Origin of the sequence: Chryseobacterium sp. JM1 (assembly GCF_000737715.1) — a bacterium.
In the GTDB taxonomy this organism is placed as follows: Bacteria; Bacteroidota; Bacteroidia; order Flavobacteriales; family Weeksellaceae; genus Chryseobacterium.
The window spans coordinates 173,014-230,055 of record NZ_JPRN01000008.1 but is presented as its reverse complement, the minus strand read 5'-3'; the positions used below and the strand labels follow the sequence as shown (position 1 = coordinate 230,055).

Sequence of the window (57,042 nt, the reverse complement as noted above, 5' to 3'; positions counted from 1 at the left end):
CTTAATGTCTTTTTGCCAAACAACTTCCTGAGCATAGCTCAAGATTGTGCACATTGTAAATGCACTCATGTAGAGTTTTTTCATATTTGTGTTGTACTTAATTTTTTGCGAATATAATATAATTTTCAATGCACGTTGAATTATTTCACTTTTTTCTTATCATATCTGATAGGTTTATTGTTATGTATCAAAGGTATCTCTACAAAGCGGCAAAACATGTCGTATTATATGGCCTGTATATTTATTTTATAGCTTTGTTTAAACGAATTGGACAAGCAAATAGTTTTGATTTTCTCTATCCTTTATTTCTAGTATTCGATCTGTAGTAGTAATTGGTATGTGCTTTTTATAATTTTTTCGACTTCAATCTCTGGGATATTAACTGATCTGGAATGTTCTCCTGCTTGATATAATGATATTTCTTCATAAAACCTCAATAAAGCACTAGTAGCAATCTCTCGGTTTTGGTTTGCAACTCAAGTACGGAACAGGTACACGCATATCAATACCTCTATCTCTGAACTTTGTCCAAATTGTACTTTCCTTATCTGCTATCTTTCCTCTAATAAAAAAACTTACTGATGCCATAATTAAAATGATTAAAATTTAAACTTGTACCCATAATTGTACCCCAAAAACTCAAATATACTTTAATTTCAATAAATTCAAATTAATTAAAATTGATTGAAATGCTTTACTATAAATCATTTATAAATCAAACAGGATTTTAACAGATTCAAAAAAGTAGTCCCGTATTCTCCACATAAAACAAAGGATCACACTGAAATAGTGTGATCCTTTTTACTTTGAATTCTTTAATTGCAATGCCCTCTGATAAAAAGACTGCTCAGCAATTTTGGCTTCCGCTTCGTCAATAGCCTTCAGTAGATGATTTTCATTGTCAGCAATCTCACCCAATACTTTTGAGACCAAATCCCAGACAGGTTTCATTTTTTCAATCAGTTCAATGCCTTTTGGAGACAGTACAATCAGTCTTCTGCGCTCATCCTGTTTATCTTTTTTTGATTGAATAAGCTTCTGCTTTTCGAGTTCTTTAAGCAGGCTTATGGTTGAAGGATGGGTATATCCTATTTCATTCGCGATCTCTACAACGCTCAGCATAGTTTTATGATGCAATGTAAAAATGACAGGAAACCACTTCGGCTCAAAATCTATCCCAAAGGATTTATAGATCAAAGCACCATCTTTTCTAAGCTGCTCACTGAGGCGCTGAAGTCTGGTGGAAATTGCAAGAATCCCTGATTCATCTATTATATTCATACCGTCTGATTTATGATTAAAGAATAAAAAACATTATCCGCACTCATCAATGGAAAACGGGTCGGAAGATTTTCTTTTTCCACCTGTACAAAATGGTTTCGTTCGTAAAAACGGATGGCGGCTTTCAAGATATTAACCGTTCCCAGGTAGATAGCATCTATTCCACTTTCACGACAGAAAGAAATCAATACTTTCAGAAGCTCCTGGGCAATGTTCAGTTCTTTCCCTCTGAATTCCTTTTTGACAAACATTTTTCTTACGGCTCCTGCCCTTTCATCAAATTTAACCAATGCTATGGAACCCACAAGCTCACCGTCAATAAAAGCACCCCAGAAGTTTCCACCGGCTTCAGTGTAAAAGCTTTCGATCTGCTTGAGATCCGGCTGGTCTTCAATAGTAATAGGCACATTAAATTCTTTTTGCTGGATATTCAGAATCATGTCGATAAGCTGATCGGAATACGTATTATCTAGTTGTTGAATATGTACGTTCATGTCTTGTTTATTTTATAGTACAAAACTACGTAGTTTACTACATATATGCAAATGAAATTATTCTCTATGCTATTTTAAAAATTCACCAAGCTTATATATCCGCCTTTAATACAGGTTTTTTTGTTGTTGGGAAATCGCTGAGGCGCAAAGTTTTTAAATATCAATATGAGTTTAAGGCGCAAGAAAATCAAAGGTTTTCAGCTACATAAGATGGTGAAATTGCTTCGTCGTTATACTCCTCGCAATGACGGTGTTGATCAATTTTATCGCAGATAAAATCTTTGCGCCTTAAAGCATAACCAAAGTGATTTGCTACTTTGCGTATTTTCCGACAACCAATAAAAAAAACGTACATCATTTCTGACGTACGTTTTTATTACTGATTGAATGAAAATGATTATTTCCATCCACCACCAAGAGCCTGGTACAGCTCTACGGCAGCTTTCATTTTATTGTATTCCGCATTGGAGATATTCAACTCTGCGTTTAATGAATTCACACTTGCATTCAGTACTTCAAGATAGTTGGCCATACCGTAGTTGACTAATTCCTGAGAATAATCAACGGACTTTTTGTAGGCATCCAGTTCTTTCTGTTTTAATTCAATAAATGAATCCTGAACTGAAAATACTCTGATCGCATCTGAAACTTCTTTTCCGGCTGTAAGAACAGTTTTTCTGAAGTTCAGATAAGCCGTTTCCTGATTCGCAAGACTTACGTCGTAGTTCGTCTGGATCTGTCTTTTATTTAAGATTGGCTGGGCAAGACCGGCAACTACGTTTGCAAACAGTGAGTTCACACTGAACAAATGATCAAGGTCCACCGACTGTAATCCTCCGCTTCCTGTAAGCTTTAACGTAGGATAAAACTGAGCCTTTGCTGATTTGGTAAGCTCGAAGGCATTCATCAGGCTATACTCCGCTCTCATCACGTCCGGACGGTTAGCCAGCAACTGTGCAGGATAACCTAATTTAAGATCAATCGGAAGCTTTTGTGTTTCCAGCGTAGATCTTGCAATCGAATGAGAAGGTTCTCCAAGAAGAAGACTCATCGTGTTTTCAAGCAGCTGAGTCTGCGTTTCAATATCAATCAGTAGAGATTTAGCATTGAAAACAAGCGCTTCACTCTGCTGTACCGCTACTTCTGTAACGTTTCCAGAGATTTTTAATGCTTTAGTAGTTTCCAGGTTCTTTTCTCTTACCGCTATGGTTTCATTGATGATTCTTTTTTGAGCATCAAAGGTCAAAAGCTGGTAATAAGCCGAAGCAATAGAAGCTACAAGATCACTCTTAACCGCTTTATGAGCAGCAACAGTTCCTAAATACGTCGCCAGCTGAGCTTTTTCCTGAGCTTTTAATTTTCCCCAAAGATCTGCTTCCCATCCGATAGTCCCTGTAATATCAAACTGGTTGACATAACGTCTTTCTCCGATGATCTGTCCAAACTGTGTATTGATAGACTGTGTCTGAAATGTATAGTTCGGTCCTACAGAAAGGGTTGGCTGGTAAGCTGCTTTACTCTGTTTCAGGTAAGCTTCTGCCGAACCAATGCTCTGCAGCGCAATCCTGATATCCAGGTTGTTTTCCAAAGCTTTGGAAATGTGCCCCTGCAATACAGGATCCGTAAAAATTTCCTTCCACGAAACGGTTCCTACACTTACACTGTCCGAAGGAAGCATATCTGTACGGAAAAGCTTTTCGTCTACAACGTTTTTCGGTCTCTCATAGTCTTTTCTGGCCATACATGATGTAATGGCTCCCAGTATGACAGCTGAAAAAGTTATTCCTTTTATGATGTTTAATAAACTCTTCATTATAAAAAATTAGAAATTAGATGTTAGAGGTTAGAAGCCAGACAGGATTTTAGACTAATTTCTAATATCTAGCTTCTAACTTCTCTAATTAATTTTATTCTGCTAAATTGATATCTTCTCTTTTAATCGGCTTCACTTTTTCTTGTAAAGTCTGGAAAATCACATACAAAACAGGAATTACGAAAAGTCCTAAAATGGTACCTATCAATAATCCTATTGCTGCACCTGTTGCAATAGACCGGTTACCTACCGCTCCAATTCCGCTGGCAAGAACCAATGGCAATAATCCGAAGATGAATGCAAATGAGGTCATCAGAATCGGTCTTAACCTGGCTTTTGCAGCATTGATGGCAGACATGACAATGGTTTCCCCATGATGCCTTCTCTGAACAGCAAATTCGATGATCAAAATGGCGTTTTTCGCGAGCAATCCGACCAACATAATCAAAGCAATCTGGAAATAAATATTGTTTTCCAAGCCCATTATTTTTTGTCCGAAATAGGCTCCCATTACCCCAAGAGGAAGAGAAATTACTACGACTAAAGGAAGGATATAACTTTCATACTGAGCAGAAAGAATGAAGTAAACGAAAATTAAACTTAATCCAAAGATCAAAAGGGTCTGAGATCCTGAATTTAATTCTTCTCTTGTTAATCCCGTAAACTCTACATCGTAATTTTGATTTAAAGTTTCTTTGGCCACATCCTGTACCGCTGTAATCGCGTCCCCTGAACTGAATCCTGCAGAGTTGGCTCCTGTAATCTTCACAGAGGTAAACAGGTTATATCGGCTTACCGATTGAGGTCCGTATGCTTTTTTCAGCGTTACAAACTGTGAAATTGGGGACATAACTCCGGAAGCTGTTCTCACATACAGTTCATTTAAGTTACTGATGTTCTGTCTGTTTTCAGGAAGTGCCTGAACCATTACCCTGAACTGTTTTCCGTATTTTGTAAAGTCGGCGGTGTAAACCCCTCCAATATATCCCTGCATCGTACTTAAAATCGTATTGACAGAAACACCGACCTGCTTAGCCAAAGGAACGTTGATGTCCATTTGATACTGAGGGTATTTTGTGTTAAATGATGATTGAGCGAATTCAATCTCAGGTCTCTGCATCAGCTTCCCGATGAACTCATTGGTTTTGTTGTCGAGATCAGCATAGTCTCCTCCTGATTTGTCTAACAGTACCATTTCAAAACCGGCACTGTTACCAAAACCTGGTACACTTGGCGGCTGGAAGAATACAATTTTCGCATCCGGAACTTTTCCTGAAATACCGAATAATTTTTTAGTAATATCTTCAGAAGTCTGGTTATCTTTTTTCCTTTCGTCGAAAGGTTTAAGCTTAATGAAGGCAAGACCGTTATTACTACCATTTCCGGATAAGAAACCTCTACCGGTAGAAATCGTTACGTTTTGTACTCCCGGAACTTTTAAAGCATTAGCCTGAAGTGTTTTCAAAGCGTTGTAGGTTCTTTCCATAGAAGCTCCCGGTGGAAGCTGTACGTCTGTAAAGATAATCCCTCTGTCTTCTGTAGGTACGAAACCTTTTTTCATAGTTCCACTTGCCCAGTAAAGAATCCCTGCCGTCACAGCAAAGATGACCAGTGTTACCCATTTATGTCTCAATAAGAACACAAATCCTCTTCCGTAACGGTCGGTTGCCGTTTTGAAAGCAATATTAAACTTGTAGAAAAATTTCTGTAACAGGTTTAAGTTTTTATATTCTGAATGATGCTCTGAGTGAGGTTTTAAGAATAATGAACATAAAACCGGACTCAGCGTTAATGCATTAATCGCAGAAATAATGATCGCAATGATCAGCGTAATACCAAACTGCTGGTAAAAAACTCCCGTTGGACCTGTAATAAACGTCACCGGAACGAATACCGCTGCCATCACCAAAGTAATGGAGATAATAGCTCCTGTGATTTCATCCATCGCCTCGACGGTTGCTTTTTTAGCATCGGAAATACCGTGTTCCATCTTGGCGTGAACGGCCTCGACGACGACAATCGCGTCATCCACCACAATACCAATCGCAAGAACTAATGCGAACAGGGTTAAAAGGTTTAATGAATATCCAAATAGATTCAGGAAGAAAAATGCACCCACAATAGATACCGGAACCGCAATGGCCGGAATTAATGTAGATCTGAAGTCCTGTAAGAAAATATACACCACGATAAATACCAGAATAAAGGCTTCAATTAAGGTATGAACTACCTTTTCAATAGATGCCTCAAGGAATTCGTTGGTATCGAAGTTAAACGTATATTTTACCCCTTCAGGGAAGCTTCCTTCTGCTGATTTCAGATAGGTTTTGATATTTTTAATAATTTCCTGGGCATTGGAACCCGGCGTCTGGAAAATCCCCATACTGATGGACGGGCTGTTTCCGTTTTCACCGACTCCTGTGTAGGACTGTCCGGCCAATTCAACTTTAGCTACGTCTTTCAGCATTAAATTCTGTCCACTTGGAAGCGCTTTAATGATGATATTGTCATACTGTTCCTTTTCGTTGAATTTTCCGACATATTTAATGATATATTCAAAAGAGCTCCCGCTGTTTTGCCCGATAGAACCGGCAGCTGCTTCTCTACTCTGCTCATTAATTGCAGCCGTAACATCATCGGGAGTTAATCCGTAAGCTGCCATTTTTGAAGGATCAAGCCAAACTCTCATGGAATAGTTTTTACCCCCGAAAACGTTGGCATCACCTACTCCATTAATTCTCTTTAAGTTCGGAATAACGTTGATATTCAAAAAGTTCTGAAGATATACATCATCCAGGTCTTTATTTTCAGAATAGAAAGACATATACATCAATGCACTGGTCTGCTGTTTCTGTGTAACAACTCCGGAACGGGTCACTTCACTTGGAAGTAATGGTGTTGCTCTGGTTACACGGTTCTGTACGTTTACCGCGGCAATATCCGGATCAATTCCTTGTTTAAAGAATACCTGAATTTGTGCTGAACCATCATTTCCGGCACTGGAAGTAATGTAATCCATTCCTTCCACCCCGTTGATCTGTTCTTCCAGAGGTACTACAACACTTTTCATAACAGTCTCCGCATTGGCACCCGTATAGTTCGCTGAAACGCTTACTGTGGGCGGTGCAATATCCGGATACTGTGTGACTGGCAGGGCAATTAACCCCAAAATCCCGAGAATCACAATCAAGATTGAGATTACGGTGGATAAAACCGGTCGGTTTATAAAATTTTTAATCATTTTAGAATTTCGGTTTTATAGATTGTACAAGGCTATCCATTTTTACTGGTTTCGGCTTCACGGCAGTTCCTGTTTTCAGTCCTCCGATCCCTGCAGCAACAATCATTTCACCTTTATTGATACCCGTTTTTATTAAGGCCATATTGTCAATTCTGTCGATCACATTGATCACTACATTTCTTGCCGTATCTCCTTTATCCACTTTATACACGTAAACAATACCCTGCTGCTCGTAAGTTGCACTTTCCGGAACTACCAATACATTATCATATGCTTTTGGAAGTCTGATAGATCCACTGTTCCCATTGCTCAGCAATTTCTGTGGATTGGCAAAGGCAACTCTGAACTGAATGGTTCCTGTTGTCGCATCAATTTGCCCTGTAATAGCTTCAATTCTGCCTTTTTCAGAATAGATACTTCCATTGGCCAACTGAAGCTCAACCATCGGAAGATTTTTGATCTTCTCTGACATACTGGCTCCCGGAGATTTTTCAAGGAAATCAAAATATTCTTTTTCATTCATAGAAAAATAAGCATACAATTCAGAAGTGTCTGAGATAGTCGTTAAAGCAGTCTGATCTGTAGGGCCTACTAAACTTCCCACCTTTAAAGGAAGTCTCCCGATAACTCCTGAAATAGGCGCACGGATGACCGAGTACTCGATATTGGCTTCTACCCCTTTATAATTGGCAACCGCCTGTCTTTTGGCTGCTGTAGCCTGCTGCAACTGAGCCTGAGCTTGTGCAAGACTAGCCTGAGCCGTCTGCAGCTGTACACTGCTAATGATGTTTTTCTGAACAAGAGGTTTCAGTTTGTTCACTTCCACCTGAGCTGCATTTACAGAAGCCTGTGCCGCTGCAATAGTAGATTCGGCTGCACCGATACCGGCTTTGGAAGCAGCAGCATTTTCGGTAAGGATATTGGTTTCAAGACGGAACAAAGGCTGTCCTTTTGTAACATACTGCCCTTCGTCTACTAAAACCTGAGTGATATATCCCTGTATTTTTGCGCGGACATCATTGTTGACCCTTCCCTGGATGGTAGCTGGAAATGTCTGATAGCCTACGATATTTTTCGCCTCCACGTTGATCACAGGATAAGGTTTTGGCCCGTCCTGTTTTGGAGCTTCTTTTTTGCAGGCCGTCAGTGAAAACGCTGCAATAGAAAGTATAACTAGCTTATTATTCATTTTAAAGTTTATTAAGAGATTCCTGAATATTTTCTATGTTTTTATATAAGAGTGCTTTGTAAGCTTCTACGCGTTCGTTGTATTCATTGTCATGATTTTTTTTAAAGTTGTTTAGGTCATCCAGCAGTTTGAGTTCGTCCTCCATTTTTTGAACAATTTTTTCAAATCTGATCTTCTTGTATTCATCATTGATGAAAAAATACCGTTTTCGCTCATCCATTTTGTTGTGATCGATGATGAGCTGTGCATTCAGCAGTAATGAAATACTGGTGGAAACAGAGCTCTTGCTTGCAGAAAGCACTTCAACAAATTCGTCAAAAGTAATACCTACTTTCTCGTAATCGAAAAGCAGGTAGGCATAGATTTTTGACGCTAAAGGCGGTAGGTTGAAAACGGTGCCATAAAACTTTACGGCATCTTGAAAAATTTTTTCATCAATTTCTATACTTTGGTGCATAATATAAAAATTTTGACAAAAGTAGAAATTAGTTCAGAACTAAACGAACAAACATGATAGAGTTTATAAATACAACTTCTTTTAAAAATTCAATGAAAGTTGATTTAACTTTTGCCTTAAATTATAATCTTCTCATAGGCCTTTCTCAGTCCGTCCGCCAAAACTACTTCACCACAATAGGAATAACCCTTACTTTCAAGAATTTTAAGCATGGCAATATTATCGTAATTCGTATCTACTTTTACACTTTGGATTTCATGGGATCTTGTAAAATCTTCAATATGGTCAAATAATTTCTTCACCATTCCCTGGCCGGCAAATTTTTCATCAACCGCCACTCTATGTACAACAACGAATTCACCGTCGCTCAGCCATGCTCCTTCAATCGTGCTGTAAGCCGGCTCATCATTTAAGATCAAAGCTGCATATACAGCAATTTCTCCGTCTACGGTCATCACATATCCAAAACCTTTTGCAATGTCACTTTCTACCGTTCCCATGTTTGGATAGCCATTCTGCCATTGGGTACTTCCGTCCTGTTTTCTTCTTTCAATGGATTGTTGGATAATAGCCCAGATGGCATTTCTGTCTTCAATTTCAGCTATTCTCAGCTTAGTTTCTGCATTCATTGTTGTTTATTTTATATTGGAAATTTAGAGATTTAGAGATTCGGGACTTTTGTTTTGGCTAAAGCCGGATCTGATTATGTTTACCCTGAAGGCCAACGGACTAAAGCCCACCTCTGTTGGATATTCTATTCAAAAGCAACAGTCCAAAATTTCTTAATTCCTTAATCTTTTAATTTTTAAATTCTTGAATCTTTCAATAATGATTATTATTATTTGAATCAAAAAACCGAAAACTAATTAAAATTAATTTTCGGTTCGAAGTAGTAAAATTTAAAATTATGAAATTGTTTTATTGATTTTCACTTTGTTGAAGATAAGCATCTATAATTTCAAATGCATTCTTCTCGTCTTCCAGATCTACCATTACTTTCAGCGACGTCGCGGTAGGCGTTGTCGTGAATGTAAGATAACTGTTTTCGACGCTGTTTGTAATTTGTGCATCATCCAATTTAGACTTTATTAACTGGATTTCTGAAGGCTTATCACTTTCAAAAACCGATACTCTCGTACTTCTTTCCATATTCTATATCGTTTGAGTATCTAAATGTACAATGTTTTTTTGAAAATTACAAATCTTTGATTTTAAATTTTGTTAAGATTGCTCTCGATTTTATCCAATGCTAACTGAATTTCTTCCTGTGTAACATTAAGATGTGGTCTGAAACGAAGTGACTGGTCTCCACATGGAAGAATGATCAATCCGTCCTTGAAAAGCTCGTTCATTAAATGGTTTCTGTCTTCTGCTGAAGGAAGGTCAACAGCACACATCAGGCCTCTTCCTCTTGCATTTGAAATTTTTTCAGGATATTTCAGAGCCATTTCTTTTAATTTTTCCAAAAGATAATCTCCAACCACTCTTGCGTTTTCCACAAGGTTTTCTTTTTCGATTACTTCCATTACCAACTGGAAACGAAGCATGTCTATAAAGTTCCCTCCGAAAGTAGAGTTAATTCTTGAACTTTCTCTGAAAACGTTATTCGGGACCTGATCAAATTTTTCTTTGTTCGCTAAAACTCCGCAAACCTGAGCTTTTTTCCCGAAAGAAATAATGTCCGGTTTTGCTGTAAAATGCTGGAACGCCCACATTTTCCCTGTAATGGCAATACCTGTCTGAACTTCATCAAAGATCAGTAAGATCTCATTCTGATCACACAGTTTTCTTAATCCCATTAAGAACTCATCTCTGAAGTGATTGTCGCCACCTTCAGCCTGGATAGGCTCAATAATGATACACGCCACTTTATCAGGATTCATCAGAATAGCTTCCTCAATCTGAAGAAGAGCTAATCTTTCGTTCTTAATCGTTTCTTCTAAATTCTCTTCCGTAATAGGGAAAGACAGTTTAGGATTTAAGATTCTTGGCCAGTCAAACATCGGGAAATACTGATATTTTCTTGGGTCAGAAGTATTGGTTAAGCTCAATGTATAGCCGCTTCTTCCGTGGAATGCCTGTCTGAAATGTATACAGATCCCGGCTTCTGTCTGAAGTCCTTTTTCAAAATTCTTACGCGTTTTCCAGTCGAAGCACGCCTTCATTGCATTCTCTACCCCTAAACTTCCACCTTCAATAAAGAAAGCATACTGCAGTTCCTCAGGAATCACTACTCTTTCAAACACTTCCAGAAAGTGAGCATATTCTTCTGAGTACACGTCTGCCAAAGTAGGCTTGTTGACAGCCATTCTTCCCAGCCATTCTGATCTTTCTACAAGATAAGGGTGATTGTACCCTACAGAAGCTGATGCAAACATCGAGAACATATCCAAATACTCTTTGTCTGTAAGCTTGTCATATAGCCATGAACCGTGGGATTTTTCAATATCCATCACAAAATCAAAGCCGTCTGCCAAAACGTGTCTTCCTACTGTTTCTTTTACTTTATTTGCTTTTATATCAATTGTTTGTTCCATAATTAACTGTGTTTGATTTAAAAATTGAATGCTTAAAAAGATTAAACATTCCAGGTTATTAATTTTTAAATTTTTAAATCGTTAAATGATTTAAATTAAAATTTTTACAGGTCAAATTTAATCCCTTGTGCTAAAGGAAGTTGAGCTGTATAATTTATTGTGTTGGTTTGTCTTCTCATGTAGTATTTCCAAACGTCAGATCCGGATTCTCTTCCGCCTCCGGTTTCTTTTTCACCACCGAAAGCACCTCCGATTTCAGCACCTGAAGTTCCGATGTTTACGTTCGCAATACCGCAGTCTGAACCTGCATGAGAAAGGAATAATTCTGCTTCTCTAAGATTCTGAGTCATGATAGCAGATGACAATCCCTGAGGAACATCGTTCTGGATAGCGATAGCTTCCTCCAATGTTTTGTATTTGATCAAATATAAGATCGGCGCGAAAGTCTCGTGCTGAACGATCTCATAAGAATTTTTAACTTCTGCGATACACGGCTTCACATAGCATCCTGATTCGTAATCTTTTCCGCTTAGAACGCCACCTTCAACCGCAAATTTTCCGCCTTCTTTTTTACATTTCTTGATAGCTTCTTCGTACTGATTAACAGCATCCACATCGATAAGCGGTCCTACGTGGTTATTTTCATCCAATGGATTACCAATTTTCAGCTGTCCGTAAGCTTTTACCAATCTTGTTTTTACTTCGTTGTATACGCTTTCGTGGATGATCAGTCTTCTTGTAGACGTACATCTCTGTCCGGCCGTACCTACAGCTCCGAAAACAGCTCCGATAATAGACATGTCAATATCTGCATCTTTAGAGATAATAATAGCGTTATTTCCACCTAATTCAAGGATAGATTTCCCGAATCTTTCTGCCACTTTGGAAGAAACCATTCTTCCTACTCTTGTAGAACCTGTGAAAGAAACCAATGAGACTCTTTTATCATCTACCAGTTTCTGCCCGATCTCATGGTCAGCTACCAATACGCTTGAAATACCCTCAGGAAGATTGTTTTCCTTTACTACTTCAGCCATAATGTTCTGGCATGCGATAGCACACAATGGTGTTTTTTCTGATGGCTTCCAGATCGTCACGTTTCCGCAGATCCATGCTAAAGCGGTATTCCACGCCCATACAGCAACCGGGAAGTTGAATGCAGTGATGATTCCCACCACGCCAAGCGGATGATACTGCTCGTACATTCTGTGACCAGGTCTTTCTGAATGCATCGTATAACCGTGAAGCTGTCTTGAAACCCCAACTGCGAAATCACAGATGTCGATCATTTCCTGAACTTCTCCAAGACCTTCCTGAAGGGATTTACCCATTTCATAAGAAACCAGTTTTCCAAGGTCGTCTTTATATGTTCTTAATTTCTGGCCAAGCTGCCTAACGATCTCTCCTCTTTTAGGAGCAGGGATGGATCTAAACTCCTGAAACGCCTTCTGAGCCGTCTCAATTACTTTGTCATAATCACTTTCTCCGGAAGTCTTAATTTTGGCGATTAGTCTGCCGTCTACGGGAGAAAAACTTTCTATCGTTTTCCCCGAAGCAAAATATTTTCCGCCCACTGAAGTCCCCTTATTTTCTTCTTTAATACCAAGGTTTTTGAGTGTTTTTTCGATTCCGAAATCCTTTACTTTTTTAGACATAAAATGTTACTTTTCGTTTCCTCTAAAGATAGAAATATTATGCGAACCTCAAAATTTTAATTTTTAAGCCGCTTTTTATTTGGACTAATTATAAACATGCTTATCTTTGCAGCGTAATCTTTTGAATTTCAGGAATGGAAAATAACAAGACCGTAGAGGATACTACTACAGCAGAGGAAAAGAAGACTTCCAAATGGAAAAGTCTGGTGAAAAAATTTGGGATAGGCGGGATTATATTCTTCACGGTAAAAGGAATTATCACTTCTACCCTGATCTATTTCCTGGGTAAGAATTTCTGGACTGTGATCAGCAATTACTTTACCACTTTATTTGAATAACACTTGATTTATTAAAAATATAAAAAGCAGAGAAATTTTCTCTGCTTTTTTCTTGTATAAGGTTAATAGGGTTATTTATTGATCTGATTTTGGAAGGTTCCCTACGAAGGTTTACTCATCCGCGTCTTTCTTTTTCCTCCCCGAATTGACCAGGCTTTGATGCAACAGGTATTCGATTTGCCCGTTTACGCTCCTGAACTCGTCATTGGCCCACTTCTCCACCTGCTTGTAGGTAGATTCATCGATCCTTATCACAAAAGATTTTTTGCTTTTGTTTTCGGAGGGTTTTGAAGTTTTTTCCGATTTCATTTTTTCTCTTTGCCTGTTTAATAATTCTTTTCAATAATGCATACGATGCAAAGACATTTCACTCAGCTGAGTCTAGTAATTCATACTTTACTCCACATTCTCCATTTAGTAAAGAGTTCCTGTATTTAAGATGGGCTGTGCTGCTTTTTCACCGCAAAGTACCACCATTAAATTGCTTACCATAGCTGCTTTTCTTTCATCATCAAGTTCTACAATATTCTCTTCAGACAGTTTTTTCAATGCAAGATCTACCATTCCTACGGCACCTTCCACGATCTTCGTTCTTGCTGCGACAATGGCTGTGGCCTGCTGTCTCTGAAGCATCGCTCCTGCAATTTCCGAAGCATAAGCCAGGTGAGAAATTCTTGCCTCCTGAATGATAATTCCCGCTTTTGAAAGACGGTCGGTCAGTTCCTGCTCCAAAATAGAATTGATCTTGTCACCACCTTCTCTTAAAGTAATCGGTGCATGATCATCTTCTAAATTATCATACGGAAAACTCATCGCCAAATGACGTACCGCCGCTTCACTTTGCATTTTGACAAAGTCTGAATACCGCTCAACATCGAATGCTGCTTTATAGGTGTCTCCTACTTTCCAAACCATCACGACTCCGATTTCAATAGGGTTCCCCATTTTGTCATTTACTTTCAAAGTCTGTCCCTGCAGATTCTCTGAACGCAGTGACATTTTCTGTGAAGAATACAAAGGATTGATAAAAAATAATCCATTGTCTTTTACCGTTCCTACGTACTTTCCAAAGAAATTCAATACTCTTGAATGGTTCGGCTGAATGATCATCAGCCCTTTCAGAAAGAAGCAGAACAGCAGAAAACAAAGCATCGCAAGAATAACATACGTGATACTCTGCTCAACTCCGGAAATAAAAAAATAGACGGCTCCTGCAAATAAAATAAGACAGAAGACTAATGCCAGATAGCCCGACATGGGCTTTAATACTTTTTCCATGATTGCAATTTTTAATTTGATATTGTTTTGATATCATAAAGATATGGAATAGTTTTGAGCTTTGGATTAATTGGGGCTGATTTTTTTGATGCTGGATTCGGGTTTCGAGATATGGGGTTGATCAGTTGAATGATCTGAAGATTTTTAACTACCCCGTCTTTTTGCTTTGCAAAAACCCACCCCTTCAGGGAAGTGGAAACCCGAAACCTACACAAAAAAAATCCCGGAAAATAAATTCCGGGATTTCAGTTGTTATCTTGTTAACGTTTTATTTCTTCGTTAAGGTTTTAAATTTGAAGTAAGAAGCTACTGATAAAAGAAGCATTGTACCTAATCCGATGTATACCCAAGCCGGAACCGGAACCGGATCTCCTGCTGCGTAGGAGTGAAGTCCGCTCAGGTAGTAATTTACTCCGAAATAAGTCATTACCATAGAACAGAATGCAAACATCGTCGCTACGTGGAATGCCCATCTGCTTCTCAATCCTGGAACCAGTCTCATGTGCAATACAAAAGCATATACCATGATGGAGATGAATGCCCATGTTTCTTTCGGGTCCCAGCTCCAGTATCTTCCCCAAGATTCATTAGCCCAAATTCCTCCTAAGAAGTTTCCTACCGTTAAGGCGAAAAGACCAATAGTAAGAGACATTTCAGAAACGATGACCAATTCTTTTAACGTCGTATCGTGGTGAAGTTTGTAGGTATCTTTATCTGAAACAATATAAAATACAAGGGAAATCACAGCAATAATCATAGATAGGGCGAAGAAACCGTAACTTGATGTAATGATTGCTACGTGAACAATCAGCCAGTAAGATTTCAATACCGGAACAAGCGGTGTAATCTGAGGATCAAGTGCTGAACCTCCGTGCGCAAATCCCATCATAATAACGGCCACCATAAATCCTGATGCAGGAATTAATGCGTTGGATTTATTTTTAGTGATTAATTGCTTTGCAGCCAATACAGCTTTATCAGCTAAAGAAAGTCTTCCGAAACCAAAATAGAACATAAGTCCCGCAGAAATACCTACCCAAGAGATAAAGATAATGGCTTCATAACCGTTACTCCAAGGTGCGTGTCCTGAAATATACCATCTTGCAACAAGACCAAGGAAATGTAAAATATATCCTACAAGTCCCACATAGATAATTATTCTGATAGCTGTATTTAAAGCTTTACTTGGTTTAAACAACTCAACAAAACCAAAAATCAATAATAATCCACCTATTATGGTATAGAAAATCAATAATTTGAAATTGATATTCACTTCGTTCATGAACACCTCAAGATCTACTTTAGATTTTGCAGGAACAACTGCTTTACCCCATTTCTGCTGATAGTCTGAAAGTTTTGCTAATTCAGCATCTGCCTTGCTCCAGTTTCCTGTTTTCTGAGCGGTAAGAGCTTCTGCAAAATAAGGTCCCATTACCTGCTGCGATTCCATATCCGGTTCGAATTTCTGGTCAAGCCACGAATGCCATGTATGGTTCGCATCATTTTTTACGGGAACAATTCTCATAAACTGACCGCTGAAAAACTCATTGAAGATCTGTACTCTTTCGTTTACAGAAATAACTTCTTTATCGTAATTGGTTTGCTCAGAAGGTTTTTTACGGAATGCCGTGTTATAATCATGCTCAAGAAGATAAGTCAGGTTACCATTAGCATCCGCAGGGAAAAGGTTCATCAGTGAAGTGTATCCTTCATCGTCAGCCTTTGTTTTATTTTTCAACTCATCACCTCCTTTCGTCCCTACTTTGATCATAGGAACCATCGTCCAGCTTGGTGTGTCTGTATTGATTGACAGGAACCATTGGTTAGCCGTAAGCGACTTTCCGTCTGTTCCTTTGAACTCGTCTTTTTTATATAGTTTTCTTAAAACATCCAGCGCTTCTGTGTTGATCGGAACAATTCTTCCGTCGAAATTCTGTACCAAAAGGTATCCGAATTTATCTGCATGTTCTTTGCTGATTCTGTTTCTTGCAATAATCTCATCCGGAGAGATAGATTTCATTCTGCTCAAAGGAGCCGCCAGTGAATTCTGCTTTGGAGCAGCACCATCAAGCGGTTGGGCACCCGGAGCAGGAGTGTGAGAATGATCGTCACCTTCCACATGAATATGCTCTCTGCTTCCGTCAGTCGTTCCGTGCGTTTCAATTTTTTGTGCATTTAAGCCTAAACTTAAAAACAATAAAATAACTGCAGCATTTTTCTTCCTGTTGATATCTGTCAGCATTTTGTTCAGTTTCCAGAAGTGAGTTCCTTTCCAGAAGAAGATCACAAACATTCCTAAGAACAGCAGTCCGTATCCGATGTAAGAGATAATGGTTCCCCAGAAATCGTGGTTTACAGAAAGAACAGTTCCCATTCTGTCCGGGTCAAAGCTTGACTGGAAGAAACGGTATCCTTTATGGTTCAGAACGTGGTTCATGTAAATTTTATAAGGGGTTTCTTTTCCTTCGTCAATGATTTTTATGTGGCTTTCATACGCACTTGGAGATGTACTTCCAGGGTAAGTTTCCATCACGAAATCATCCAGTTTCAAGGCGAAAGGTGTGTTATATACTTTAGGTCCGAAACCTACCATAATGTTCAGCCCGTCCATGGTAACCTGCTTGAATGCATTTGGGTTTCCTTTTTCTACAGAAAGATCAACCAATTGTTTTGTTTTTGGCCCCTGAAGTTCTATTCTAAGCACATCAGGTACCATCGCGTCTTTCTTTTTGTCCCCTTCGAAAGCCATCAGTCTTCCTTTTTTAAGACCTTCAGGAACAACCAGTTTCAATTCGTTGATGGTATATAAACTTCTCAATACCAAAGGCTGGAATTCATCTTTCTTGGTACTTCCGGTAGCCTGCGTTGCCATGGTCATAAAGGCTGCATCAACAGGAGTTTTGATGAATATTTTTCCGTCTTCTTTTTTAAATTCTACAGCCCCTTCGATCGCTCTGTTGAACGTTACCAAAGTTCCGTTGATGGATTTTGTTTCGCCCGGTTTGATGTAGATATTCTGTCTTCCTGTAGTCCCTGTAGAAACCAGGTGAAGATATTCTGTGCCGTTGGGCTCAGCAATTAAGCTGTCTTTTTTTCTCTGGATATAGTCTTTTGTAAAAACCTTTACTTCTTTTCCGTGGAAATCGTAAGTAGCTTTAAAGTCTTTGTGCAGAGGAGACATCAGATAAGGAATATCCTGGTAATCCAGAGCATCACCCTTTTCCTCGATTTTAATTTTAAAGAAATTTTTGTCGGTCACAATCTCATTGGAAGTTTCCCCCTCTCTGATGTGCATGGTACCTTCAAAACTGATGTATCTTGTAATGGCACCTCCTATAAAAATAAGGATAAAGGCAAGGTGAAAAACAAGAACCGGCCATTTTTCTCTTTTCCACAGTCGGTATCTTGCGATATTTCCTACGAAGTTAAGAATGAGCAGAAACATGATTAATTCAAACCATTTTGCTTCATAAATTAGAGCCTTAGCTGTAGGAGTTCCGTAGTCGTTTTCTAAGAACGTTGCATAAGCCATCGCAAATGCATACACCAGTAACAGCACAGCCATTGTTCTGGTTGAGATAAGAATATCTTGGAGCTTCTTCATGATTTATTTTACTTGACATGCAAAAATAAGAATGATAAACAACAAAGGGGCTAAAAAAAGCTGTTTTTTGTCACTTTGAGGCCTATTTAGGTTATTTTGAACCATTCTTAATAACGTGAAATTGATTAAGGAAAATTCAATTTTTAATATCATAAAATTCAGGATATAATAAACCTATCTATGTTATTGAAGCCTTCTATTCCCTAACAAGCCTTACTGTCATTTAAATTAATGATATTCAGCCAACTACTTATTTAAAGAAGTCTTCTTCCGGATCTTACTTAAAAACTCATGGGTAATTCCCAGATAAGAAGCCACCTGCTGCTGTGTCAGTCTCTGCTCAAGGTTAAGAAACTCGATAGCTTTTCATAAGGTCTATTTGATATTGTTATTTCTCATGATCTTCTAAAAGTCCCTTTTTCCCAAGATCTTTTAAAATTTCTGATATAATCATCCGGGTTATTTTTTTTGCCACGACTCGTTTTCCGAAAAACATTCCTAAACCATAGGCGGGACTCATGATAAAATCACCGGCTTTGTCTAACCAGTTTTTGCCATATTTTTTCCTGATCCATTTTTCTGCTACTGCGTTTTTTATAGTCGTCTTATTTATATTTTCACCGGAATCACGGGACTGGATGACATCAAAAATTTTACTAACCCTTTGCTTCAGTTTCTTTTCCAGCTTAAACAATTCTTCAGGACGATAACGTGGTGTTTTGGGAATATCATATTGAGTTCTCCTGCTCAGTTTTGTTTCCTCACTTTCTGACAAAAGATAAAGATCAGGAATGATGGGCAGATAGAACTTACCGCTGTTCTTAACCTTTTCAAACTTGAAGGCATCAATCATGGAGTCTGTCCAGGTTTTATGAATAGGATGAATATCATTATTAAGTTTATCATAAGGAAACGAAAAAAAATACCGTAAAAAATTTCTCGCGTTATTACGGCCAAGGAAAAAATCGTGCTGTCTGAAACTCTTATCTAAAAAACCTCCAAATGCCATTGCCGAAGCACATGCAACCGTATCCGGCGGCCCAATGATTTTATTGTCCGTATTGGTTTTCCATTTTCGTGGGAATACAATACTCTTAAAATACTTATTCGATTCTGTCTCCAGCATCTCCCTTCTTTTGATTCTGGACTGATCCAATAAGGTTCCGATAATCCCCTGTGCCACATCAATAGCATCGTTGGGCCTTGAATAAGGTTTCTGCGACTGAGCTCTGTCAGGAAAAGGATCGATCATAATGATTCCATAACGCGGATACCCATCATCCGGAGCTTTACTGTTCTGATGTTGAAGAACGCTAAGAACTTCCCGGTAGGGCTCATTATTTATAGCTCCTCCGTCAATGACAACAGATGAATAATTTTTAGGAAAAAACTTTAATTTAATATTCTTAGCTGAGGGATTATCATCTCCAAATTCACCTGTAATAATCCGTTTTATCGTAGTTTTTAAATAGGCATCTCCCAGATCTTCCGTTTTAAATTCCCGAAAAGCCAGACCAATAGGAAAAGCTCCGGTAGCAATTGTGGAAAGTTTTAATGTATCTGCATAAGGTTTGTCATATGGATTTAACCACAGATATTTTTCCTTATCCGGCTGTAATCCGTTATTTAACCTGTACTGCGTGACGATATAGTGCTCAAAAGTACTGTGATTAGGAATGACACTTTTTCTTCCAAATTTAGAAATTGAGGTTTCGAAATTCACATCGAGAGGAATTCCTCTTAAAAAACAATGGGAAAATAATAATTGCAAATCTTTAGAAATGTAAGACGGAAGCTGGTCAACCTTTTGTTTTAACACAACATCTTTATCCACCAAAAATGCCTGGTCTGCGATAGAATCAACAAATTCGGAATTTAGAAGAGAATTGAATTTTCCTTTTTCCAGATCTTTGGTATCCAAAAGTTTTTCAAGCAGAGATCTTTTATCATTAGGATCATTTTCTCCCATCAAAACCCAGCTATCGTACAGAATATTATTTTTCGATGCATCTAAATTAACAGCTTCTTTTACTGGATTTATAGTTCCGTTTAATGCATAAATTGCCGACATCGTTGTAGTCATTCCACCAGCTGATGCTCCGCCCATGGCATCAATTCTTACCTTATGTTTTGGAATTTTGTCCGCATATTCTTCTAACACTTTACCTTCTTTCGCTTTTTCCCAGAGATCAAGAATTTCGAAAAGGTAATCCATAACTCCGGCTGTGTAGCACCCGGCAGATACAGCCCCTGCCATTGTAATCCCCAGAGAAAAAATTTCAGTGTTATTTTGGTTTTGCATAAAAACAATTATTAGTTTGGCGAAAATTACAGAATTTAATCTAACACTGCAAAGTAAGATACTATCCTCATTGATCAGTATGTTTATTCTTCGCTGTCTGAAGTTAAAATAAAGCCAGGCATAACATCAGGTAACTTTTGAATAAAATTTTCATGTTTTTCTTATTTTTTAAATTAATGGAACAAAATTAGTGGAGGTCTAAGCAATGGCATTTGAACTGGTTCAAAAAAACGCCTGTCGCATTAGATTTTAATGAAAAAAATATCTCAAAAACGCGGTGTAATTTTAAAAAATAAACCTAAATTACGCTATCTTTTGAACAAAAAAAGATTCTATTAATGTTGAAAAAACATTAAATTTGCCCACATTGATATTATGGATAAAAAGACACAGACAAAACCGACTGAATCGCCTGATAAAGGCAAAATCTTATCTAAGCCCCGCATATTTTTCGGGCTTACCTTCATTCTTTTTTCTGTCGTTCTGACCCTTTCGTTCGTCTCTTATCTGATGAACTGGAAGGCTGATCAGAGCCAGGCAGGAACAATGACCGATAAAACAATACAATCTTCAAATATCTTTGGGAAGGTAGGCGACTGGCTGGGGAATATTTTTATATTCGAAAGCATAGGAATTGCCTCATTTATTATTGCCTTCTTATTCTTGGTGGTGGGTACCTTAATTCTTAAAAAAAGAACCTTCAAACCATGGAAAACCATTGGTCATTCTCTGTTTTTCATCTGCTGGCTGCCTATTTTCATGGGAGCAGTGACTAAAGGACAGGGCGTTTTGGGTGGTGTGTACGGATACCAGATTATGGATTATCTTAATGCCATTATCGGATCTGTAGGACTTTGGGTGGTATTGGCTGCCAGCATCCTCCTATATTTTATTTTGGAATTCAATCTTCGTCCGAGTTCTATAAAATCTAAACTGGATAAGATCAATGATAATACAATCGGCAGAGTAAAATCTATGATGCCTAGCTCAGAGGAAAACTTTGAAGCGGATGAAGAACTTGAAGAGGAAGCTCAGGAAACGGTTTCGAATGTAATCGTAACAGATCTTTCCAATAAAACAAAAGCGAAAGAACAGGAACCCGTAAGCGTTCCGAAAGGATTTCCTGAAGTTCAGCCTTCAACGGATATAGAAACGATTGTAACGCCTAACCATACTTCTTTTGAGGAAGAGGAAAAACCTGTCAGCTTAAATCTGAACACGAAACCTTCTGTTCCCACTTCAACTCCTGAACAGGCATTTGATATGACACCGGTAAGTCCGGCTATCACTCCGGTTCCTCCTGTCTCCACGATGCCGGCGCAGGATAATATTAAATTCAATGTGGAAGTAGCCCCGGTTATTGATGTGTTGGATGACACAGACAGAAAATCACAGGAACTGGTAGAAAAACACGGCTTGTATGATCACAAGCTTGATCTGGCCGGATTCCAGATGCCAACGGTAGAATTACTGAAGGATTATGGTAATGAAGAGATTTCTATCAACAAAGAAGAATTAGAAGAAAACAAAAATAAAATTGTAGGCCTTTTAAAGAATTTCAACGTTGGTATTTCCGAAATCAAAGCGACGATCGGGCCAACGGTAACTTTATACGAAATTGTTCCGGAAGCAGGAATCAGAGTATCTGCCATTAAAAAGCTTCAGGATGATATTGCACTGAATCTTTCCGCTCTTGGGATCAGGATTATTGCACCGATGCCCGGAAAAGGAACCATCGGGATTGAGGTTCCGAGAAAAAATCCTACCATGGTTTCCATGCGTTCTGTGATTGCTTCTCATAAGTTCCAGAATACGGATATGGATCTTCCGGTGGTTTTCGGAAAAACGATTTCCAACGAAGTCTTTATGGCCGATCTTGCGAAGATGCCTCACTTACTGATGGCGGGTGCTACAGGACAGGGTAAATCTGTCGGGATTAATGCTATCCTTACTTCCCTTCTTTACAAAAAACATCCGAGCGAACTGAAATTCGTGATGGTGGATCCTAAGAAGGTAGAACTATCCCTGTATTCAAAAATTGAAAGACATTACTTGGCTAAACTTCCTGATGCTGAAGAAGCCATCATCACAGATACCAATAAAGTGATCAATACTCTGAACTCTCTTTGTATAGAGATGGATACGAGGTATGATCTTCTTAAAAATGCATTCTGTAAAAACTTAAAGGAATACAACAAGAAATTTACTGAGCGAAAACTGAATCCTGAGAACGGACACCGTTTCCTTCCTTATATTGTACTGGTTGTAGATGAGTTTGCAGACCTTATTATGACGGCAGGAAAAGAGGTTGAACTTCCAATCGCCAGACTGGCACAGCTTGCAAGAGCCGTAGGAATTCACCTGATTGTAGCGACACAGAGACCTTCCGTCAATGTAATTACAGGTATGATCAAGGCTAACTTCCCGGCAAGGGCAGCCTTCAGAGTAATTTCAAGTGTGGATTCAAGAACGATCCTGGATTCTCCGGGTGCAGATCAGCTGATCGGTAAAGGAGATATGCTTTATTTCAACGGAAACGAGATCTTAAGACTTCAGTGTGCTTTCGTAGATACACCGGAAGTGGAAAGACTGGCAGAATACATCGGTGAACAGAAGGGATATTCATCAGCATTCTTATTACCTGAATTTGTTTCTGAAGATTCCACAAGTACAGTAGGCGCTTTCGATCCGAATGAAAAAGATGCCTTATTTGAAGAAGCGGCAAGAATTATCGTTTCTACACAACAGGGTTCTACTTCTATGCTACAGAGACAGCTGAAATTGGGTTATAACAGAGCTGGAAGAATCATGGATCAGCTTGAAGCAACGGGTATCGTAGGTGGATTTAACGGAGCAAAGGCAAGAGAAGTCATTATCAGTGATCTTCATTCTTTGGAACAGTTTTTGGAAGATTTGCGTAGTTAGAGGAAAAAATGCTTCACAGAGTCAATCGGGAAGCATTAGAATGTTTAAAGTATATTAAATAAAAAAATGAAAAATATTATTTCAAAAGTTATAGTCGGAAGTTTTGTTATCGGTGCTGTAGGATTTGCCCCGGCACAGAAAATTGATGCGAAAGCTAAAAAAATTCTGGATGACATCACAGCCAACTACAAGTCTAAAAAGAATTCTTATTTCAAGTTTTCTTTCGGGACTGGCTTGAACGGACAGGTGACCAAAACAGAACCCGGTATTTATTACTCCGCCGGAGAAAAGTATAAACTGAAGATCATGGACACGGAACAGATCTTCGACGGAAGCAAAATCTACAACATCAATGCAGATGATATGGAAGTAACGGTTGCAAAACCTAATGGAAGCAGCAGCATGTTCTCCCCTATCAACTATCTTTCGACCTACAGAAATGATTACAATGTAACCTACAACGGAAAGAAAAATGTAAATGGCGTGAATGCTGATTTCATTAAACTGACTCCGGTGAAATCCAATGGAATTCAATATGTATACATTTTTGTAGACTCAGCGAAAAAGCAAATGGTAAAACTTGAGCAGCACGGGAACAACAAAGATGTAGCCGTAATTGCTATCAAAGAATATAAGGAAAACCAGGAACTGGATCCGAATATGTTTGTTTTTGACAAGAATAAGTTCAAAAATTACGTGATCACAGAACTTTAAAAAAGTGAACTGGAGATAGGGTGAATTCACAAATTTGCAGATTCCACTCTTCTTCTTTTTGCAGTTAAATAAAAAGTAATAAAAATTATACAAGCCACAAGTAAACTTTGTGGCTTTTTGATTAATTTTGGCGCATGTTAAAAATACTAGACCGATATATCATAAAAACCTTCTTTGGACCGTTTTTCTTTATATTCAGCGTTTTGTTTTTCATCTTTATTGTAAACATTATCTGGGTTCAGCTGGGGCAGTTCATGGGAAAAGGATTAAGCTACTGGCAGATCCTGAAACTTCTTTTTTACCTTGGGGTAAGTGTGATCAGTATGGTGCTTCCGCTTACAATTCTTCTGGCGAGTATCATGTCCTTCGGTGAATTTGGAGAGCGGTATGAGCTTGCAGCGATGAAGGCAGCGGGAATTTCCCTGACAAGAGTTATGGCACCTCTGCTGGGGGTCGCAACAGTGCTCGCAGTCATGCTTTTCTTTTTCTCCAATAATATTATTCCGGATTTCCAGAAAAAGGCAAAGAATATGCTTTTCAATATCGCACAGACTAAACCTGCCTTAAACTTCACGCCGGGACAGTTCATCGACCAGATTCCGGGCTATATGGTGAAATTTGATAAGATCTACGGAGAAAACGGAGAAAGTATCGAGGGTGTTTTTGTACACAGAAAAGCCAGCACTTATGAAAACCAACAGTCTATTGTAGCGGAAAAAGGAAAATTTGTTCCTGCTGCCAACAAGAACTTCCTGAAACTGGAACTGTATAACGGATATGTATTTGAAGACAATTTTGCAGGAAAGAGTGAAAATGTAAGACTGAAACAACCCGATCAGGCTATTAAATTTGACACGCTGGTTTCACACTTTGACATCAGTGAGATCATTAACAAAGCTATTGAAAAGGAGCAGATCACGGATGACTACCGTTTTCAGACGTACGGACAGCTTAATGCTACTGTTGCTAAAAGTAAAAAAGACAATAATGATTTTTTCACCTCCATCAGTTCCGATGTGCTTAGCCAGACCAATTCTGTGGTGACCTATATGGATAAGACCAAATCTAAAACCATCGCTAAACAACAGGTAAAACTGGATACCGTAAAAGGTGAAAAGAAGCTGCAGATCATCTATAATTCATACAACAGGCTTGAAAACCTGAAAACAACCGCCGAAGGAAAAAAGAACGAATTCAGCTCCAATATAAAATACTTCAGTAAAGTAGTTATTTACCAGCAGAGAATTATTTCTTACTCTGTAATCTGTATCATTTTCTTCCTGATTGGAGCCAGTTTAGGTTCCATCATCAGAAAAGGAGGAATGGGACTTCCGGTGATTATCGCGATTGTTATTTTCATTATTTTCTATGTGATGAATCTGGGTATCGAGAATGTTGCATGGGGAGGCGGAATGAGTCCTTATTTAGCAGCATGGCTCCCGAACCTGATCCTTCTTCCGTTTGGAATATGGATGACCTATAAAGCCCTTACCGACTCACAGCTGTTTGATGCTGAAAAGTACAAAGCGCTGTTTAAACCAATCGTTAAGAGATTCTCGAAGAGTAAGGAACATAAGAGATATCAGTAATTTTTTTATTGAAAGATTTAAAAATTTTAATGATTTAAAGATTATAGGACCCGGAGTTTTTCGGGTCTTTTTATTTGGGGTTAATCGTTGTAACTTATTCCTTTTTGTACTCAATGGCAAAAAGCTATATTTACAGGAAGAAAAATCATTTAGTTAAAATAATTTTCATATTCTTTCATTGTGAGGAACACCACTCTATTATCTGTCATTTTATTCTTTTTATTCATTTTCTCCAAAGGTCAACACCAGGCTACTGTTTACTGTTATAAAGGAAATCCTGAATTTCTCAGTCCTGTTTCTGTGGAAAAAGACAGTGTATTTTTAATTCGTGAGAATGATAAAAAAGAACTTTGGGGAATATTGAAGGAACACAACGGAGCTTTTCTGATGCAGTTTCACAAAGCTTCTTTAGATGGAAATTACATACTTCATCCTGTAAAAGTAACATCCAAGATTTTTACTTTTTCAAACGTAAAGCCCGGCGATATTAGTTTCGGACAGGGATTGGTATTCAGGAAAAGATTTTGCAGATAATTTTGTAGTTTTAAGGTTCACCAAAAAGTATGATATGAGAACCTTATTCCTCGCTGCCGGATTGGCTTTTATTTTTTCATGTAAAAATCATAAGGATAAAACCGCTCTTAAAACATCAGCTTCCAAAGATAGTCTTATCGTAAAAAAGGATTCTACAACAGATCCTATAGAAGAGATTAAAAGCGAATACAGCAGTCTCCAGAAACAGCTTGAATCAAAAAAACTGACTTCCACAGGTTTTACCTACAACTGCAACGACGAAAGATCAGGCAAGGTAAGGTTCTATTCTGATCAGAAAGAAATCCGGATCATTGAGCATTCCTACGATGAATACAGTCATTTTGGCTCAACGGAACAATATTTTATCAAAGACGGAAATCTGTTCTTCATTTTTAAAGAAGACACAGGATGGAATTTTGACGGAGGCACCCCGGAAAAGCCCATTACAAAAGACGACATCACGGAAAGCCGGATCTATATCCAAAATAGTAAATCCATCAAATGTCTGAAAAAACAGTATTCTATAAGATCTAACGCAACTGAGAAACCTTCTCCTGATAAAATTGCAAACAAGGAAACCCAATGCAATACAGACGAGCTGATGAAAACCTACCAGTCTTTACTGAAAAACAGGGATAAGAAAGGTGAAATAAAATGTCTGTAAAAAAAACTCGCATACTTTCAAAACATTAATTTAAATTAATTATTTTCTCAAACTTATCCTAAAATTTTTTATTTCTGAAATTGTCAAATGTCAATTAGTGAACGAAAAGTCTTAGGTATATTTATACTTCGATTTTAATCTTAAAAATGCAGAAAATACTAGTTTATCAGATAGACTCTTTTACCACGGAAAAATTCAAAGGAAATCCAGCCGGTGTTGTTCTGAATGCAGACGGACTCAATGATGAAAATATGCAGGCGATAGCACGGGAACTCAATAATTCAGAAACTGCTTTTATTTTTTCTCCTACAGATGCTGAAAGCGACTATACGGTTCGTTATTTCACTCCATCCATAGAAGTTCCTTCATGCGGACATGCGACCATTGCTGCGCTGTATGCCAAAGCAGTGGAAGATCATCTTGAATCCTGTGTTTTAAAGATCAATACTCAAATTGGAATCCTTCCTATCGAAATTGAAAAATCAGATGATGATTACCAGATCACGATGACGCAGGCTGCTTTTACACTAAGCCCGGAGTTTGATGAGATCACAACCCAAAAATTGCTTTCCGCATTGAATCTTAAAGTTTCTGAACTTGAGGAAAACTGCCCGATCCAAATTGCTTCCACCGGTCATTCAAAAGTGATGATAGGTATTAAAAGCAGAAAAACCCTGAATGAACTTCAGCCGGATATGAGCGCTCTGACTCAGTTAAGCCATGAAATCGGATGCAATGGATGTTTTGTATTTACGTTTGATTCTGACCGCGAAGATGTTCTGACCTACGGACGAATGTTTGCCCCCGCAATAGGAATTACGGAAGATCCGGTCACCGGAAATGCAAACGGTCCTTTAGGCGGATATCTGGTTCAAAATAAATTGGTCGAATATCAGAATGATTATTTTGAATTTAATGGCAGGCAGGGTGAGCAGATCAACCGTCTGGGAACAGTGAATGTGAAAGTAACAGTGAATCATGGAAAGCCGGAACAGATACAGATCAAAGGCAATGCGGTTGCCATTTTCAAAACCACCATTTTAGTATAAAAAATAAAAGCACCTGTAAAAATAACAGGTGCTTTTTATATATTGAACAGTTGAAAATTATACTTTCATAATTTCAGCCTCTTTCGTCTTAAGATGCTCGTCGCAAAGCTTTACATATTTGTCCGTAAAACCCTGGATTTCGTCTTCCACACCTTTTACTACGTCTTCAGAAACACCTTCCAGTTTTTTAAGTTCTTTCAAACCATCCTGTCTTGCATTTCTTACAGTAATTTTTGTGTTTTCAGCTTCTACTTTAGCCTGTTTCGCCAGCTCTCTTCTTCTTTCCTCTGTTAAAGGCGGAACATTAAGGATAATATTTTCCCCGTTATTAGAAGGTGCAAAACCAAGGTTTGAGTTGATGATAGCTTTTTCAATCGCCCCGATAGCTGTTCTGTCCCAAGGTTGAATAGAGATGGTCATTGCATCCGGCACAGAAACATTGGCCACCTGGTTAATAGGAGTCGGAGCTCCGTAATATTCTACCATTACATCCTGAACCATTGACGTAGAAGCACGCCCTGCTCTAATTCTTTGAAATGCATGATCCAAGTGCTTTATAGCGCCATCCATGTCCTGCTTTACAGATTCTAATATAAGATCTAATTCTTCCATTATATAGTTAAAATTTGATAAGTTACACATTTTTATAAATGATGAATAATAAGGTATGTGTAGTGAGTAATAAGCTATGGGTAATTTTTAAATTCCAAAATATCTGAATCTCTAAATCTTTCAATTTTTAAATCATTAAATATTTAAATTTTCAAATCCCTGCCACCTATTATCTGCCACCTTCTCCCTATAAATCCACTAAAGTTCCTACATTTTCTCCTTCTACAATCTTCAGTAAGTTCCCGTCCTTATTCATATCGAATACGATGATCGGCAATTTATTTTCGTGGCTTAATGTGAAGGCAGTCATATCCATTACTTTAAGGTTTTTAGCATATACCTCGTTGAATGATAATGAGTTGTATTTTACAGCATCTGCATTCTTTTCAGGATCGCTGTCGTAGATACCATCTACTCTTGTTCCTTTTAAGATCACATCCGCCCCAATTTCGATCGCTCTCAAAGTTGCTGCCGTATCGGTTGTAAAATAAGGGTTTCCGGTTCCGGCTCCGAAGATTACGACTCTTCCTTTTTCAAGGTGTCTTACGGCTCTTCTTTTGATGAAAGGCTCAGCTACTTTATCCATTTCAATGGCAGACTGAAGTCTGGTTTTGATTCCTGCATCTTCAAGAGCTCCCTGAAGCGCCATCCCGTTGATCACGGTTGCCAGCATTCCCATATAATCTCCCTGCACTCTGTCCATTCCTTTTGCAGCACCTGCTACTCCACGGAAAATGTTTCCTCCTCCAATAACGATTGCTACTTCGCAGCCTTTTTCTACTACTGTTTTGATCTCAGCAGCATATTCCTGCAGTCTTTCATTGTCAATACCATATTGTCTGTTCCCCATTAAGGCCTCACCACTCAGTTTTAGAAGGATTCTTTTATATTTCATCTTTAATTTTTAATAAGCTTTACCGGAGCTGTTTTCTCCGAAATTTGATTTTGCAAATATAATCATTAAAAATATTGAAAAAAGAAAAATATTTACGTAGAAATAATGTCAGAAATATTTTGTTAAGTACGAAAAAGGATTATTTTTGCATTAATTATAAATTGAATTGAAGAAAATTGTCATTTTTTCATTATTTCTGTCAGGAATTGTTTCTTATGCGCAAACAGGAACAAATGTTTATCCTTTCTTAAACATCCCTGTATCTGCCCGACAGGCTGCCCTGGGTGGCGATGCAATTTCCGTCAGAGACCATGATGTTTCCTTTGCTATTGCAAACCCGTCCCTTTTAAACAGAGATTCAGACAAACAGCTTTCCGTGAATGCCACAGCTTACCTTGCCGACTCTAAGTATGGTACCATCGCCTACGCAAGAGATTTCGACAACGGGCATATGGCTACGGTGAATGCCAGATACATGACCTACGGAAGTACTCCCAGAACCGATGAAAGCGGTGAGCAAAACGGGGACTTTAAAGCTTCTGATGTAGCTATCGGTGCTGGGTATGCCTACCAGTTTGAAGAAGACTGGACCATTGGTGGAGGCATCAATTTCATCACTTCAAAAATAGACAACTATACTTCTTCCGCAGTTTCCGGAACTGCAGGGATTACCTATCATAATAAAAAGAACAAAGAAGCCCTTTCTCTTGTGATGAGAAATTTCGGTTTTCAGCTGAAATCTTTTAACGGAACCAGAGAAAATCTTCCCTTCAGGATAGACATGGGTTACACAAGAATCCTAAAAGCTATACCGCTTGCCATTACCATTACTGCTCACGATCTTCAACAGTTCGATATTTCGCAGGAATATAATGTAAACGGTCAGGAAGTAGGCTTCGGAAGAAAACTGGCAGACCACTTTTCCGTGGGTGCTGAGCTTTTCCCCGAAAAAGGCTTTAATATAAGACTTGGATATAATGCGAAAAGAGGAAATGAACTTGCTGTGGCAGATCAGAGAAACTTTTCAGGGCTTTCAGGAGGATTCGGAATTAAATTAAGAAGATTCCGTATAGACTATGCCCATATCCGCTACCACAACTCTTCCAATGTGAACCAGATAGGAGTTTCTATGGACCTTAGCAGCCACGCTGGAGAGTAAGCTCAACCATAATCTTTAAGAATAATAAAGAAATTTTTTCTGCGTTCCCTTGATTTTTTAAAAAAATTCTTGAAATTTGCGGTATGAAAAAACCTGTAATAGCTATCGATGGGTACTCGTCTACCGGAAAAAGTTCAATCTCTAAAGTTATTGCCAAGAAACTGGGCCTTATACACCTGGATACCGGCGCGCTTTACAGGGGAGTTACGTGGTTTGCATTACAGAACTGCATGAACGGAGGTGATTCTATCAACCTTCAGGAACTGTTTTCTTCTTTAGACCAGATCGAACTTGAATTCAGAAACAATGAAGACGAGCTGGTTCTCTACCTTAATCATATTGATATTTCAAAACAGATCCGTACCAATGAAGTTTCCGACAATGTAAGTATTGTGGCCAAACAGAAAGAAGTAAGGGATTTCCTGCTTCACTCACAGCGGTCGCTGGCAGAAAAAGGCGGTATTATTATGGACGGACGTGACATAGGGACAGTAGTTCTGCCAAATGCGGACTATAAATTCTTTCTGACTGCCAGTATTGACGAAAGAACCAACAGAAGATATTTTGAACTGGCAGGCCTAGGAATCCATGCAGACAGAGAGCAGGTAAAACAAAATCTTATAGATCGCGACAAGATCGACAGTGAAAGGGAAATCGCCCCGTTAAAGCAGGCTGAAGACGCCATTGTCATCGACAATACAGCCCTTACAAAAGACGAAACTATAGATCTCATTCTATCTCACATCAGAAAGATTTAACACTTTTTAATAGCCACTATACCCCCTTTGGTATACAAATTGTACATTTTGACCCAGTAAAAAACTAATATTTATTAACTATTAAAAAAGCTAAAAAATGTCTAAAAACGGAAAAAATACAGCAGGTATATTGGCAGGACTTCTAGCAGGAGCTGCAGCAGGTGTAATCTTAGGAATGCTTTATGCGCCTGAAGAAGGTAAAGAAACAAGAAAAAAAATCAAAGATAAAGCAGGTGACCTAAAAGACCAGGCTAAAAACAAATACGGCGAGGTTTCTGAAAAAGTAAAAGATCAGTACAGTAACATCTCTTCTACTTTTAAGGACACAGCAAGTAATGTAGCCCATACGGTAAAAGACGGATACGATAAATACAAAGATCAGATTGTTTCCAAAACTGCAGACGTAGTAAAGGATGTAGAAGCAGAACTGAACGATCTTAAAAAATAAATAGTTTATTTTTTGAGTAAATTATGGGAAGGAACTTTTTGCGCGAAAGTTCCTTTTTTTGTAACTTTAAAAAAAAACAATGATAGAGACTATTAAAGAATATGCATCAAAGAGAATAGATCTTCTGAAAATTGAAGCTACTGAAAAATCTTCTCTTTCTGCAGGGCTCATTACCTACTTTGTAGTGCTGCTAGTTGCTTTTACTTTTTTTATTATCCTTTTTAATTTTGGAATCGCATTTCTTATCGGTAAAGCGTTGGATAATACATCTTACGGATTCCTGATTGTTGCTGGATTCTATGTGATCGTAATGGCATTTATTATTGCTTTTAAAAATAAGCTTGTCAATATGGTCGCAGATCAGGTTATTAAATTTTTAAATCATTAAGCTATGGGCAGAAAATACGAAAGCATCGAAGAACTGAGAAGAAAGAAAAAACTGCTCCAAGGTGAAATCAGTGATCTGGAAAATTTACTCACTTTTAAAAACACAAAAGAGAGCCTGAGTGCTTTCACAAATGGCCTTACAGACCAATATCTGCAGGAAAAAGTAGATGAAGACGGAGATGAAAAAGTAGTTCTGCGAAAAGACGTTATTGCCAGACAGCTGACTTCCGAAGTCAAAGATATGTTCATCAATAAGAATACTGCAGTAGGCATTGCCAGTACAGCTTTAGGAGGTAATGTGACAGACAGTCTGATTAAGCTGGGAATCACTGCTTTTGTAGGAAACTATGCCAAAAAGAATATGAAAAGCCCGAACTGGAAGAAAAAGCTTCTCGGTGCAGCCATGATCTACCTCGCTCCTATTGCCCTGAAATATGTCAGAAAAAAACTGGAAGTATATCAGAAGAATAAAAGTGTTTCGAGTCTGGAACAATTAATTTAAGGGATTAGGGCTTAGGATTCAGGAAATAGTTTTATACACTAAATTTTCTACTCCCTAAGCCCTAATTTCTTGTTCCCTATTTAGAAAATAACTGCCCCAGAATAATTCCTGCTGCCATAGAAACATTTAAGCTTTCTGTAGACTGCGATTTTCCAAATCTTGGAATGGTGATGCATTGATTAAGGAGTTTTTCTGTTTCCGGACGCATTCCGTTTCCTTCATTTCCGAGAATAAGATTCAGTTTTTTCGGTTTTTCGAAAGTATAAATATTTTCTCCTTCCATATCGGTTCCGATATTGACATTCTCCGTTTTCGAAAGATATTCCACAAGATCAGTATAAATAATATTCACCCTTGTGAAAGAGCCCATGGTGGCCTGAATCACTTTGGGATTATAAACATCCACAGTATCTTCACTGCAGATAATCTGTTCTATCCCGAACCAGTCTGCCAGACGAATAATGGTCCCCAGATTACCGGGATCCTGAATTCCGTCCAGAACCAACTGAACATCCTTATCTTCCATTTTTTCATCTTCAGGCAGATAACAGACTGCTACAGAATCTTTAGGCGTTTTAAGGAAGCTGATTTTTTTCAGCTCATTTTCAGTGATCTGAATAATGGGCACATCAGTACGGTCCAGTTTTTGCGGATCGGTAGAAAATATTTCTTTAACTTTAAAATTAGATTGAGGAAGTTCACAAATGATTTTATTACCTTCAACCAAAAACAAATTGTATTTTTGTCTGAACTTCTTTTTATCTAAAGACTGTAAAATTTTTATTGTATGAGCTGTAAGCATTATAAGAATTCTCCTCAAAAATATTATAAAATTATCTCATTTGCAACATTTGTTGGTCTCCTTTATGCCTGCAGTACAACAAAAAAAGTTCCGGACGGTGAATATCTGCTTACTAAGAACACTTTTGAGTTTGAAGATAAGAAAGAATCCATCGATGAAGAACTGAAGGATTACGTTCAACAGAAGCCCAATAAAAAGCAGCTTTTGTTATTTCCACTGACGTTAGGGTTTTATAATATGGCCAATCCAAAGTATGATACTTTACTCAATGAATACATGACGTATCCGGATGAGATGAGAAATCAGAAACTGAGAGATTCCCTTTTCCTTAAATACAATATGAAAAGCAGTGTAGGTAAAACGCTGTTTCTGGACCGTCTGCTTCACAGCTGGGGAACGCCACCAGTGATCCTTGATCAGACCAGAAGTGAAAAAAGTACGGAATCTATTGAAAAAAGATTGATATACAGAGGGTTTTGGGATGCCGACGTGCATGTTAAACACTCTATTGATTCAACTTCTAAAAAAGCAGCCGTTAATTATTTCGTCAGACATAACGATCCTACTTATATCAAGGATTACTACTATAATATTACCGATCCTACCGTAAAAGGTCTTTACTGGCAAAAACTGGACAAGAGTCTGGTAAGATCCGGACAGAGGCTTGACCAGACCGTTCTTGAAAAAGAAGTAACCAGAATTACGGATCTGATGCGTGAAAACGGATATTACAGATTCAACAGCTCCAATGAAGAGGTTTATTTCGTAGCAGATTCCCTGAAAAGCAAAAAACAGGTTCCTCTTACGCTGGAAATCCATAAAGATTCTGCAGATCACCCTTACAAAGTGGCCACAATAGGAAATATTGATGTAGCGATTGTTAATGAGGCGAGCGATTTCCCAAAACATACCATCAAGGATAGTTTAAGAAGAATCAGGTTCCATAAAATGGATAACAGCTACAAGAAATCTTCCCTTTGGAGAGCGGTGATCGTGGACAGCAAGAAAGTGTACGATCAAAAGAATCTTGACCTCACGAAAAGAAATTTCATTGCGATGAATAACTTCAGCATCCTGAAGGCCAGAGATTCTTTACGAAGAGGTGGAGGAACTTCTCCTAATGACAGTATTGTAGATGTTCTTTATCTGTTGAAACCCCTTCCGAAATACGAACTTAAAGTAGGAACGGATATCAATTACTCCCAGCTTTTAAATCTTGGGGTATCTCCTTCTGTAGACCTTACGACCAGAAATGTTTTCAAAGGAGCAGAAAACCTTTCAACCAGTATTTCCGGAACGTTCGGATCCATAAGAAGTACGAAAAACATTGATAAGAAAGACCTTGCTTACGAAATTTCTGCGCAGGCTTCTCTTAATTTCCCGAGACTTCTTCTGCCATTCGATTATTATAAACTTCTTCCGAAAAGATATACACCTACTTCTTCCATTCTTTTGGGAGCATCGGTACAGAATAATATCGGTTTGGGAAGGGTTAACTTTAATACCGGATTGAATTACCAGGCCAATGTGAATGATCAGGTATCACACAGACTGACCCTTTTCAATACTCAGATCAGTCTTACGAAAAACAAAGATGCTTATTATAGCTATTTCGCGAATGATGAGATTATAAGAAAAGATGTATTCACAAGCTATTTTGCGACCAAACCGCCAGAGCTCGAGCAGCAGTTCAACTCCGGTCAGTTAACCATTGATTATATTTCAAGACAAATCATTACTGATACTGTTTATCCTGGGACTCTCGATCAGAAAGGACTGGATCTTCTGACCGCATTCAAAGGAACGGTTGTAAATAAAGACAGACAGACACAGGATATCATCATTTCTTCCATGATCTATAATTTTGTATATAGTGAGATTGGTAAGAAAGATTATCCGAACGCCTTTTATTTTAACGGAAAAGTAGAACTTGCGGGTAATATCTTAAGTATATTCAACCAAAAAAGAGATGCCGGAGGTGTTGTGGCGAGTCCTCAGAGAACCATCTTCGGAATTCCTTATGCACAGTTTGTGAAATTTGACATCGATACCAGAAAATATTTTAAATTCAATGGTAACCAGACGTTAGTTTTGCGTCAGTTTATTGGAGTTGGTGTTCCTTACGGGAACTCTAAGGATATGCCTGTTATCAAATCTTATTTCAACGGTGGATCCAATGACATCAGAGCATGGGTTGCATTTGGCGGATTGGGGCCTTCAGACTCTCAGGTTGATGAAAGAGTTCGTACTTATATGACCAACAACTTAAAACTAACGACGAATATAGAATACAGGGTTCCGTTTAATGAAATGTATGAAGGTGCTGTATTTACCGATATAGGAAACACGTGGAGCATTAGAAAACCCGGCGAAGATAACAGTTATGGGGATGAGTTTAAATTCAATAAATTCTTAGGACAGATGGGAGTAGGAAGCGGATTTGGATTGAGGGTAAATGTGGCTTATATCACATTGAGAGTGGACCTTGCCTACAAAATCTATGATCCGAATAAACCTGAAGGTGACCGATGGAGATTTAAAAATTTCCAGCCTTTCAAACCTACATTGAATATAGCTTTCGGATATCCTTTCTAATCCGGAGAGATTCCCAATATGAAATAGACTACAGCAATCACTCTTGCGAGTACTTCGCGGGCCTGGTTTCTGTAGTAGCTTTCAGGTTTTGAGACGTCCTGAGCATCAAATCCCAGTGCATTCATATTATTATTCCTCGCAAAAAATAAGGCACGTAGGTTATGAAACCCTTGTGATACAATGATCACATCTTTCTTTTTGTAGACGTCTTTACAGCGCAGAATGCTTTTGTAAGTATTGAATCCTTTTGGATCTTCAATAATAATATCTCCCGGAACACCTTCCTGATTCACCAGATAGTTCTTCATGGCAGCCGGCTCATTATACCCCCTGCTTTTCTCACCGCTTACAATGATTTTTTTTATTTTTCCATGATGATACAGAAGTGCTGCCGCATCCATTCTTTTCGTAAAATAAGGATTGGAAAGGCCGGATCTCATCTTTGGAGAAGTTCCCAGAACCAGAGCAACCTCACGTGGAGGTATTTTCGAGATCTTCGTATAGGTACGGCCGTTGGTAAGCCCGAAAACCCAGGCATTACACAGACATATCACCAGAATTCCTATTTCTACTGATATAAAAGTTAAGTTAAATATGTTCCTGATAATTCTCAACTAAGGTCAAAGTTAAGCTTTATTTTCTTACTTTTTATAATAGACATACACGCTAATATTTTTCCCTGGGCCTCTTCTTTTTCCGTTAAATATTCATTTTCAAGAAGTTCCACTTCCCCTTCTTCAAGATAACATTCGCAGCTTCCGCAGATCCCCGACTTACATGAATAGGGTACCGGAAAATTCTGAATCAAAAGCTGTTGAAGGATCTTTTCCCTGTTGTCCTGAAGATGGGCTTCATACACTTTTCCAAGCATTGTGAAGGCTACTTCTACGTTCTCAATCAGAGGAAACTCCTTTTCTACAGGATAAATATCGTCATTATATTCTTCAAAAAGCTCAAAATGAATATTCTTTTTAGGAATTCCGTGGTGGTAACACGCATTGGCCAGTGATTTTATCATCTCTCCTTTTCCGCAAATCAGGACTTCATCTACGGCATCCCAGATGGTAGATTCTTCATCCGTATCATCCAGATGGAGAATTTGATTGATGATCAAGCTCAGTTTCTTTTCATCCAGCCGGCCGTAGAAAAACTGGTCAGCTGTTTTTTCCTTTGAAAAAAAATAAAAGATCTGAAGCCTGTCACCGTGCATCCTGGCAATATTATCCAGTTGCTCTCTGTAGATAACTTCTTCCGAGCTTTTGTTTCCAAAAAACAAAAACAATCTGGTGCGCGGTTCTGTATGCAGAATATTTTTAAAATGGCTCAGGACCGGCGTAATTCCAATACCCGCCGCAAATGCAACGATCGTCCGGAATTCACTCGGCTTCGAAACGAGCGTAAATCTTCCGGAAGGCTCTCCTACCATCAGTTCATCACCCACATTATAATTTCTAAACAGCTCTGAAGTAGCTCCCTCAGAAGAATTCACCTTGATTCCAAGACAGATTTTTTTTTCATAAGGAGCTGATGTCATTGAATAATCATTAATCACTTCTTCGCCATGAGCCATAAATTTTATGCTCACAAACTGCCCTGCTTCAAACTTGAAATTCTCCCGTAAATTCTCTGCAATATCGAATTCCAGAGAAAAAGTATTTTTGGTAAGTTGTTGCTTTTTCGCTATTTTTAACGGATGAAACTGTATCAGTTTCCCTTTATAGATTTGTTGTTCCATACTTCAATTCAAAAATAGTCAAAAAATAATTTATGAAGAAGATAATTTTATCCACGCTTATTCTTACCGCTCTTTACAGTTGTAAAAAAGAAGGGCAAAAAATGGAAGATACAGCTGTGACAGATTCAGTTTCTGTAACAGATCATACAGCTCCTCCAGCAGCGGCTTACACTCCAAAGGAACTTTCTCCGGAGGATCTTGGAAAATACTTAGCTCAGAAAAATGACACTTTATACGTTACCAACTTCTTTGCAACATGGTGCGGACCGTGTATGAGAGAAATCCCTCATTTTAAAAACAAAATGGAGGAATTGAAAGGGAAACCTGTAAAATTCACGTTCATCAACCTTGATGATAAATCTGAGTGGAACAGCGCTGTGAAAAGATTTGCACAGGAAAATAACCTTGCTTCTAATATTATTCTTTTAGACGGCCAGAAACTTGACCCAACCTTTTTCACCACTAATTTTAAGCAGTGGGACGGTGGTTCAATTCCTTTTACCTATATGAGAAAAGGTGATAAAACTGATGAATATCTGGGCATGATGACCGAAGAAATATTGAATTCTAAAGTTGAAGCTCTCTTAAAATAAAACATCCAGATTCTTTCTGAATAATGTCAAAAAAATTCAAGATCCTGTGTTTACTGCTGACGGCCGCTATTATATTTACTGCGGTCATCAATCTGAACACAGGATTTTTAAGTTTAAACCTACAGGATTTTCTTCAGGATTCCGATCAAAGCCAGATCGCTGAGATCCGTATCAACCGCGTGCTGGTGATGCTTCTGGCAGGGATTTCAATTCCGACTTCCGGTTTTCTGATGCAGGAGTATTTTCAAAACCCGCTGGCCGGTCCGGATATCTTGGGAATTACATCGGTAGCCAGCCTGTGTGTGGCCTTTTATATTTTCTTTTCCCATGATTTTCTGATCCCGGAATTTCTTCAGAACAGTTTTCTCAGCCTTTCAGCCATCGCAGGAAGTCTTGTACTGATGCTGGTTCTTCTTTCCATGTCGAATAAATTTCAGGATAAATCTTATCTTATTATATTCGGATTCCTCGTTTCTGCGTTTGCAGGAGCGGTTGTTTCTTTATTACAGTTCTATGCAGAAAATCAGAGTCTGAAAAACTATATTCTATGGTCTTTCGGAGCTAATAATATGGTGACCAGAAACCAGATCTATGTATTATCTATTCTGGTTTTCACCGGAATGTTCTTCTGTTTTAAAACCATTAAACCATTGATTGGAAATTCATTGGGAACGTCTTACGCGCAGAGTTTAGGTGTCAATCTCAATCAACTGAAGATTCTGATCATTGCAGCATCTTCCTTGCTTTCAGCTTCAATTACGGCATTTTTAGGCCCTATTTTATTTATAGGAATCATTGTCCCACATTTTTGCAGATTAATCTATAATCCATCCAAACTATGGCAACAATGGATTCTGAATATGTTTCTAGGAATGCTGGTGATGATGCTCTTCTCGGTAATAGCTGAAAAAACACAGATACCTTTGAATGTGATAAGCTCTGTATTTGGAATACCTGTGATCTTGCTGATGCTTTTGAAGCAGAATAAGGTTTAAAGGTGAATGGTCAATGGTGAATTGTGAATTTTTTAACCCGGAAATAAGATCTGTGTAATCTGAAGAATCTGCGTGAGATTATTTTTTTTCTCGCTGATTTCGCAGATTGTCTAGTTTTTTGGTTAATCGCAAAGTCGCAAAGAAATTTGTAAGGATTATGCTGTAAGGCGCAAGGATTTTATCTCCGATAAAATTGTAATCCGCACACTCTACAACTGTGTACTTGCTGAAAATCTCTGATTTTCTTGCGCCTTAAAATATTCTCATTTTTGATCAAGCATTGCGTCTTTGCGAAAAACCAACAAATTTGTAACTTAACAAAAACATTTGATTGGTTGAGTAATAGAAATTCAGCAAAGAAGTTTGTAAGGATTATGCTTTAAAGTGCCAGGATTTTATCTCCGATAAAATTGTAAACCGCACACTCTACAACTGTGTACTTGCTGAAAATCTCTGATTTTCTTGCGCCTTAAAATATGCTCATTTTTGGAAAAACCTTGCGTCTTTGTGAAAAACCAACAAATTCGTAAATTCACAGAAATACAAACACAATGACAGAAAATGAATTGTCAAAAGTAGTTTTTGATGCAGGCTTAAAGATTCACAAAAAGCTAGGCGCCGGATTATTTGAACATGTTTACGAAGAATGCCTGTTCTATGAGCTTTCAAAGACGGGCTTATTAATCGAAAGACAAAAATTATTTCCAATTATCTATGAAGACCTAAAAATTGAGAATGCCTTCAGATTAGATATGATAATTGAAAATAAATTAATATTAGAAATAAAAACGGTAGAATACATTAACTCAATTCATAAAGCACAGCTTTTGACCTATTTAAAAATGACAAACTGTAAATTAGGTCTTTTATTAAACTTTCAATCTGATGTTTTTAAAAACGGAGTAACCAGAATTGTCAATCACTTATAATTTTAACAGCATAAAAACTTGACGGAATCGAATTCTTTGCGCCTTAAAAACATTATTTTTGTGAAAAAATTGTGTCTTTGCGATTACCCAACAATCCCATGCACCTGGAAATCAGACAAGCCAATATAGGCTACGACAAAACCTTAATTTCAAATGCTCAGGCAGATCTGAAACTGGGCGACGTATGCCTTCTGATTGGAAATAACGGTGTAGGAAAAACTACGCTAATCAAATCTATTTTGCATCAGATTTCCCTCTTAAGCGGAGAAATTTTAATTCATCACAAAAATATAAAAGATCTTTCTGTTAAAGAAATTGCTGAAAATATTGCCGTTGTTTTCTCTAAATCCAATGTTCCGCAGCATTACACCGTTGAAGACCTCATTTCATTGGGGAAATATATTTACTATCCTTTTTATTTTGAACTTAAGAAAGAAGACAGAGAAGAAGTTTCCGATATCATCGATGAGCTGGATCTCAGACAGTATAAACATACTCTTCTTAAAAATCTATCAGATGGAAATCTGCAGAAGGCATTTATAGGACGTGCCATTACCCAAAATTCGCCGGTTATTATCCTGGATGAGCCTACGACGCATCTGGATGAGAAAAACAAGCTTATCATCTTAAAAACGCTTCGCAGACTGGCTAAAGAACAAAACAAAATTATTTTATTTTCTTCCCACGACTGGAGACTGGCCAAAGAGTTTGCAGACAAAATCTGGTATGTAAAGGATAATCAGCTTTTCACCGGGCTTGTAGAAGACGTATTACTTCAGCATGATGAACTGACCAATGTATCCTTATTCCAGGTGAATGATAATTTTGTTCCGCCTTCCATTCAGGCTCCGCAGGTTCACAAAGAAATGCTCTATTCTCTGCTGCAGAAAAATTTCGAAAAAGACCTTTCTGCCCTACATTTTGAGTACAGGAACGGTTTTTGGGATATTCTTACCAACACCTCCAAACAACAATGTGAATCTTTCGAAGAAATAGTTGATTCCGTTAAAAACATTCATTAATACTACATTTCTGTTAAATATTTCACATACTATGCATGCATAGTATTATGCTAATCATACAATTTAACTCGTTTAACATCAGCTTATTAACAAAATTTAACGTTAATAAATACTATGCATGCATAATATTTACTAAATTTGGGTAACACCATTCGTACATAAATGATGGATAATAATAAAGAAAAAATAGAAAACGTAGATTTAGTTTTAAAACAGACCTGGCTGGCTGTTTCTAAAATGTACACAGAACTTGCTCAAGAGCATGATTCTACCGCTGTACAGGCCCTCACTCTTCTTAAAATTGATCCCAAAGAAGGCACCCGAAGTACCAACTTAGGTCCTAAAATGGCGATCGAGCCCACCTCTCTGACAAGAATAATTAAACTTCTTGAAGATAACGGATACATCTATAAGGAAAAAACCACTGCCGATAAAAGGGAAGTGATCATTAAACTTACAGATAAAGGTCTGAATTCAAGGAATATGTCAAAAGAAGTGGTCGTCAATTTTAACAAAAAGGTGATGGAGAAGATCGCTCCCGAGAAAATTGAAACGTTCAAGGAGGTCATGTCCGAAATCATGAAAATTGCAAACGAATTATTAAATAACAGAAAATAAATTGTAGGAAATCCATATGGTAACCTATGGTTTTAGCAAATAATAAAAATTTACATATGAAAAGAAGAATCAAACATGTAACGGTTCTTGGTTCAGGAATTATGGGTAGCGGTATTGCGGCACATTTCGCCAACATAGGCGTGGAAGTGTCCCTTTTAGATATCGTTCCTTTTGAACTGACAGAAGCTGAGCAGAAAAAAGGTTTGACCAAAGATGACAAAGTGGTAAGAAACAGAATTGCTTCTGAAAACTTTGAAAAACTGAAAAAAGCAAGTCCTGCCCTTCTCTATTCTCCAAAATTTGCAGATAGGATTAAGGTAGGAAACTTCGATGATGATCTTCAGAAGATCAAAAACACAGACTGGATCATTGAAGTAGTCGTTGAAAGACTTGATATCAAGAAATCTGTTTATGAAAAAATTGAACAGTTCAGAAAACCGGGAACATTAATTTCTTCTAATACATCAGGAATTCCTATTCATTTTCTAATTGAGGGAAGAAGCGATGATTTCAAACAATACTTTGCGGGAACGCATTTCTTCAACCCGGTAAGATACCTTCCTCTTTTAGAGATCATTCCTACCCCGGAAACCCTTCCGGAAGTGGTTGACTTCTACATGAACTACGGAGCAAAATTCTTAGGGAAAACTACCGTTTTAGCCAAAGATACTCCAGCGTTTATCGCCAATAGAATCGGGGTATTCTCCATGATGGATTTACTTCACAACGTACAGAAATTAGGACTGACAGTTTCTGAAGTTGATAAATTAACCGGTCCTGTCATTGGACGTCCAAAATCAGCAACATTCAGAACGGCTGATGTGGTAGGTCTTGATACCTTGGTTATGGTAGCTAACGGCGTTCGTCAGAGCGGTGCTGAAGCCAATAACTTTAATGACGTTTTTGCCCTTCCAGGCTATATCCAGAAAATGATGGATAATAAGTGGTTAGGTTCTAAGACTGAGCAAGGTTTCTACAAAAAAGTAAAAAATGCAGAAGGAAAATCTGAAATCCACGGATTAAACCTTGATACATTAGAATATGAACTTCAGGGGAAATCTTCTTTCCCAACGTTAGAATTAACGAAAAATATAGACAAGCCAATTGACAGATTTAAAGTTTTAATTGGTGGAAAAGATAAAGCCGGCGAATTATACAGAAAATCTTTAGGGGCTCTATTCGCTTACGTTTCTCATAAAGTTCCTGAAATCTCAGACGAAGTTTACAAAATAGACGACGCGATGAGAGCAGGTTTCGGATGGGAAAACGGACCGTTTGAAATCTGGGATGCAGTAGGTGTTCAAAAAGGTATTGAATTAGCTAAAGATGCTGGTTATGAAGTTTCAGACTGGGTAAAAAATGTAGAAGCTTTCTATAAAGTAAACGATGAAGGTCAAAGTATCTTTGTTGACAAAAATTCAGGAGAGTACAACAAAATTCCTGGTCAGGATGCCTTTATTATCTTAGACAATATCAGAAAGAACAAAACACTTTGGAGCAATTCAGGGGCAGCAATCGAATATCTTGGTGATGGTATCATCAACTTTGAGATCCGCTCAAAAATGAATTCTCTCGGAGGCGAAGTTCTTGACGGATTAAACAGAGCTATCGATTTAGCAGAAAAAGAATACGACGGATTGGTAGTTGGAAACCAGGGAACTAATTTCTCTGTAGGCGCCAACCTTGCCATGATCCTGATGATGGCTATCGAACAGGATTGGGATGATCTGAATATGGCGATCGCTTATTTCCAGAAATCCATGATGAGAGTACGTTACTCTTCTATTCCTGTAGTGGTTGCTCCTCACGGAATGACGCTTGGTGGTGGTTGCGAAATGACGATGCACGCAGACAGAGTGGTTGCAGCAGCAGAAACTTACATCGGACTGGTAGAAACCGGAGTTGGGGTAATTCCTGGCGGTGGTGGTACCAAAGAACTTACGTTAAGAACTTCCAGAGAATTCCACAGCGATGACGTTAAAAACAACAGACTTCGTGAAGCATTCATGAATATCGCCATGGGTAAAGTAGCGACTTCCGCTTATGAAGCCTACGATATGGGAATTCTTGAAAAAGGAAAAGATATTGTATCCGTAAGCAAAAACAGACAGATCGCTGAAGCTAAAAAAGTAGCAAAACTATTGGCCGAACAGGGTTATACACAGCCTATCGAGCAAAGAGTAAAAGTGTTAGGAAAAGACGCCTTAGGAATGTTCTACGTAGGAACAGACCAGATGCTTACCGGAAACTTCATCTCTGCACACGACAAGAAAATTGCTGACAAACTAGCCAACGTAATGGTCGGTGGAAATCTTTCTGAACCAACCGTAGTTACCGAACAATACCTATTGAATCTTGAAAGAGAAACCTTCCTTCAACTTTGTGGGGAAAGAAAAACTTTGGAGAGAATTCAGTATATGTTGCAGAATGGGAAACCGCTAAGGAATTAATTTGTACAATGTCGGTTGTATAATGTAAAAAGTATTGACATGCACAATTTTAGAGAACTGGAGGTTTGGAAAAAATCAATTTTATTGTGTAAACAATATTATATAATGTCTAAAAACTTCCCTAAGGATGAATTATTTGGCTTGACATCTCAGTCAAGAAGAAGTCTTTATTCAATTCCTTCTAATATTGCTGAAGGTGCCGGAAGAGATACCAATCCTCAGTTCTGTCAGTTTTTAAACATTGCATTAGGTTCTTCTTTTGAATTTGAAACCCAAATTATAATTGCTAATGATTTGGAATTCATTAATAAAAGTGATTTTGAACTACTCATAACCGATATCAGACATATTCAAAATATGATAATTAGATTAAAACAAAATTATTCTAAATAACGTACACTGTACATTTTACATTGTACATAATACATTTTACATAAAATGAAACAAGCATATATAGTAAAGGGTTTCAGAACTGCCGTAGGAAAAGCTCCAAAAGGAAGTTTAAGATTCACAAGACCCGACGTGATGGCCGCTACAGTTATTGAAAAATTAATGGCTGAGCTACCACAATTAGATAAAAACAGAATTGACGACCTTATCGTAGGAAACGCAATGCCGGAAGCAGAACAGGGACTGAATGTAGCCCGTCTGATTTCTTTAATGGGATTGAATACCGATAAAGTTCCCGGGGTTACTGTAAACAGATACTGCGCATCAGGAAGTGAAGCGATTGCTATTGCTTCTGCAAAAATCCAGGCTGGAATGGCAGACTGTATCATCGCAGGAGGTACAGAATCTATGTCTTATATCCCGATGGGTGGTTACAAGCCGGTTCCGGAAACGGATATCGCAAAAACAAACCCTGATTATTACTGGGGAATGGGTTACACCGCTGAAGAAGTAGCCAAACAGTATAATATTACAAGAGAAGAACAGGATCAGTTTGCCTTTGAATCGCATATGAAAGCTTTAAAAGCGAATGCTGAAGGAAAATTTGCCAGTCAGATCGTTTCGATTCCTGTAGAATATAATTTCCTGGATGACAACCAGAAAATGCAGTCCAAAAAGTTTGACTTCTCTGTAGATGAAGGTCCTAGAAAAGACACTTCTCTGGAAGGTCTTGCTAAACTGAGACCTGTGTTCGCCAACGGAGGAAGTGTAACAGCCGGAAATTCTTCTCAGATGAGTGACGGAGCCGCCTTTGTCATGGTGATGAGTGAAGAAATGGTAAAAGAATTAGGTCTTGAGCCGGAAGCAAGATTGGTAGCTTATGCTGCTGCAGGTCTTGAACCTAGAATTATGGGTATGGGACCGATTTATGCAATTCCAAAAGCTTTAAAACAAGCCGGTCTTGAATTAAAAGATATTGAATTAATTGAATTGAACGAAGCCTTTGCATCACAGTCTGTGGCGATCAAAAAGGAATTAGGACTAAACCCTGATATCCTTAACGTCAACGGAGGTGCCATCGCTCTTGGCCACCCGCTTGGATGTACAGGAACCAAATTAACCGTTCAGCTTCTTGACGAAATGAGAAGACGCGGCAACAAGTACGGAATGGTTTCTATGTGTGTAGGTACGGGACAGGGAGCGGCAAGTATCTTCGAACTTCTTTAATTGTATAATGTCGGCAGTACAATGTATAAAGTATTAAAGACGTACAGCTGATATTGCAAAGAAAAAGTACAGTATATGTTATACTTTTTACTTTGTACAATATACTTTTTACAAAAAAATAAATAAACAAAAAAACATATGGCTACATTAAAAGGAGGTGAATTCCTGATCAAGGAAATTCCTGCAAATGATATTTTCACTCTTGAAGAACTGAGTGAAGAACAAAAAATGCTTCGTGATTCTGCGAAAGAATTTATCGACAGAGAAGTAATTCCTCAAAAAGAAAGATTTGAGAAAAAAGATTATGCTTTAACTGAAGAAAAGATGCGTCAGTTGGGAGAAATGGGACTTTTAGGAGTGGCTGTTCCTGAGGAATACGGCGGTCTTGGAATGGGCTTCGTAAATACCATGCTGGCATGTGATTACTGTTCAGGAGCGAATGGTTCACTGGCTACGGCTTATGGAGCACATACGGGAATCGGAACCCTTCCTATCCTATTGTATGGTACAGAAGAGCAAAAGAAAAAATACCTTCCGGATCTGGCTACAGGGACAAAATTCGGAGCATACTGTCTGACTGAGCCTGATGCAGGTTCTGATGCCAACTCAGGAAAAACAAGAGCTAAGCTTTCTGAAGATGGAAAACATTATGTGATCAACGGACAGAAAATGTGGATCTCCAATGCAGGTTTTGCAGAAATCTTCATTGTATTTGCTAAAATTGATGATGATAAAAACATCACCGGTTTCATCGTAGAAAAAGAAGGAACTGAAGGACTTACTTTCGGTGAAGAAGAACATAAACTGGGAATCCGTTCGTCTTCTACAAGACAGGTTTTCTTTAATGATATGAAAGTTCCTGCTGAGAACCTTTTAGGCGAAAGAAACAACGGTTTCAAAATCGCTTTGAATGCTTTGAATGTAGGAAGAATTAAATTGGCAGCTGCCAACCTTGACGGACAGAGAAGAATCTTAAACCACTCTCTTCAGTATTCTAACGAAAGAAAGCAGTTTGGCGTTTCTATTTCAACTTTCGGAGCGATCAGAAAGAAGCTGGCAGAAATGGCAACAGGAATTTTCGTTGCTGAGGCGGGTTCTTACAGAGCTGCAAAAGACGTTGAAGATAAAATCAATGAATTGGTTGCCGGTGGAATGAATCATCAGCAGGCTGAATTGAAAGGAGTTGAAGAATTTGCGGTAGAAGCTTCTATTCTGAAGGTTTTTGTTTCAGATTTAACACAACATACTGCTGACGAAGGAATCCAGGTGTACGGAGGAATGGGATTCTCTGAAGATATGCCAATGGAAGCTGCATGGAGAGATTCAAGAATCGCAAGAATCTATGAAGGAACCAATGAGATCAACAGATTATTAGCAGTAGGAATGTTAATTAAGAGAGCGATGAAAGGAGAATTAGATTTGCTTTCTCCGGCAATGGCAATCAGCAAAGAATTAACTGGAATTCCTTCATTTGATGTTCCTGATTATTCAGCATTCATGAGTGAAGAAAAAGCAATCATCGCTAACCTTAAGAAAGTATTCCTTATGGTTTCCGGAGCTGCTCTTCAAAAATTCATGATGGATATCGAAAAGCAACAACACTTATTATTAAATGCATCTGAGATCCTTAACCAGCTTTACATGGCAGAATCTGCTGTACTGAGAGCTGAGAAACACTTCTCTCCTGATTCTGTAGAAGCAGCAATGGCACAGCTTAACCTTTACAAAGCTGTTGAAAAGGTCATCGCAGCCGCTAAAGAAGGAATTATCTCTTTCGCTGAAGGTGATGAGCAGAGAATGATGCTTTCAGGCCTGAGAAGATTTACAAAATATACCAACCATCCTAATGTAGTGGCTTTAACTGAAAAAGTTGCAGCCCAGTATATTGCTAAAGGTAATTACTAAACATTATTTTGAATATAACAGTAAACGCTCCAAGATTTTGGAGCGTTTATTATATTAATATGGGTTGTAATTCTTTTGGAAATTACATCTGTTTTTGTCCGATTTCATTGATTTCATTGAAATTCTCTTTAGGATTTACACCATATTGATTGGTTCCCGGAGTTCCTTCTGTAAATAAAAGGATCAATAACCAGATAGCTCCAACAATTGGGATCAAAGAGATAAAAAACCACCATCCGCTTTTATCTACATCATGTAATCTTCTAACCAAAACAGCTAATCCCGGAATAAAAGTAGCCAATGCGTAAACCATATAAATAAAACCATAAGGCATATCCTGATAAAATTTCAATCCCAAAAGATTATCCAATAACGTCGCTATAATCACGAAGATTGTATTAAATAATAAGTACATCCAGTACTCGGTTCTTCTCGCTCTTCCTGTAAAATCAGCATACTGTTTCAATGCTTTTAAGTACCATTTCATAGTTTTTGTTTTTTTTAATAGGGGCCAAAAATAAAGATTTTTTTCAGATCTGCAACTACTTTTTATTTTTATTAGGTCTAACTAAAAACCTCGTTCCATAAAAGTAATCCCAAAAACACATCCGCGATCAAAAAACAGAAAATGAAATAATTCAATATTTTGTTTATGGAGAACCTACGCGAAGTCTTCGACTTCGCGTAGGTTTTTTTTTGCTGTTTTTCAATTTTTTTACTATTTTTAATCATTAAATTTGATCACAGATCATTATTTTTTTCAATATGATAAAAAAACACAAAGAAATGAAGTTATTATTCTCCTGCTCATTATTATTGTTTTGCACAATGACTTTCGCCCAGCAGAAAGAAGACAGAAAACAAATTATTCCAAAGGTAGATACTGCCAAAATCCTTAATTTTAAAGGCCTTAAGGAAACACAGGCAAAGATTCATACCGATCAGAAACAGCAGTATAAAATGCTTGTTGCCACTCCAAAAGATACATCACAGTATATGGCCTTAAAAGAAGCCAAACGGGATAACTCAAAATACAGAATACTCAACAGCTCAGCTCCTGAAAAACTGATACCTGACACAAAAAAGGCACAGCCTTCCAAATAATTAAAAAAAACTAATCAAACCACAAAAACCAATTACTATGGGAAAATTTATTATCTCGAAGAGAACCGATGGTGACTTCAAATTCAATCTTAAAGCCGGAAACGGACAAGTAATCTTAACCAGCCAGGGATATAGCTCAAAACCATCCTGTGAAAACGGAATAGAATCTGTACGCACCAATTCTCAGGACGATTCCAAATTTGAAAGAAATACAGCAAAAGATGACCGCTGTTATTTCAATTTAAAAGCAGGAAACGGACAGATCATAGGAACCAGCCAGATGTACGAATCTGAAAACGGCATGGATAACGGAATAGAATCCGTTAAAAACAATGCTCCAGGCGCTTCTGTAGAGGATGAAACCGTTATTTAATATTCCTTAAAATATTCTCAATAAAAATGTCTTATTTTTTAAGGCATTTTTTATTTTTGTATTCTATTTTCTATTTGAAATGACAAAAGAAGAAATGCTCAACAGAGCCATAAAGATAGCTGATAAAGCACACAAAGGACAAACCGACAAATACCATGCTCCCTACATCGCTCACGTGATGCGTGTCATGGAATACGGAAAAACACTCGACGAAAAGATCGTTGGCGTCCTTCATGACGTAGTGGAAGATCATCCGGAAGAGTTCAGTCTGGAGTATTTAAGAACCGAAGGCTTTCCCGAATACATTATTTTTGCTATCAGCTGCCTTACCAAATTTGATCCCGAAGAAGATTACGATGAATTCGTTAAAAGAACGGAAAGATCACCTTTAGCTGTTGCTGTAAAACTAAATGACCTCCGTGATAATATGGATCTCAGAAGAGTTAACAGAGAGCTTACACCTAAGGATATTAAAAGATTCAATAAATACCTGAAAGCGTATCATTATTTAATAGAGAAATATTAAAAGTATAAAAACACAAAAAATGAATAACCTTCCTAAAATGTCGGCAGCTTACAGGTCTAAGCTGACTTCCGCTATTGTATCTATTTCTATATTTTTCACCGTATATCTTATCCTTATCGCCGTTTCCCTCTTTCTCATTGTGCTTTTAGGATACGGAGCATATTCTATTCTTGCATTCAAAATAAGCTACTATACACTTATAGCAGCCGCAGGTCTTGCCAGCATTGGTATTTTTGTTTTTTATTTTATGATTAAATTCATTTTCAATGAAAACACCTACAACACGAGACACTTGGTAGAAATTACAAGATCCCAACAGCCGGAATTATTCAGTATCATCGATGAAATTGTTAAAGATACTCAGGTAAAAGCTCCTAAAAAGGTTTTCTTTTCTCCTGATGTTAATGCCAGTGTAAGTTATAATTCCGTTTTCTGGAGTATGTTTTTTCCGGTGAGAAAAAATCTTACCATTGGTTTGGGATTAATCAATTCTACAAGTACCGGCGAATTAAAAACTATTCTCGCCCATGAATTCGGGCATTTTTCCCAAAGAAGCATGAAAGTGGGTGGATATGTTCATCATGCACAAAAAATTGTGTACGAAACGGTTTACAATAATAAAGAATATGAAAACATGATCATGACTTTTTCGGGAAATGCTTTTTTCAGCTTATTTGGAGCGATTTCAGTGGGCTTTATCAATGTATTTCAGTTTATCCTGAAAAAAGTTTCATCTTTTCTATTCCAAAAACACGCTTCCCTGAGCCGGGAGATGGAATATCATGCAGATGCCGTTGCGACTTTTCTCACCAATCCTCAGGAGCAGATCTCTTCGTTATTGAGAATAGAACTAAGTGATTCCGCTTTTCAATATTCTTTTAATTTCTATATCCAAAGTGAGCAGAAATACCTTCCTCAGAATCTTTATAAAAATCATTCTTCTTTACTGAAAATTTTCAGTGAAAGAAACAACCATCCTTATGTAAATGGCCTTCCAAAAGTAGATGCAGAAGATTTAACCCGTTATAACAAAACAAAAATAGAAATTCAGGATCAGTGGGCTTCCCATCCGGATACCGTAAAAAGAATTGAAAGAATCAGAAACAATACAACCCGAAATATTCAGGAAAATCATGAACTGGCAAAAAATATCATCAGAGGATATGATGAGATCTGTGAGGTGATGACCCGAAAATACCTGACCCTGCATCAGGTGAAAAATGTGGGTGAAGTGATAGACGACGAAAAATTCACTGAGCTTTATATAGAAAAATACCCTTATCAGTACCTAAGTTCAAATTTCAACGGGTATTATGAAGCCCACAATCCACTATTAGAGAATATCGAAACGATTATAAAAGATTCCGGCACCGTAATGACCAGTGAAGATCTGTTCAGTGACCGAAAAGTTTCTTTAATTTACGAGAAAGTTGGAATTGAAAGTGATCTGCAAACCCTTGCCTATCTAAAAGCCAACCCTAAAGAAATTAAAACATTCAGATACGGAGAAAACCTGTACAAAGCCAAAGATGCTACCAAACTCATTCCTGAACTTGAAAGTGAACTTTTAAAAGTAAAGACCGCGCTCACAAAAAATGATGAAGATATCTTCCTGTATTATTTCAGTAAGGCCGATCAACATGACCAATCTATTTTACTGGGTAAATACAAAAAGTTTGGAATCATAGACAAAGAATTCGACAGGTTTCAGGAAGCACTGACTAAATTTGCTGCATACCTTCAGTTTATGACCGTAACGCTACCTTTTGAAGAAATCCGTAAACACAGAGCCAAACTGTTAAAAGCCGAAACTGACTTCAAAAAAGAACTGAATGATTTTATAGAAAACTCAAGGTATAAAGAATCATTAACAGAGGAAAGCAGAGCTACCCTAAAATCATATGCAGAAGCTTCGTACATTTATTTTAATCACGATAAATACCTGGAACCAGAAGTAGAAGCCGTGTTTGCTATGGTGAATGAATTTCAGAAAATCCTCAATGAATATTACCTGGAATTGAAAAAGGACTTATTGAGTTTTCAGGACACAGTTTCAAAACTTGGGGAGTAAAAGTAAATACAATCAAAATCTGATGTGATAAATATCTTGAGTTCGGTTTATGAGAATTAAAAGATAGAGAGTTACGCGATACGGGGTTAAGCGAGTTAGTCCAGATTAAGCTAATGGAACAGATTACTAAATATTTTGTAAGCTATACTTTTTTAATCTTAAAATATAAGAAATCAAGGTTACAACTGCTGAGAAAAGCAAGCCACAACGTGGCGATTTAGCATAAGATAGGATGCAGTCCTATCAGAATACTACTGAGAAACAACAGCCACCACGTGAAGATTTAGCCCAAGATAGGATGCAGTCCTATCAGAATCTCAAGTCACTCAGTTCTATACTCTATTCATCCCACTACTGGCTGGGTCTTTTTCTCAGGCGGATTTAAACAAAAAATCTTAATCCGCTCCCGGGAAATCATACGTTTTTGTAGGATGATCTGTACCGTCGATATTGATATTTAAAGCCAGATAAATAAAGTGAAGGTTTTTATTGCCTTTTGCTTCAAATTCACGCTGCCATAGATAACCGGTCAAGATTCCGAAATAGTCATCGATCTGATAGCCGAAACCGCCATATACTCTATTTCTGGCGAAAGTAGGTTTCATCGGACTTACCAGGAAAATCTCATCATAAGCATTCGCGAAAACAGTTCCTTTTTTAATGGTTTTGGCATTCAGGGGAACGCTGATGTTCAGACGGTATCTGTATCGCATTCTCTGGGAAGCTTTGTCTGTTGCAGGCTCGTAGAACCAGCTTTTCTCCGCACGAAGACGGTTTTCAAACTTCACGATTCCTTTTTTGAAATCGATCACGTCCTGTAGCCAAACCCTGAATTCTTCCCGGCTCAGACTGTGTTCTTTGTAATTCACATACCTACCTAAACCTACAAAAGGTTTGTGATTTTTAGTCAGGTTGTAACCTACTCCTCCTTTGATCTCGTAATAATCCGGATACGTATAATCTTCGTTACCTCTGAGCTGTCCTTCTGCGTAGAGAAAAAACTTCGGATGAAACTTATAGGTTAGAGTCACTGCATTGAAGCTGGAAACGTGGTCCTGTGCTTTTAAAAAGGTCATACTCAAAAGTAAACTCAGACTTAAAAAAAGTTTCATAAAAAATTTTTGCAAAAATAAATTATTTAACAATTTGTTAATGTTAACTTTCATTCATTTCAAATTAACATTTACTTAATATTGATCGTATATGAGAAGCCTAAATGGAACCATCTCTGCGGCATTTCAACTCCAAAAGCTTCTGTATATTTTGTGTTCGTCAGATTATTAATCAGCACATATACCGAGAAGTCTTTTTTAGCAAAACTTAACTTCTCGTCAAGGAGATTATAAGTCCCCAGATTCATTCTCTCATTGTATCTGTAAACCAATTCATTGGTAAAATAGTTCAGGAATTTCGTCTCTAGTTTTGCTACCACCTGATGTTTCAGATTGTCCAGAATATATCTTGAAACAAATTCATTGGATTCTTTCATTTTGCTGTCCAGATAGGTGTATCCTGCGGTGTATTTTAACCAGCTGAAAGCTCTGTGGCTTAATTCAATTTCAAATCCTTTTGTATCAATTCTTCCTACATTCTGAGCGTACCAAATCGGATCCGTCAGGCTTTTTTTAACCCAGTCGATAGAATTATTGGAATTTCTCATAAACCCGCTCACTTTTGCGAGGATTTTACTGTTCTGATATTGATACCCTACTTCAGATGAAACGGCATTTTCAGGAAGAAGATTCTGATTTCCCTGTTCGGTTTTGCTTACATAATAAAGGTCCGTAAACGTCGGAACACGGTGAACTTTTGCAATATTTCCGTAGATTTTATTGTTCGGATTGAAATTATATCCTACATCTAATCCCGGATAGAAAAAATTCCCTTCTTTGGAATAATTCGCCCATGAAATTCCCGGACTGATGTTCAGTTTTTTATCCAGTAATGAAAAATGATGCTCAAAGAAGACCTGTGAAACAAAACGGTTTCGCTCTCCTAAATTATTACTCGCCAAAAATTCCTTTCTCAGCTCCACACCCACACCGGTAGTTCCCAACCCCCATTGATAGCTGGAATTCACTTCTCCTCCAACATTGTTCCCGATATGCATATTTCTGTAGCCATTTGGCTTATTTCTATCATAGAGATACATATCCTGACCTCTTCTCCAGTAGGCATTGGAGCTTATCTTCAAATGACCAAATGTTTGCTGATGCGCTAAACTTACGATGGAAGCCTGTGTTTCCTCATACTGTTCGGTAGCGCTTTTAGATGCATAAAAACCATTAGCCCCGAATTTCTTTTCAGAAAAACCAGCCTGCAGCTTCAGATCCCCGTTTTTAATGGTCAGTTTACTTTGGTAAAAAACATTTCGGATCTCATAATCCGTATTGTACATATATCCCTGTGAAGAAGAAGAATTGGCCTGAAGAGAGTTGGAGAATTTTTCATTTCCCAACTGCGCATTGAATCCGAATCCGTAGGTTTCGTAGTCCCCGCCATCCGCACTTATTTTCACCCTTTTTCCGGGATTTGTTTTGGTAATAATATTGATAACACCTGCATAGGCATTCTGCCCGAATCTTCTTGCTGCCGGACCTTTGATGATCTCGATTCTTTCCACATCATCCATATCTACCGGGATATTCATTGAATTGTGACCGGTCTGGGAATCGTTCATTCTGATCCCGTTCAGCAACAGCAATACCTGCTCAAAAGAACTTCCTCTGAAGCCTATATCACTTTGTACGCCGTTCGCTCCTCTCCTTCTGATATCCATTCCCGGAACCTGCTGAAGAACTTCATCGATACTTTTCGCCGGAGAATTGGCAATATCTTCTTTGGTAATAACCGTTATATTCTGATTGGCACTTTTATAGGGTGTGGAAATAAATTTCCCCTGAAATTCAATATTCTCAATATCTGTTGTCTTTTCCTGTGCCTGCGCACAAAACAGGAATCCCAATAAAAATATACTCCCAATCTTTTTGATCATAATAATTGCCGTTTTCGTTCTAAATCAGTTTCTTTAAATAATGGCCTCAAAAGTAAGGGAGTTCCTGAAGACAGGCAAATGATAGTTATCATAAAAAAAGATGCAGTATGGTTATACTGCATCTTTTAGGGAAGTAACTGTTTTATCTTTTTCTCATTAAATGTGTAACAAGATCTCTGAATAATTTTCTCATTTCTATATTACAAATTTATGAATACAATTTTAAATAATTTTAAAACACAAAACAATAGTATATGGTAAAAATATAACGAAAATCATAAACCGATGAAAAATATTATGAAAACATGCTATCTATATAACCTTATGACTGATAATCATTTATTCACAAATTACCCTTTTATTCCTCAACGGGTACCTCTTCTTTTCCTGTAGAAGTCAGGATAATATATTTGTATCCGGGAAATATTTAAGCATCTTATTTCCGCTAAAATTTCGTAATTTTGTGGGTCTTATTTTTTTAAGATGCAAACAATCTTTTTCAAAGATAAAACATGGCTAAAACAATAGAAATAGATATAAAAAAACAGATCTTCGTTAAGAATGCACACCTTAACAATCTGAAGCATATAGACGTTCTGATCCCGAAAAATAAACTGATCGTGATTACAGGAGTTTCCGGAAGCGGAAAATCTTCTCTGGCATTCGATACGATTTATGCAGAGGGACAGAGAAGATATGTGGAGAGTTTAAGTTCCTATGCACGTCAGTTTTTGGGTAAACTTGAAAAACCAAAAGTGGATGACATCAAAGGGCTTGCGCCTTCCATTGCCATTCAGCAGAAAGTGATCTCTTCCAATCCGCGTTCTACGGTAGGAACTTCTACAGAGATCTATGATTATATGAAGCTTCTTTTTGCAAGGATCGGGAAAACCTATTCTCCGGTTTCCGGCGAAGAAGTGAAAAAAGACTCCGTGTCTGATGTGATCGATTTTATCAAAGCTTCCAAAAAAGAGACTTCATTTCTATTGACGGCTCCTTTGGAATATGATGCGGATAATTTTAAAGAAGCATTAAACGTTTTAAAGCTGGCAGGTTTCACAAGGCTTGAGATCAATGGTAATCTAGCCGGTATTGAAGATCTGGAAAGTTTCGGTTTTACTCCGGAAAAAGGAATGGTCATTAATCTGGTGATCGACCGTTTTTCTTATGAAGAAGACGAGAACTTCCTTCAGAGATTGGCAGACTCCATTCAGATGGCGTTTTATGAAGGTCATGGTTATTGTGCACTGAAGAATGCAGATAGCGGAAAAGTAAAAGAATTTTCCAATAAATTTGAGCTGGACGGCATGGAGTTCCTTGAACCGAATGTTCATTTTTTCAGCTTTAATACCCCTTACGGAGCTTGTCCGGCATGTGAAGGCTACGGAAAAGTAATCGGAATCGATGAAGATCTTGTGATTCCCAATAAAACCTTATCCATTTATGAAGATGCTGTAGTATCCTGGAGAGGCGAAACCATGAGCGAATGGAAAAAAGCATTCATCAAAAAAGCAGAAGACTTCCCTATCCATAAGCCTTATCATCAACTGACCAAAGAACAGAAAAACTTCCTTTGGAAAGGAGACGGAAAAAGCAGTTTCCCATCCATCAATAATTTCTTCAAAATGCTTGAAGAAAACCTGTACAAAATTCAGTACCGTGTCATGCTTTCCCGATACAGAGGCAAAACACTCTGCCCTACCTGCGAAGGCCTGAGGCTGCGTGAAGAAACGAGCTGGGTAAAAGTAGACGGACATAATATCCAGTCGATGATTGAGCTTCCGCTGGATGAATTACATCCTTTAATCAACGGACTGAAGCTTTCTGAGCACGATCAGGATGTGGCCAAAAGACTGCTGTACGAGATCAAAACCCGTATCGAGTTTTTATTAAAAGTAGGTTTAGGCTATTTAACCATCAACAGAACATCCAACACGCTTTCCGGTGGGGAAAGTCAGAGAATCAACCTTGCTACAAGTTTGGGAAGTTCACTGGTGGGATCTATTTATATCCTGGATGAGCCTTCTATCGGTCTTCACTCAAGAGATACGGAAAACCTGATCGGAGTTTTAAAGAACCTTCGTGATCTCGGAAATACCGTAATCGTTGTAGAACACGATGAAGATGTAATGAAAGCCGCAGATTATATTATCGATATCGGTCCGGAGGCTGGTTATCTTGGTGGTGAACTGGTTTTTGCTGGAGATTATACCGATCTTAAAAACGCAGATACCCTTACCTCAAAATACCTGACCGGAAGAATGGAAATTGAAGTTCCGAAAAAGCG

49 protein-coding genes (1 of these 49 only partly in view) are annotated in these 57,042 nt (G+C 38.0%); 27 read left to right on the top strand and 22 right to left on the bottom strand.

Features of this window, described 5'->3' with window-relative positions; genetic code table 11:
* Positions 1-801: 801 nt before the first annotated feature.
* The 10 genes from IW22_RS15075 to IW22_RS15030 all read right to left on the bottom strand — a co-directional run bounded on the left by IW22_RS15075 (position 802) and on the right by IW22_RS15030 (position 12,667).
* Positions 802-1,281: a MarR family winged helix-turn-helix transcriptional regulator gene (locus IW22_RS15075; RefSeq protein ID WP_034727874.1), complete on the bottom strand. Its 480-nt coding sequence runs from the start codon at positions 1,279-1,281 to the stop codon at positions 802-804.
* On the bottom strand, positions 1,278-1,775 hold the full coding sequence (locus IW22_RS15070) for a GNAT family N-acetyltransferase (protein ID WP_034727871.1): 498 nt from the start codon (positions 1,773-1,775) through the stop codon (positions 1,278-1,280). The genes IW22_RS15075 and IW22_RS15070 overlap by 4 nt, the downstream gene beginning before the upstream one ends.
* Positions 1,776-2,172: 397 nt before the next feature.
* Positions 2,173-3,588, bottom strand: coding sequence for a TolC family protein (locus tag IW22_RS15065; protein ID WP_034727868.1), 1,416 nt, complete (start codon positions 3,586-3,588; stop codon positions 2,173-2,175).
* A 94-nt stretch (positions 3,589-3,682) separates the two neighbouring features.
* Complete coding sequence (locus IW22_RS15060) at positions 3,683-6,829, bottom strand: efflux RND transporter permease subunit (protein ID WP_034727865.1); 3,147 nt, start codon at positions 6,827-6,829, stop codon at positions 3,683-3,685.
* A gap of 1 nt (position 6,830) precedes the next feature.
* A complete protein-coding gene (locus IW22_RS15055; protein WP_034727864.1) occupies positions 6,831-8,018 on the bottom strand; it encodes an efflux RND transporter periplasmic adaptor subunit in 1,188 nt (395 codons plus the stop codon).
* Position 8,019: 1 nt separating this feature from the next.
* Positions 8,020-8,475: a transcriptional regulator gene (locus IW22_RS15050; RefSeq protein ID WP_034727861.1), complete on the bottom strand. Its 456-nt coding sequence runs from the start codon at positions 8,473-8,475 to the stop codon at positions 8,020-8,022.
* A gap of 116 nt (positions 8,476-8,591) precedes the next feature.
* A complete protein-coding gene (locus IW22_RS15045) occupies positions 8,592-9,104 on the bottom strand; it encodes a GNAT family N-acetyltransferase (RefSeq protein ID WP_034727858.1) in 513 nt (170 codons plus the stop codon).
* 289 nt (positions 9,105-9,393) lie between these two features.
* Entirely contained in the window at positions 9,394-9,624 is a 231-nt protein-coding gene (locus tag IW22_RS15040; protein ID WP_034727856.1) for a DUF2007 domain-containing protein, read from the bottom strand.
* A 62-nt stretch (positions 9,625-9,686) separates the two neighbouring features.
* On the bottom strand, positions 9,687-11,012 hold the full coding sequence (lat, locus tag IW22_RS15035) for an L-lysine 6-transaminase (protein WP_034727853.1): 1,326 nt from the start codon (positions 11,010-11,012) through the stop codon (positions 9,687-9,689).
* Positions 11,013-11,116: 104 nt separating this feature from the next.
* Entirely contained in the window at positions 11,117-12,667 is a 1,551-nt protein-coding gene (locus tag IW22_RS15030) for an aldehyde dehydrogenase family protein (protein WP_034727851.1), read from the bottom strand.
* Positions 12,668-12,801: 134 nt separating this feature from the next.
* On the opposite strand from IW22_RS15030, the gene IW22_RS15025 reads away from it, so the two are divergent.
* The gene (locus IW22_RS15025) at positions 12,802-13,005 is read left to right on the top strand and encodes a hypothetical protein (RefSeq protein WP_034727848.1); all 204 of its coding nucleotides are present in this window, start codon (positions 12,802-12,804) and stop codon (positions 13,003-13,005) included.
* 111 nt (positions 13,006-13,116) lie between these two features.
* Here IW22_RS15025 and IW22_RS15020 read toward each other — a convergent pair whose 3' ends face one another.
* The 4 genes from IW22_RS15020 to IW22_RS15005 form a co-directional block, all read right to left on the bottom strand.
* Positions 13,117-13,314, bottom strand: a complete 198-nt coding sequence (locus tag IW22_RS15020; protein ID WP_034727845.1) for a hypothetical protein — start codon at positions 13,312-13,314, stop codon at positions 13,117-13,119.
* 105 nt (positions 13,315-13,419) lie between these two features.
* Positions 13,420-14,283 (bottom strand): SPFH domain-containing protein, encoded by an 864-nt coding sequence (locus tag IW22_RS15015; protein ID WP_034727844.1) that lies wholly within the window; start codon positions 14,281-14,283, stop codon positions 13,420-13,422.
* Between the two features lie 268 nt (positions 14,284-14,551).
* Positions 14,552-17,887, bottom strand: coding sequence for a cytochrome c biogenesis protein CcsA (gene ccsA / locus IW22_RS15010; protein ID WP_034727842.1), 3,336 nt, complete (start codon positions 17,885-17,887; stop codon positions 14,552-14,554).
* A gap of 388 nt (positions 17,888-18,275) precedes the next feature.
* On the bottom strand, positions 18,276-20,189 hold the full coding sequence (locus IW22_RS15005; protein WP_034727840.1) for a patatin-like phospholipase family protein: 1,914 nt from the start codon (positions 20,187-20,189) through the stop codon (positions 18,276-18,278).
* 375 nt (positions 20,190-20,564) lie between these two features.
* Between IW22_RS15005 and IW22_RS15000 the strand changes: the two genes are divergently transcribed.
* From IW22_RS15000 to IW22_RS14975, 6 genes are all read left to right on the top strand, one after another.
* A complete protein-coding gene (locus IW22_RS15000) occupies positions 20,565-23,114 on the top strand; it encodes an FtsK/SpoIIIE family DNA translocase (RefSeq protein WP_034727839.1) in 2,550 nt (849 codons plus the stop codon).
* 66 nt (positions 23,115-23,180) lie between these two features.
* Positions 23,181-23,828 (top strand): LolA family protein, encoded by a 648-nt coding sequence (locus IW22_RS14995; RefSeq protein WP_034727837.1) that lies wholly within the window; start codon positions 23,181-23,183, stop codon positions 23,826-23,828.
* A gap of 134 nt (positions 23,829-23,962) precedes the next feature.
* A complete protein-coding gene (locus tag IW22_RS14990) occupies positions 23,963-25,417 on the top strand; it encodes an LptF/LptG family permease (protein WP_034727834.1) in 1,455 nt (484 codons plus the stop codon).
* Positions 25,418-25,597: 180 nt separating this feature from the next.
* Positions 25,598-25,951 (top strand): hypothetical protein, encoded by a 354-nt coding sequence (locus IW22_RS14985; RefSeq protein ID WP_034727832.1) that lies wholly within the window; start codon positions 25,598-25,600, stop codon positions 25,949-25,951.
* A 34-nt stretch (positions 25,952-25,985) separates the two neighbouring features.
* On the top strand, positions 25,986-26,615 hold the full coding sequence (locus IW22_RS14980; RefSeq protein ID WP_034727830.1) for a hypothetical protein: 630 nt from the start codon (positions 25,986-25,988) through the stop codon (positions 26,613-26,615).
* Positions 26,616-26,761: 146 nt separating this feature from the next.
* Positions 26,762-27,664 (top strand): PhzF family isomerase, encoded by a 903-nt coding sequence (locus IW22_RS14975; RefSeq protein WP_034727828.1) that lies wholly within the window; start codon positions 26,762-26,764, stop codon positions 27,662-27,664.
* Between the two features lie 57 nt (positions 27,665-27,721).
* Here the strand turns inward: IW22_RS14975 and frr are convergent, their stop codons facing one another.
* Positions 27,722-28,276 carry a ribosome recycling factor gene (frr, locus tag IW22_RS14970; protein WP_034727827.1) on the bottom strand — a complete coding sequence of 185 codons (555 nt, stop codon included), beginning with the start codon at positions 28,274-28,276 and terminating at the stop codon, positions 27,722-27,724.
* A gap of 187 nt (positions 28,277-28,463) precedes the next feature.
* On the bottom strand, positions 28,464-29,171 hold the full coding sequence (gene pyrH, locus IW22_RS14965; protein WP_034727825.1) for a UMP kinase: 708 nt from the start codon (positions 29,169-29,171) through the stop codon (positions 28,464-28,466).
* Between the two features lie 166 nt (positions 29,172-29,337).
* On the opposite strand from pyrH, the gene porQ reads away from it, so the two are divergent.
* From porQ to IW22_RS14940, 5 genes are all read left to right on the top strand, one after another.
* Positions 29,338-30,330 carry a type IX secretion system protein PorQ gene (gene porQ / locus IW22_RS14960; RefSeq protein WP_034727823.1) on the top strand — a complete coding sequence of 331 codons (993 nt, stop codon included), beginning with the start codon at positions 29,338-29,340 and terminating at the stop codon, positions 30,328-30,330.
* Between the two features lie 83 nt (positions 30,331-30,413).
* Positions 30,414-31,088 (top strand): (d)CMP kinase, encoded by a 675-nt coding sequence (gene cmk / locus IW22_RS14955; protein WP_034727821.1) that lies wholly within the window; start codon positions 30,414-30,416, stop codon positions 31,086-31,088.
* Positions 31,089-31,185: 97 nt separating this feature from the next.
* On the top strand, positions 31,186-31,536 hold the full coding sequence (locus tag IW22_RS14950) for a YtxH domain-containing protein (protein WP_034727820.1): 351 nt from the start codon (positions 31,186-31,188) through the stop codon (positions 31,534-31,536).
* 79 nt (positions 31,537-31,615) lie between these two features.
* Positions 31,616-31,924, top strand: coding sequence for a phage holin family protein (locus IW22_RS14945; RefSeq protein ID WP_034727818.1), 309 nt, complete (start codon positions 31,616-31,618; stop codon positions 31,922-31,924).
* Positions 31,925-31,927: 3 nt separating this feature from the next.
* Positions 31,928-32,425, top strand: a complete 498-nt coding sequence (locus IW22_RS14940) for a hypothetical protein (RefSeq protein WP_034727817.1) — start codon at positions 31,928-31,930, stop codon at positions 32,423-32,425.
* 76 nt (positions 32,426-32,501) lie between these two features.
* Here the strand turns inward: IW22_RS14940 and IW22_RS14935 are convergent, their stop codons facing one another.
* The gene (locus IW22_RS14935) at positions 32,502-33,227 is read right to left on the bottom strand and encodes a TrmH family RNA methyltransferase (protein ID WP_034727815.1); all 726 of its coding nucleotides are present in this window, start codon (positions 33,225-33,227) and stop codon (positions 32,502-32,504) included.
* Here IW22_RS14935 and IW22_RS14930 point away from each other — a divergent pair.
* Entirely contained in the window at positions 33,213-35,822 is a 2,610-nt protein-coding gene (locus tag IW22_RS14930) for a BamA/TamA family outer membrane protein (protein ID WP_034727814.1), read from the top strand. The genes IW22_RS14935 and IW22_RS14930 overlap by 15 nt on opposite strands.
* On the opposite strand, the gene IW22_RS14925 is transcribed toward IW22_RS14930, so the two are convergent.
* Together IW22_RS14925 and IW22_RS14920 are read right to left on the bottom strand one after the other, a co-directional pair.
* Positions 35,819-36,376, bottom strand: coding sequence for a vancomycin high temperature exclusion protein (locus IW22_RS14925; RefSeq protein ID WP_410492855.1), 558 nt, complete (start codon positions 36,374-36,376; stop codon positions 35,819-35,821). The genes IW22_RS14930 and IW22_RS14925 overlap by 4 nt on opposite strands.
* 56 nt (positions 36,377-36,432) lie before the next feature.
* Positions 36,433-37,557: a ferredoxin--NADP reductase gene (locus tag IW22_RS14920; RefSeq protein WP_034727809.1), complete on the bottom strand. Its 1,125-nt coding sequence runs from the start codon at positions 37,555-37,557 to the stop codon at positions 36,433-36,435.
* A gap of 32 nt (positions 37,558-37,589) precedes the next feature.
* Between IW22_RS14920 and IW22_RS14915 the strand changes: the two genes are divergently transcribed.
* The 9 genes from IW22_RS14915 to IW22_RS14875 all read left to right on the top strand — a co-directional run bounded on the left by IW22_RS14915 (position 37,590) and on the right by IW22_RS14875 (position 47,686).
* Positions 37,590-38,150, top strand: a complete 561-nt coding sequence (locus tag IW22_RS14915) for a TlpA family protein disulfide reductase (RefSeq protein WP_034727806.1) — start codon at positions 37,590-37,592, stop codon at positions 38,148-38,150.
* Positions 38,151-38,173: 23 nt separating this feature from the next.
* Positions 38,174-39,145: an iron ABC transporter permease gene (locus IW22_RS14910; protein ID WP_034727804.1), complete on the top strand. Its 972-nt coding sequence runs from the start codon at positions 38,174-38,176 to the stop codon at positions 39,143-39,145.
* A gap of 551 nt (positions 39,146-39,696) precedes the next feature.
* On the top strand, positions 39,697-40,074 hold the full coding sequence (locus tag IW22_RS14905; protein ID WP_034727801.1) for a GxxExxY protein: 378 nt from the start codon (positions 39,697-39,699) through the stop codon (positions 40,072-40,074).
* Positions 40,075-40,172: 98 nt separating this feature from the next.
* On the top strand, positions 40,173-41,096 hold the full coding sequence (locus tag IW22_RS14900; protein ID WP_034727798.1) for an ABC transporter ATP-binding protein: 924 nt from the start codon (positions 40,173-40,175) through the stop codon (positions 41,094-41,096).
* A gap of 165 nt (positions 41,097-41,261) precedes the next feature.
* Positions 41,262-41,714, top strand: a complete 453-nt coding sequence (locus tag IW22_RS14895; protein WP_034727924.1) for a MarR family winged helix-turn-helix transcriptional regulator — start codon at positions 41,262-41,264, stop codon at positions 41,712-41,714.
* Positions 41,715-41,770: 56 nt separating this feature from the next.
* A complete protein-coding gene (locus tag IW22_RS14890) occupies positions 41,771-44,164 on the top strand; it encodes a 3-hydroxyacyl-CoA dehydrogenase/enoyl-CoA hydratase family protein (protein WP_034727921.1) in 2,394 nt (797 codons plus the stop codon).
* A 39-nt stretch (positions 44,165-44,203) separates the two neighbouring features.
* Positions 44,204-44,557, top strand: a complete 354-nt coding sequence (locus tag IW22_RS14885; protein ID WP_034727795.1) for a four helix bundle protein — start codon at positions 44,204-44,206, stop codon at positions 44,555-44,557.
* 45 nt (positions 44,558-44,602) lie between these two features.
* Entirely contained in the window at positions 44,603-45,781 is a 1,179-nt protein-coding gene (locus IW22_RS14880) for a thiolase family protein (protein WP_034727792.1), read from the top strand.
* A 138-nt stretch (positions 45,782-45,919) separates the two neighbouring features.
* Positions 45,920-47,686, top strand: coding sequence for an acyl-CoA dehydrogenase family protein (locus IW22_RS14875; RefSeq protein WP_034727789.1), 1,767 nt, complete (start codon positions 45,920-45,922; stop codon positions 47,684-47,686).
* A gap of 82 nt (positions 47,687-47,768) precedes the next feature.
* On the opposite strand, the gene IW22_RS14870 is transcribed toward IW22_RS14875, so the two are convergent.
* On the bottom strand, positions 47,769-48,173 hold the full coding sequence (locus IW22_RS14870) for a DUF805 domain-containing protein (RefSeq protein ID WP_034727786.1): 405 nt from the start codon (positions 48,171-48,173) through the stop codon (positions 47,769-47,771).
* Between the two features lie 299 nt (positions 48,174-48,472).
* Between IW22_RS14870 and IW22_RS14865 the strand changes: the two genes are divergently transcribed.
* From IW22_RS14865 to IW22_RS14850, 4 genes are all read left to right on the top strand, one after another.
* On the top strand, positions 48,473-48,790 hold the full coding sequence (locus tag IW22_RS14865; RefSeq protein ID WP_131401739.1) for a hypothetical protein: 318 nt from the start codon (positions 48,473-48,475) through the stop codon (positions 48,788-48,790).
* A 37-nt stretch (positions 48,791-48,827) separates the two neighbouring features.
* Positions 48,828-49,163 carry a YegP family protein gene (locus IW22_RS14860; RefSeq protein ID WP_034727781.1) on the top strand — a complete coding sequence of 112 codons (336 nt, stop codon included), beginning with the start codon at positions 48,828-48,830 and terminating at the stop codon, positions 49,161-49,163.
* Positions 49,164-49,242: 79 nt separating this feature from the next.
* Positions 49,243-49,689, top strand: a complete 447-nt coding sequence (locus IW22_RS14855) for a phosphohydrolase (RefSeq protein WP_081873957.1) — start codon at positions 49,243-49,245, stop codon at positions 49,687-49,689.
* Positions 49,690-49,708: 19 nt separating this feature from the next.
* Positions 49,709-51,760 (top strand): M48 family metalloprotease, encoded by a 2,052-nt coding sequence (locus tag IW22_RS14850; RefSeq protein WP_034727778.1) that lies wholly within the window; start codon positions 49,709-49,711, stop codon positions 51,758-51,760.
* Between the two features lie 395 nt (positions 51,761-52,155).
* Here the strand turns inward: IW22_RS14850 and IW22_RS14845 are convergent, their stop codons facing one another.
* Together IW22_RS14845 and IW22_RS14840 are read right to left on the bottom strand one after the other, a co-directional pair.
* On the bottom strand, positions 52,156-52,872 hold the full coding sequence (locus tag IW22_RS14845) for a DUF2490 domain-containing protein (protein ID WP_034727917.1): 717 nt from the start codon (positions 52,870-52,872) through the stop codon (positions 52,156-52,158).
* A gap of 71 nt (positions 52,873-52,943) precedes the next feature.
* On the bottom strand, positions 52,944-54,755 hold the full coding sequence (locus IW22_RS14840; RefSeq protein ID WP_034727776.1) for a TonB-dependent receptor plug domain-containing protein: 1,812 nt from the start codon (positions 54,753-54,755) through the stop codon (positions 52,944-52,946).
* A gap of 512 nt (positions 54,756-55,267) precedes the next feature.
* Here IW22_RS14840 and uvrA point away from each other — a divergent pair.
* Positions 55,268-57,042, top strand: the 5' portion of a protein-coding gene (gene uvrA, locus IW22_RS14835; RefSeq protein ID WP_034727773.1) for an excinuclease ABC subunit UvrA. It continues 1,018 nt past the right edge of the window; the window shows 1,775 of its 2,793 coding nt (coding positions 1-1,775); the start codon lies at positions 55,268-55,270; its stop codon lies off the right edge, out of view.

Excerpts from the sequence above, each read along its gene's own strand:
- IW22_RS15075 (WP_034727874.1), bottom strand. The coding sequence starts at position 1,281 with ATGAATATAATAGATGAATCAGGGATTCTTGCAATTTCCACCAGACTT.
- IW22_RS14875 (WP_034727789.1), top strand. The coding sequence starts at position 45,920 with ATGGCTACATTAAAAGGAGGTGAATTCCTGATCAAGGAAATTCCTGCA.
- IW22_RS14975 (WP_034727828.1), top strand. The coding sequence starts at position 26,762 with ATGCAGAAAATACTAGTTTATCAGATAGACTCTTTTACCACGGAAAAA.
- IW22_RS15025 (WP_034727848.1), top strand. The coding sequence starts at position 12,802 with ATGGAAAATAACAAGACCGTAGAGGATACTACTACAGCAGAGGAAAAG.
- IW22_RS14950 (WP_034727820.1), top strand. The coding sequence starts at position 31,186 with ATGTCTAAAAACGGAAAAAATACAGCAGGTATATTGGCAGGACTTCTA.
- pyrH (WP_034727825.1), bottom strand. The coding sequence starts at position 29,171 with ATGAAATATAAAAGAATCCTTCTAAAACTGAGTGGTGAGGCCTTAATG.
- IW22_RS14865 (WP_131401739.1), top strand. The coding sequence starts at position 48,473 with ATGAAGTTATTATTCTCCTGCTCATTATTATTGTTTTGCACAATGACT.
- IW22_RS15070 (WP_034727871.1), bottom strand. The coding sequence starts at position 1,775 with ATGAACGTACATATTCAACAACTAGATAATACGTATTCCGATCAGCTT.
- IW22_RS14910 (WP_034727804.1), top strand. The coding sequence starts at position 38,174 with ATGTCAAAAAAATTCAAGATCCTGTGTTTACTGCTGACGGCCGCTATT.
- IW22_RS14890 (WP_034727921.1), top strand. The coding sequence starts at position 41,771 with ATGAAAAGAAGAATCAAACATGTAACGGTTCTTGGTTCAGGAATTATG.
- IW22_RS15055 (WP_034727864.1), bottom strand. The coding sequence starts at position 8,018 with ATGAATAATAAGCTAGTTATACTTTCTATTGCAGCGTTTTCACTGACG.
- IW22_RS14850 (WP_034727778.1), top strand. The coding sequence starts at position 49,709 with ATGAATAACCTTCCTAAAATGTCGGCAGCTTACAGGTCTAAGCTGACT.
- IW22_RS15060 (WP_034727865.1), bottom strand. The coding sequence starts at position 6,829 with ATGATTAAAAATTTTATAAACCGACCGGTTTTATCCACCGTAATCTCA.
- IW22_RS14845 (WP_034727917.1), bottom strand. The coding sequence starts at position 52,872 with ATGAAACTTTTTTTAAGTCTGAGTTTACTTTTGAGTATGACCTTTTTA.
- IW22_RS14995 (WP_034727837.1), top strand. The coding sequence starts at position 23,181 with ATGAAAAATATTATTTCAAAAGTTATAGTCGGAAGTTTTGTTATCGGT.
- IW22_RS14880 (WP_034727792.1), top strand. The coding sequence starts at position 44,603 with ATGAAACAAGCATATATAGTAAAGGGTTTCAGAACTGCCGTAGGAAAA.
- IW22_RS14870 (WP_034727786.1), bottom strand. The coding sequence starts at position 48,173 with ATGAAATGGTACTTAAAAGCATTGAAACAGTATGCTGATTTTACAGGA.
- IW22_RS14855 (WP_081873957.1), top strand. The coding sequence starts at position 49,243 with ATGACAAAAGAAGAAATGCTCAACAGAGCCATAAAGATAGCTGATAAA.
- IW22_RS14885 (WP_034727795.1), top strand. The coding sequence starts at position 44,204 with ATGCACAATTTTAGAGAACTGGAGGTTTGGAAAAAATCAATTTTATTG.
- IW22_RS14935 (WP_034727815.1), bottom strand. The coding sequence starts at position 33,227 with ATGCTTACAGCTCATACAATAAAAATTTTACAGTCTTTAGATAAAAAG.
- lat (WP_034727853.1), bottom strand. The coding sequence starts at position 11,012 with ATGGAACAAACAATTGATATAAAAGCAAATAAAGTAAAAGAAACAGTA.
- IW22_RS15020 (WP_034727845.1), bottom strand. The coding sequence starts at position 13,314 with ATGAAATCGGAAAAAACTTCAAAACCCTCCGAAAACAAAAGCAAAAAA.
- IW22_RS15050 (WP_034727861.1), bottom strand. The coding sequence starts at position 8,475 with ATGCACCAAAGTATAGAAATTGATGAAAAAATTTTTCAAGATGCCGTA.
- IW22_RS14980 (WP_034727830.1), top strand. The coding sequence starts at position 25,986 with ATGAGAACCTTATTCCTCGCTGCCGGATTGGCTTTTATTTTTTCATGT.
- IW22_RS14860 (WP_034727781.1), top strand. The coding sequence starts at position 48,828 with ATGGGAAAATTTATTATCTCGAAGAGAACCGATGGTGACTTCAAATTC.
- cmk (WP_034727821.1), top strand. The coding sequence starts at position 30,414 with ATGAAAAAACCTGTAATAGCTATCGATGGGTACTCGTCTACCGGAAAA.
- IW22_RS14840 (WP_034727776.1), bottom strand. The coding sequence starts at position 54,755 with ATGATCAAAAAGATTGGGAGTATATTTTTATTGGGATTCCTGTTTTGT.
- IW22_RS14920 (WP_034727809.1), bottom strand. The coding sequence starts at position 37,557 with ATGGAACAACAAATCTATAAAGGGAAACTGATACAGTTTCATCCGTTA.
- frr (WP_034727827.1), bottom strand. The coding sequence starts at position 28,276 with ATGGAAGAATTAGATCTTATATTAGAATCTGTAAAGCAGGACATGGAT.
- IW22_RS14940 (WP_034727817.1), top strand. The coding sequence starts at position 31,928 with ATGGGCAGAAAATACGAAAGCATCGAAGAACTGAGAAGAAAGAAAAAA.
- IW22_RS14895 (WP_034727924.1), top strand. The coding sequence starts at position 41,262 with ATGGATAATAATAAAGAAAAAATAGAAAACGTAGATTTAGTTTTAAAA.
- IW22_RS14945 (WP_034727818.1), top strand. The coding sequence starts at position 31,616 with ATGATAGAGACTATTAAAGAATATGCATCAAAGAGAATAGATCTTCTG.
- IW22_RS15030 (WP_034727851.1), bottom strand. The coding sequence starts at position 12,667 with ATGTCTAAAAAAGTAAAGGATTTCGGAATCGAAAAAACACTCAAAAAC.
- IW22_RS14915 (WP_034727806.1), top strand. The coding sequence starts at position 37,590 with ATGAAGAAGATAATTTTATCCACGCTTATTCTTACCGCTCTTTACAGT.
- IW22_RS14905 (WP_034727801.1), top strand. The coding sequence starts at position 39,697 with ATGACAGAAAATGAATTGTCAAAAGTAGTTTTTGATGCAGGCTTAAAG.
- IW22_RS14900 (WP_034727798.1), top strand. The coding sequence starts at position 40,173 with ATGCACCTGGAAATCAGACAAGCCAATATAGGCTACGACAAAACCTTA.
- IW22_RS14930 (WP_034727814.1), top strand. The coding sequence starts at position 33,213 with ATGAGCTGTAAGCATTATAAGAATTCTCCTCAAAAATATTATAAAATT.
- IW22_RS15065 (WP_034727868.1), bottom strand. The coding sequence starts at position 3,588 with ATGAAGAGTTTATTAAACATCATAAAAGGAATAACTTTTTCAGCTGTC.
- IW22_RS14990 (WP_034727834.1), top strand. The coding sequence starts at position 23,963 with ATGTTAAAAATACTAGACCGATATATCATAAAAACCTTCTTTGGACCG.
- IW22_RS15045 (WP_034727858.1), bottom strand. The coding sequence starts at position 9,104 with ATGAATGCAGAAACTAAGCTGAGAATAGCTGAAATTGAAGACAGAAAT.
- IW22_RS15000 (WP_034727839.1), top strand. The coding sequence starts at position 20,565 with ATGGATAAAAAGACACAGACAAAACCGACTGAATCGCCTGATAAAGGC.
- ccsA (WP_034727842.1), bottom strand. The coding sequence starts at position 17,887 with ATGAAGAAGCTCCAAGATATTCTTATCTCAACCAGAACAATGGCTGTG.
- IW22_RS15015 (WP_034727844.1), bottom strand. The coding sequence starts at position 14,283 with ATGGAAAAAGTATTAAAGCCCATGTCGGGCTATCTGGCATTAGTCTTC.
- IW22_RS15005 (WP_034727840.1), bottom strand. The coding sequence starts at position 20,189 with ATGCAAAACCAAAATAACACTGAAATTTTTTCTCTGGGGATTACAATG.
- IW22_RS15040 (WP_034727856.1), bottom strand. The coding sequence starts at position 9,624 with ATGGAAAGAAGTACGAGAGTATCGGTTTTTGAAAGTGATAAGCCTTCA.